Source organism: Mesorhizobium salmacidum (SeqCode) (genome assembly GCF_037179605.1).
Lineage (GTDB): Bacteria > Pseudomonadota > Alphaproteobacteria > Rhizobiales > Rhizobiaceae > Mesorhizobium > Mesorhizobium salmacidum.
The window spans coordinates 108,280-155,049 of the sequence record NZ_JAPYKS010000017.1 but is presented as its reverse complement, the minus strand read 5'-3'; the positions used below and the strand labels follow the sequence as shown (position 1 = coordinate 155,049).

Here is a 46,770-nt window from a genome sequence, read left to right as displayed (position 1 = left end):
CTTCATGGGCTTTGTCAAACTTGCCGCTATCGCTATCTGGCTCAGGTAGTTAAATCGTCACTACGCCCTAGCATGGCATGCCCGATTTAGTGTGACTGTTTCGTGACGGCGTGCCGCCTACAGGACGCTGGTGATCGCGCCATCCACCAGCAGCGTCTGTCCGCTCACGAAGCTGGCGGCGTCGGATGCCAGGAATACGGCGGCCCCCGCGAGTTCCCTCACTTCGCCCCAGCGCCGCATCGGTGTGCGGCCGGTCAGCCAGGCGGAGAATGTCTCGTCAGCGACCAGCGCGGAGTTGAGCTCGGTCATGAAATAGCCCGGCGCGATGGCGTTGACGCGCACACCGTGCTGGCCCCATTCGCCGGCCATCGACTTGGTCAGCATGGTGATGGCGCCTTTGCTCGCCGCGTAAGGCGCGATCGAGGGGCGCGCGAGCACGCTCTGCACCGAGGAGACATTGATGATCGCCCCCCTTTGACGGGCGATCATGCCCTTTACGACGGCCCGGCTCACCTTGAACACGCCGTCCAGGTTGGTGGCCATCAGCGCGTCCCAGTCGGCGTCGCTAAAGGTCTCCAGCGGCGCCCGTCGCTGGATGCCGGCATTGTTGACCAGGATGTCGATCGGTGCGGTGCCGGTTTCCGCCGCTGCGATCGCCTGGTCGACCGACTGGGTGTCGGTCACGTCGATCACCGCTTCAGCGATCGAATGGCCCGCGGCGCGCAGCCTGTCTGCGGCCGTTTTCAGATCGTCGGCCTTGCGGCCGCCGATCGTGACGCGAGCGCCCGCGCTCGCAAGCGCTTCCGCGAAGGCCAAGCCCAGGCCGCGGCTGGCGCCGGTGATGAAGGCATGTTTGCCCTCGAGGCCGAACAGGCGGCCGAGATAGTCAGTCGAATGCAATTTTGCACCTTCATCGATTGCGATTTATCGCCGCCAGCGCGAAGGCTCGTCTGACCTCGGCAAGCGTCAGCACCAGCGTGCCGCGTGGCTTGATGACATGCAAGGCGCTTTGTCGCCCTGGCGCCTGGCTGACGGCCTCAGTTGTCGCGGCCGTCAGCCTCAGCGTTTCGGCCCAAACCCCGGATAGGGGTTGAGCGGCACGATCGCGGCAATGTCCATCATGCCGGCCTTGACCAGCGGCAAGGTGGCGAGATGGCCGCGCACATCGGCATCGCTGCCGGCTTCGAACATCATGCCGCTGCCGGGAATGTCACCGCGATTCCAGATCTGGCGCACCGCGCCTTCGGCATAGAGGGTGCGGCGCTGCTCGGCCTCGCCAGGCAGAAGGGGTGCGAAGTCGGCGTCGGCGAACTTTTCCGTGTTGCGGGTGAGAAGGGCAAGGAACTGCATTTCGGGTCTCCTGTGGTCAGCGGTTGATGACAGGAGATATCGCGCCGGCTGGTCAGACTGTCCAAGACTGATTAGGCTAAAGTTGAGACCTGAGAGGACTTGCTGTCGAGGAGTTAAAAATGTTCGACCTGCGCCAGATCAGATATTTCGTCACCGTCGCCGAAACCGGCAATATCGGTCGAGCCGCCGAACTGCTGCATATCTCGCAATCGCCGCTCAGCCGGCAGATCATGCAGCTGGAGCAACAGCTTGGTGTCCCCCTGTTCGAGCGGGCAAAGCAGCGCGTTCATCTCAATGCCGAGGGCCGCGCCTTCCTGACCGAAGCCCGTGCCTTGCTGTCGAATGCGCGCCGACTGGAGGAACTTGGCCGCAATCTGGCCAGCGGTTCCATTGGGCGTCTTGCCATTGGCTATGTCGAGGGCGCGGTCCATGCCGGGCTTGTCGCCGGCATGCTGCGCCAGTTCCGCCGCGACCGGCCGGATTTTCATCTGCAGTTGAGAAGCATGCGCTCGGCCGCACAGATGGAGGGGCTTCGGCAGCGGTCGCTGGATCTTGGTTTGGTGTATGCCCCCGCGGCGGCCGAGGACCCTGACATCGCCAGCACGCCATTGCGCCACGAGCCGCTGGTGCTGGCCATTCCCGAAGACGATCCGCTCGCCGATGTGGCTGATATCCAGCCGCATCATCTCGACGGCCGCGTCTGGATCACCGTGGTGCGCCAGCCCGACGACACCAATCGTGGCCAGTTCCTGGCCGCTTGCGCAGAGGCTGGCTTTACGCCCGACATCGCTTACGAGACGGCGGACCCGCTGACCTCACTCGGGCTTGTGAGCGCCGGCCTTGGTCTCGCCACCGTGCAGGCAAGCCTGCGCACCGCCGCGCCGCCCTCGATCCTGTTCCGCGACATGCCATGGTTCGGGCGCATGGTTTCCATCCACCTCGCCTGGCGGCGGCAGGACCGGCGCGTGGTGATCACTGACCTGCGGGAGGCTGCCCGGAGGGAGGGGAGTAGGGGAGTAGGGGAGTAGGGGAGTAGGGGAGTAGGGGAGTAGGGAAAAGTCTACACTCCGGAGACTGCAAGCCTACTGCCCTACTCCCGTGACTCTACATCTTGTCGATCACCGACTGGACGCCTTCCGTCGGTGCATCGACCGAGGACCCGGCCACCATGATGGCGGCGACGATAGCCTCGGGATCGTTGACGACCAGCGGCTTCACACGTTGCGCGGTATGAATGAAGCCTTCCGCCGCCATGTGGTCAAGCAACGCCGTCATCGGATCCCAGAATCCGTTCACATTGCCGAAGACGATCGGCTTGCGGTGATGGCCAAGTTGCGCCCAGGTCATGATCTCGACGATCTCCTCGACTGTGCCGATGCCACCAGGCAGCGCCACAAAGGCGTCGGATTTCTCGAACATCTTATGTTTGCGCTCGTGCATGTTGTCGGTGATCAACAACTCGTCGAGCCGGTCAAGCGCGGTTTCGGTTGCTTCCTTGTTGATGAGGAAGCGCGGAATGATGCCCGTCACCTTGCCGCCGGCCTTGAGTGCGCCTTCGGCGACGGCGCCCATGATGCCTTTGGTGCCGCCGCCATAGACCAGCCGCAGTCCTGCCTTGGCAATTGAGCGTCCAAGCAGGTGACCGGCCTTGGCATAGATTTCATCGCGGCCCGGAGACGAGCCGCAATAGACGCAGACGGATCGAATCGTGTTCATGCCGATGATTGGTGATTGGGTCTGAAAGCGCGGTCAAGCCCCAAGGGCTGAGAAGGCCGGGCTTTTTCTTGTCGGTCATGGCAAAACACGCTAGACCGGCGTTAGGTGGCTAAGGGGTAGGGAAATATGGCAATCAATCCACTGAAGGCGTTCCTGTTCGCGGCGGGTGGGACCGTCGCGGCCGCGGGAACCGCCTATGTATCGGGCGCGCTCGACCCGTATCTTCATCCAACGCCGCCGGCGGAAGTCGCGGCCTTGACGCCGCCTGCGGCGCCGAAGCCGGCCACGGAAGGGCGCCTGCCGGCTCCGGCGGGGCCGGCCGCTCCGGCCACAGCACCCCAGGCGACAGCTCCGGCAGCACCCGCAACCGATGCGGCGGCGCCTGCGGCGCCCGCGACGGCGGGTCCGATCGCCCCGACTTTCGACGTCGTTCGCGTCGAGGGCAACGGCTCGATCGTCATTGCCGGCAACGCGGCGCCCAACTCGAAGGTCGAAATCCTCAATGGCACGATGGTGATCGGCTCGACGGTGGCTGGTCCGGATGGCGCCTTTGTCATCGTGCTCGATGATCCGCTGAAGCCCGGCGACTATACAATCGCCTTGCGCTCGACGGTCGGCACGGTCGTGACCGCCTCGACGCAGACCGCCGTGGTCTCGGTGCCCGCAAATGCGGCTGGCCAGGTGCTGGCTATGGTCGAGGAGCCAGGCAAGCCGGCCGAACTGCTGACGGTCCCGGCGCCCGAGACAAAGCCTGCGCCGGCAACCGGCGACCAGGCCGCCGCTCCGGCTGCTGAAGCGCCCGCGACGGTCGCTCCAGCGACCGCCGCGCCGGCGGCGACCGCGCCAGCCGTGGTTGAAGCAAAACCCGATCCGGCGGCGCCGGCCGCGCCCGCGGCGGCTGTGGCCGAACCCAAGATCGTCGTCGAGGCGGTCGAGATCGAAGGCAACAAGATCTTTGTCGCCGGTCTCGCCGATCCGGGCCGCAAGGTGCGCGCCTACGCCAACGACATTCTGCTCGGCGACGCACAGACCTCGTCGGACGGCCATTTCCTGGTCGAGGCGACGCGCGACATTCCGGTCGGCAATTACACCATTCATGTCGACGGCCTCGATGCCGACGGCGCGAAGGTGGTGGCTCGCGCCGCCGTGCCCTTCGACCGCGAGCCGGGCGAGGCGGTCGCAGCTGTTGCCCCCGCCGAGACCAAGCCCGCTGCACCTGCTGCCGCGGAAGCACCAGCCGCTCCGGCGCCTGCTGTTGCCGCCGCTGCTCCAGCGGAGACCGCACCGGCCACCGGGGCTCCGGCCGCCATCGCGGCAGCCACGCCGCCAAGCGAAGTGCCCGAAATCGTGTCGCCCAAGCTCGAACATGCCGACGGCGCGGTCATCATTCGTCGCAACGATACACTGTGGCGGATTTCACGGCGGGTCTATGGTCACGGCACGCGCTACTCCACCATATACCTCGCCAACCAGGACCAGATCAGGAATCCGAACCGCATCTGGCCGGGGCAGGTGTTCAAAGTCCCGGAAAAGTCGAAGGAAGGCGAAGCCGCCGACTTCAAGGCGATGGGTGAACAGGCGACCACCGCGACGAAGACGGAGTAGGGAGACCGGCAATTCCGGCGATCTACCCATCGGCCTAGCTTGCCCTGTCATCGTTCATCGTCTATCGCCGATGAACGATGACAGAGTGCTTCCCCATACCAGACCACGCCGTCTCGGCACTGTCCGGCCGCATGCCGGACAGTCGCGTTGTCGCGGCCCGGTTCGCAGCGCTTTCGCATCCGGCCCGGATCGAGATACTGAAGCATCTGTCCGCCAGCAATTCCTGCTGCTGCCGTGAGGTCGTCGATCATTTCGATCTGGCGCAGTCGACCATCTCACAGCATCTGAAAATCTTGGTCGAGGCCGGCCTCGTCCGGTTCGAGCCCGACTGTCAACGATCGCGCTATGCGGTCAATCGCGCGGCACTTACCGACGTATCGGCATCGCTGGGCGCACTCATCAATTCCTGCTGCTCCGGCCGCTGACCCTCTCACCCAAAAGGCAAGAAAAGTGGCCGAAAAAACCGTCTCCGCCGACACCTCGACACTCGCGACATTGCGCAACCTCTGGCCCTATATGTGGCCGGCCGACCGCGCCGACCTGAGGGCACGGGTGACCTGGGCGACGCTGCTGCTGGTCGTGGCCAAGGTGACGCTTGTCGCCGGTCCCTATTTCTTTAAATGGGCAACCGATGCGCTGGCAGGCGGCTTCAAAACGCCCCCGCCGCTGCCGTCGTTCATGCTCGCCCCGGTGATGCTGGTCGTTGCCTACAATGTGCTGAGGCTCGTCCAGCTCGGCTTCAACCAGCTGCGCGACGCGCTGTTTGCCCGCGTCGGCCAGCATGCGGTGCGTCAGCTTGCCTTCCGCACCTTCGTGCACATGCATCAGCTGTCGTTGCGCTTCCACCTGGAGCGCCGCACCGGCGGCCTGTCGCGCATCATCGAGCGCGGCACCAAGGGCATCGAGACGATCGTGCGCTTCATCATGCTCAACACGGCGCCGACGATCCTCGAATTCGCGCTGACCGCCGGCATATTCGGCTTCACTTATGGCTGGAAATATGTGGCCGTCGTGGCGATCACCGTCTGCGTCTACGTCTGGTTCACGGTCAAGGCGAGCGACTGGCGCATCTCGATCCGCCGCGACATGAACGACAGCGACACCGACGCCAACACCAAGGCGATCGACTCGCTGCTCAATTTCGAGACGGTCAAGTATTTCACCAATGAGCGCATGGAGGCCGAGCGCTTCGACCGCTCGATGGCTCGTTACGAGATCGCCGCCACCAAGACCTGGACCTCGCTCGGCTGGCTGAACTTTGGCCAGGGCTTCATCTTCGGCGTCGGTACGGTCATCGTCATGTGCATGTCGGCGCTGGAGGTGCAGGCCGGCACCCAGAGCGTCGGCGATTTCGTTTTCATCAATGCCATGCTGGTGCAGCTTTCGGTGCCGCTCAACTTCATCGGCTTCATCTACCGCGAAATCCGGCAAGGGTTGACCGACATCGAGCACATGTTCGACCTGCTCGACGTGCCGCAGGAGATCGTCGACAAGCCCAACGCCAAGCCGCTGGCCGTCAGCGCCGGCAAGGTCGAGTTCCGCGACGTCCACTTTTCCTATGATCCGAACCGCAAGATCCTGAAAGGCGTCTCCTTCGAAGTCCCGGCCGGCAAGACGGTTGCCATTGTCGGGCCGTCGGGCGCGGGCAAGTCGACCATCTCGCGGTTGCTGTTCCGCTTCTATGACGTACAGGGTGGCCAGGTGTTGATCGACGGCCAGGATATCAAGGATGTGACGCAGGACAGCCTGCGCGCGGTGCTCGGCATGGTGCCGCAGGACACGGTGCTGTTCAACGACACTATCGCCTATAACATCCGTTATGGCCGTGTCAGCGCCAGTGAGGAGGAGGTGCGCAAGGCCGCCGAACTCGCCCAGATCGGACCGTTCATCGAGAAGCTGCCCGACGGCTACAAGTCGATGGTCGGCGAGCGCGGGCTGAAGCTTTCCGGTGGCGAGAAGCAACGCGTGGCGATCGCCCGCACCATCCTGAAGGCCCCGCCGATCCTGATGCTCGACGAAGCCACTTCGGCGCTCGACAGCCACACCGAGCAGGAGATCCAGACCGCGCTCGACCTGGTCAGCAAGGGCCGCACCACCATCGTCATCGCCCACCGCCTGTCGACCGTGATTTCGGCCGACGAGATCATCGTGCTCAAGGACGGCCAGATCGCCGAGCGCGGCACGCATGTCGAGCTGATGCGAAAGCACGGCCTCTACGCCTCGATGTGGGACCGCCAGCGCGAGGCGACCGAAGCCGAGGAGCGGCTGCGCATTGCCCGCGAAAGCGACGAACTGGGTGTCGTCGTGCGCAGGCGCACGTCGGAGATGTCGTAGCTCACAAAAAGCCACTTGACCTCAACCTAAGTTGAGATTGTAGACCGTCGCCCGAGAGCCGAAAAACAGCATCCTCGAGGACGCAATCAAATGAACATCAGCTTTACGAATCAGAACGTTAATGGCGGCAGCGTGTTCAGGGTCGACAAGTTCGTCGTACCCGCCGATGCCCGCGACGAGATCCTCACAAAGGTGAAGATGACGCATGAGTTGCTGCGTCTGCAGCAAGGCTTCGTCCAGGACTTCCTGCTTGAGCAATTCTCCGGACCGGGCGAGTTCAACCTCGTCACCATCGTCGAATGGGAAAGCCAGGCTGCCGTCGACAAGGTCGTGCCGATCGTCAAGGCGGCGCACGAGCGCATAGCCTTCAACCCGCAGGAGACGATCGCCCGGCTCGGAGTTCGGGCTGATATCGCCAACTATCAGCGCGTGCCTGGACTCTAGCCTGGCCAGCCCACGCCCGGTGCCGGCGCTTCAATGCCGAGCACCTGGCCGGTGCGGGCGTCGCTTGTCATATGCTCGAAGCCGCGCCACTCGGCAGCGGTGATGAACAGCGTTTTCCTGCCCGCACCGCCCAGCATGCAGGCAAAACAGCCGCGATCGGCGGTAACGGTCTGCAAGACGTCACCGCCTTCGCGCACCCGCACGCAGTGCTTGTTGGGAACGTCGGCATACCAGACCGCCCCCTCGGCATCGAGGCAGATGCCGTCGGGGTATCCATCGAGATCGGCCCAGATGCGTCGGTTGGACAAGGAGCCGTCGGAGGCAATGTCGAAAGCGGTCAGCCTGTTGGCATGGGATTCGGCGATGATCAGCGTCTTGTTGTCAGGGGTCACAGCCATGCCGTTGGCGAAGGCGATAGCGTCCGCCACTTGCCTGACCTTTCCATCCCGTGTGACCAAGACGATGGTGCCGGGGCCGAAATGCTGGCCCGCCGCCGGAGCCGGCCCGCCGCCATTGACATAGATGTTGCCCCGCCCATCGACGACGATCTCGTTCCACGGCCTTTTCGACAGGCCGCGCAGAGCCGCATGAGTGACGAGCGAGCCATCGGCTTCCTGCCGCAACAGCAGGCCCTCGCGGCCTGAGACAACCAGCAGACGACCATCCGGCAGCCAGTCGATGGAGTAGGGCAGGACAGCCGGAACCCTGAGCATGACCTCGCTGTTGCCGTGCGCATCGACGGCAATGATCTCGCCGGTGCCCCAGTTGCAGACCCAAAGGCGTCCGTCATGCCAACGCGGCGATTCGCCGAAGGCGAGACCGTCAACCACGACACGCGCTGCGGGAGGAGATTGGTTCTGCATGGCGAGACTCCTTGTTGCGCGACAGTCGTACCGGACGTCGCCTCCCAAGGACGAGTAAGGGACGAATGTCCCGACATGATCACGGCAATTTTTATGCACCGGAATGCTGCCCACTCACTTTCTATGGCGAAGTGCGATGGATCAGGCTTTAGGTCCATTATCCCTTGTGCTGCTGATATTGTTTCATCACAATAAACTTACTCTTGGCACCTAGGAAAATTTTTGGATGTTTGGCTTCTTCTCGCGAAAATCCAAGAGAAGTCCCAAAATTCCCTCAGGAGTTCAATCTCCCGCTGCGGCGCATGCATCGCGAGCCGAGTCCTTGTTGCCGGTGATCGTGCCTCGGTCGACTGTGGATCAGGCGAACGAAAAGCCTTTTGAAATCGTTTTTGCTGTCCAGAAATTCATCCACAGCATTGTTTCGGAGGGGCTCTACCGCAAATCGGAGCTCAACCCGAAGGCGATGCAGGTCTCCCATGCTGATTTGTATTCGGCGGAGATAGCGAACGGCGGCCATAGTCAATTCATTCATAATGCCGGCGGGGCGTTCGACACTATGGTTGCAAACGCTCGTGCCGGTCTCACGGCCATTGGAGCAAAAGGGCAGTTGGCGACTCTTGAAAAGATGTCCACCTGGGTCTCCGAACACCCTGACGAGGCCGAGGAACAGACTGGCTTCGAGGGTGGCCGCGCCGATTTTCTCGATACACTTGACGATGCCTTCTACGTCGCCGACGAAGCTTCGCCGATGCAAGACCTGCTGGCGCGCTGGATCGTGTCATGGCCCGACCTCCGAGTTGTGGAAGACGAGGTCTGCGATGAAGCCATACTTCAGTTGGCAATGGCCAATCCCCGTCGCGAATCTCGGCTTCTCCACCGGTCGGTCGCCGAACTCGTTGGCCAGATGATCAGCAAGCGCCATGTTGGCGTAGGTCTCGCTTGCGCCAATGCAGCGCCACCCGAAGTCAAGTTATCGATTGGCATGGCGAGGATGTTGGATGTCGATGGCGAGAAGCAACTGGTTTTTCAACTGCTGACCAATGCGAATGAGCCTCGCCTGTGCGTGGCTACGGAAAGCCATGCGGCTGTTTATGAATGCGGAGCTCCCGAAACACCGTCGATTGCTCGCCCAGGTGAAAATATATTAGCGGCCGGCGCGCCTCGTGTTGGCCGCAGGCTCGGGCAGGTGGACGGGCAATTGGTGGCAAGATTGATTGAGCTGGCGGAGAAGTACCACGCGCCGGTTGCCGTCGATCTCCTGTTGCGAAAGATTGGGCTCGATCCGATGAAGGCTGTCGTATCGGCGAATTCCGTTGCCCAGCGCGAGGAAGGGCCGGTTGTGAATTGGGTGGTAATGGCTGGTGGTCACGCTTTTCTCTTCCAGTCGTATCCGGAGCGTGGTGTGCTGCTCCGCGGCGATAACGAGGAAAGTCTGGCAGAGGCTGATCGAAATGAGCTTGAGGAGTATTTTGACCTCACGGTAGCAGCCGGCGAATAGATTGTTTGTGGCGGCTCTGCGCGATCGTTCTTGCCGATGCCGCTCTGCTCGACGGCCAGCGCGCCTCGCCATCGCGGCGGAAGCTGAAGACAAACCCGCGCCGCCCATTGTCGCGTTGCGGGCAGGGGGTGTTTCCGCTATTGAGGCCGGACCTGAAACAGGGACCGCCCCATGAGCCTTGTCGACACGGTCAAGAACGCGTTCGTACCGATCCATCGCGAAGGTTATCCCTTCATCGCGGCCTTTGGCGCGGCGACGCTCTTCCTCGGCTATTTCTCCTCGATCCTGTTCTGGATCGGCCTGATCCTGACCGCCTGGTGCGTCTATTTCTTCCGCGACCCCGAGCGCGTCACGCCTGTCGACGACCGCCTGGTGGTGAGCCCCGCCGATGGCATAATCTCGGCGGTCGGGCCGGCCGTGCCACCGCGCGAGCTTGGCCTCGGCAATGTCGAGATGACCCGCATCTCCGTGTTCATGAATGTCTTTTCCTGCCACGTGAACCGCTCTCCGGTTCGCGGCCGCATCACCAAGATTGAACATCGGCCCGGAAAGTTCCTCAATGCCGAACTGGACAAGGCGAGCACCGAAAACGAGCGCAACGGCCTTGTCATCGAGAGCCCCAACGGCACGGTGGCGGCAGTCCAGATCGCCGGCCTGGTGGCGCGCCGCATTGTCTGCTGGACCGAGGCCGGCGCTTCGATCGGCACCGGCGAGCGTTTCGGCCTGATCCGTTTCGGCTCGCGCGTCGACGTATTCCTGCCTTTGACCGCCACGCCGCGCGTTGCCGTTGGCCAGACGGCGGTCGGCGGCGAAACCGTGCTGGCCGAGTTCGGCGGCGTCGCCGGCACGCCCCTCGTGCGGATTTCCTGACGGTGGGCACGCAGTATAAAAAATTCGAAGCCCATGCCAGCGGCGGTCCGCGCATCCGCGAGATCCCGATGCGCATGGTGTTGCCCAACCTGGTCACCGTGCTCGCCATCTGCGCCGGCCTGTCCGGCATCCGCTTCGGCTTCGAGGGGCGTTTCGAGCCGGCGGTGGTGATGGTGCTGCTGGCTGCTTTCCTCGACGGAATAGATGGCCGCTTGGCGCGGATGCTGAAGGCGACCTCCAAATTCGGCGCGCAGATGGATTCGCTGGCCGACATCGTCAATTTCGGTGTCGCGCCAGCACTGGTGCTCTATGCCTTCCTGCTCGACCGTGCCGGCTCGCCGGGCTGGATCGCGGCACTGCTGTTTGCGATCGCCTGTGGGTTGCGGCTGGCGCGTTTCAACGTGCTCGACGACGAGAAAGCCGAGCGCCCGATATGGCAGACCGAATATTTCGTCGGTGTGCCGGCGCCGGCGGGTGCCGTGCTGGTGATGCTGCCGCTCTACCTCTATTTCCTTCGCCTTGGGGTTGAGCCCAGCCGGCCGGCCGCCTTCGTCGCCACCGGCTTCACCATCCTGGTCGCCTTCCTGCTGGTCAGCCGGTTGCCGGTTTATTCCGGCAAGAACGTCAAGATCCCTGGCGACAGGGTGCTGCCGGTCATCCTCGCCGTCGTCCTATACGTCCTCCTGCTGATGACCTATCCCTGGTACACGCTGACGGCATCGGTCGGGGGCTACCTGATCTTCCTGCCGTTTTCCGTGCGCGCCTACTCCAAGCGCGCCAAGCTGGAAGGCGAGAAGGTGCCGCCTTCGGATATAGGTTAGGGCCGCAGGCCCCGGATCAGCAAATCGGTCCAGGCGGACGCGAAGCGTTCGTCGCTGACCTCGATCGAGCGCTCGGTCCAGATCGCTTCGAAGACGCGGAACATGGCGACGCTGCCGACGATGGCGGCGGCGACCGCGTCGCTGTCATGGGGGCGCAGTTCGCCTTGGCGCTGGCGCTCCCGCAGCCATTCGGCGACTGTGTGGTAGGTGCTCTGCATGATCTCGCCACGCGCCGAGGCTTTCAATTCCGGGAAGTGCTCGAGATCGCGCCACAGGATTCTGAGCATGTCGCGATTCGCGCCGAGTTTTTCCAGCATACCCTCCACGATCCGCCGTGCCCCCTGATCGGCAGGAAGCACCTGTTCGCCCAGTTCGGCCCGTCCCTCCCGTGCCGTTCCAACAAACCGGTCGATAGCCGCGGCAAGCAGCGCTTCCTTCGAGGGAAAGTGCTTGTAGAGCGCACCCGAGCCGCGCGACAGGCCGGCGGCCTCCTGAATTTCGGGAACGCTGGTCCGGTCATAGCCGCGCTCGGCGAACAGGCGGATGGCTTCGCGTAAAATGCGCTCGCGTCCTGCGGATGTCGGCTTCATGGCTATTCCTGTTCACCCGATCCTGGCGGCGGGGGTTAGCGCTCGACAATACCATCCCGGTGCGAAATCAGGGCTCGCTCACCGCGCGCTTCCACCCTGCTCGGAAAGCCATGCCTTCCATGTTCTTTCTCCCAGCCGCTCGCTGGTTTCAACCAGACCCAGGCCAAGGCTTATCTTTTGACTGACTGGCAACGGCAGAATGAGACGCCGCAGCCTGAGCGCATCGCGGTACTGTCTAGCGAATGTCGAGAACGGCATCACCTCGGGTCCGCCGATCTGCGGGCGGACGCCGCGTTCCCCATCGACAGCCTGGACCAGATAGCTGGCGACGTCGCGCGTGTCGACGGGATTTGATGGCGAGGTCGGCAGCGGCCAGACCGGCAGCCATCGCAGCCCGGCCAGCATCTGCGCCAGAAGGTAAAAGAATGGCGTCGCGCGGATGACCGACCACGAAAGTGGCGACGTTCGCACAAGCTGCTCGCCGGCCAGCTTCACGCGGCTATAGGGCAGGGTGCTGAAGTCGAGGCCGACGATCGACACGAAAATGAAATGCGAGACATCGGCGCGTTGCGATGCGGCAAGCAGCCGCCGCGTGCCTTCGACGTCGACATCCGACGGACTGGAGAAGAAATCGATCGGCCGCATACCGCGCCGGGCGATCGGCGACAGCGTCGCCGCATGAATGACCGTATCGATGCCACCAAGGGCTTCATCGATGCCTTCGCCCGTTGCGAGATCGCCGAGCGCCCATTCCACGGAGCGGTCCAGCCCGGCTTTCCTGGCCAGCAACCTGACGGCGTGCCCGGACGCGGTCAGTGCCGGCACGAGATCGCGTCCGAGATGTCCGGTGCCGCCGGTGACGAGGATTTTTGCCATTCAGGATCTCCTTGCCGTGCAAAGGAGGTGTCATGTCGCGCTGGCTGGAAACAGGCATGCTCAGCGTCTCTTTCCGTTGGGAGTGAATACTCTCTCACCTGCGATTTGTCCATCTGAATCGCTGCGGCACGACGGCGCAATCCTGGGTCGGGCCATCTCGAAAGGAGTAGTTTATTCAGCGATTGTATCAAACACTGAACGGCTCTAAGCCGCCACGCCAAGCCCCAGCCGGTCGATCGCCAGCTTCCTGGTCGATACATAATCGGTCTTGCCCGAACCGAGCACCGGAATTTCTTCGACCTTGACGATGTCGTTTGGCACCATCAGTTCGGCCGCTCCGGCCTTTTTGCCGAACTGTCGCAGCTCCTCGGCGCTTGCCTCGTCTGCGGTGGTGACCAGCACGATGCGCTCGCCGCGCCTCTTGTCCGGCACCGCTACCGCCGCATGGCGTTCTTCCGGCCAAAGCGACTGCACCAGCATCTCGACCGCGCCCAGCGACACCATCTCGCCGGCGATCTTGGCGAAGCGCTTGGCGCGGCCGCGAATGGTGATGAAGCCTTCGCGGTCGACGGCGACGATGTCGCCGGTGTCGTGCCAGCCGCTCAGCGGCTGTAGCTCGCCGGGTCGGTCCGCGGTCATGTAGCCCATCATCATGTTCGGCCCGTCGAGCCACAACTGGCCGGCATCATCGATGCCTTCGACCGGCTCCAGCTTCATGCGCATGGCCGGCAGCAGCCGCCCGACCGTGCCGTCGCGGCCGTGGATCGCAGTGTTGACGGCAACCACGGGCGCCGCCTCGGTCAGCCCGAAACCTTCGATGATCTCGGCCTGGAAGCGTTCGCGATAGACGCGGCGGGTATCCTGCTTCACCGCCTCGGCGCCGGCGACGACGAAGCGCAGGCTGGAAAAATCTCCGTCCTTGGCGGTGCGGGCATAGTTGGCGAGGAACGTATCGGTGCCGAACATGATGGTCGGTTTCACCTTGCGCGCAATCTCGGGGATGATCTTGTAGTGGAGAGGCGAGGGATAGAGGAACAGCTTCACCCCGGTTACCAGCGGCAGAATGGTGCCGCCCGTCAGGCCGAACGAATGGAACACCGGCAGCACGTTGAGCAGGATGTCCGCCGGCGAGATGGTGATCCGCGCCTCGGCCTGCATGGCATTGGCGAAAAGGTTCTTCTGCGACAGGACGACCGCCTTCGGCGTGCCTTCCGAACCCGAGGTGAACAGGATCACGCCCGGCTTGGCCGCATTCTGTCGCTGCAGCGGCAGGCGCCACAGCAAGGCGGCTGCAAGCTTGTCCAGCGCGGTGACGCTCTGGTGTACATCTTCCAGCCACAGCAGCCTGGCGCCGCCCTTTTCGACCGCGGCGACGATATCGGCGAGATCGGCCTTCTCGACGAAAGCACGCGAAGAAATAACGGTGCGGATGACGGCCGTGCGCACCGCTGCGGTGACGCTTGCCGGCCCGGCCGTGTAATTGATCATCGCCGCCACCCGGCTCGCCGAGAGAAGGCCGACGAACGACAGCACGACACCGTTGGCATTGGGCAGCATCAGTCCAACAGCCTCTCCCGGCGCCGTCACAGCCTCGAACCGCCTGCCCAGCACGCGGGCGCCGATGAACATCTTGCGGTAGCTCAGGGCCCCCGAGATGACATCTTCGATGATGGTGTGCGAGGCGCCGACACGATCAGCGGCATCGCGCATGGCCAGGAACAGGCCTCGGTCGAGGTCGGTGCCGAAAAGCCGGGCTTCGGCAACCCGGTCGAACAGCGCATTGGTGTTCGAGGCCTGGTCCGGATTGCGCGCCACCAGTTCGGTGATCGTCATCGGCTCCAGAACACTGATCGACAGCCGTGGGAACCAGTGACGGGGTGCCTTGTCCTTAGGCGTCAGCGAGACCAGCAGGTTGCGTGCGCCAGCGACGAAGATCGGCACGATGCGGGCGTCGGCCTGCATGGCGATGCGGGTGACGGCGCGAAACAGCCGAAACGTCTTGACGTCGGGCTCGACCGCGTCCGGCAGATAGACGGCCAGCCGGCCCTTGCCCTTCAGCACGCGTACCAGCCGGCGGCTGACGAAGACATGTTCGGCGTTGAAGGCAATGGTGCGGCCGAGTTCGCGCCATGGCTCGAGCCAGGGCGAGCGCGCCGACACCTCGTCAAGTATGTGCAGCGTGTCGTCGGGCAGCAGCGACAGCATCAGCGCCGGCTCGAAGCGCGACTGGTGCGAGATGACATAGATGACCGGCACCTGCGCCCTGCGGGCGAGCCTGATGCGATTGTCGCTGATCCGGTAGGCGAGCTTGAACGGCACGTAGAGCAGCGCCTGGGTGAAGCGCAGGCCGAGGCGGAATTTCTCCATCACGCCAATCAGCAGCCAGGCCACAACCAGACCCGCAAGCAGCGCCAGTGTCAGGACCATGCCGCGTCTCTCCCAACGATTTTGTCATTGCGGCTCTTGTACGGCCGCTTCGGGAGCAGAGCCTAGCGGAAGTCGGGGCAAGGTCAATGCGGAAGGGGCGCCCTCACGCCGGCTTCAGCCGTCCGCTGATGAAACGGAACTCCTGCGTCTTGCCGCCATAGCCGTAGGCGGCTGCCGGAACCTCGTGCACGAAAGCATAGCTTTCCTGGTGCACGCCGCCCAGCAGGCGGCCAAAGGCATCGAAGATCGCCTTGAGATACGCTTCCAGTTCGAGCTTGGTGTTGGTGCCGTCGACCACCTTGATGTCGAGCCAGAACGTGTTGGTGCCGTGCTCGGCGAGCGACTTGCCGCCGGCGAACCAGTGCTGCGGATCGAGATAGGACACGGCCACCGCGGTGATCGTCGGGTCCTTGCGCAGATGCGCGGCGGTGATTTTGGTTATTTCCCTGGCGATCTCGGCGGACAGGGTGGCGTCTGGCTTGCCGGTGACGCTGACATTGACGATGGGCATTTTTCTTCTCCTGGATTGACCGGCGTCGGTCGCCGTTGAAGAGACCGTGCCATCATTCTAGAATCAAAAAAATCGAATTGTTTTCAACTCATAATTCGATAATATCGAATTATGGAAAAACTCGATCTCGACCTGCTCAGAACCTTCCTTGCGTTCGTCGACAGCGGTTCGCTGGCGCAGGCGGCGGCCAATGTTGGCCGCTCACCGTCCGCGGTAACGGCCCAGATGCAACGTCTGGAAGAGATTGTCGGCGAGCCGCTTCTGGCGCCGCAGGGCAGAGGTCGCGGTCTGACCCCGGCAGGCGAGGACCTCGTCGGCCATGCCAGGCGCATTCTCGCTGTGCATCGCGAGGCGTGGCTGGCGCTGAAAGGCGCACGCGCTGCCGGGCGTGTCGCTATCGGCACGACACAGGATTTCGCCGATAGCGGCCTGCCGGACCTGCTGCGTGCCTTCGCCTCCAGCCATCCGCGCGTCAGGATCGAACTGCGTGTCGGCCGCTCCGCCGAACTGGCGCAGGCGCTGCAGGCCGGCAGCCTCGATCTGGCGATCGTCATGCGCCAGGCCGCAGCGCCAGACGAGGTCGGGGTCTTGCGTGAGCGGATGATATGGCTGTGTTCGAGCAAGGGGCTGGCCTCGCGGCAGGAAGAATTGCCGCTGGCGCTGCTTGACCCCTATTGCGGGTTTCGCGAGGCGGCACTCGCCGCGCTCGATGCCGCCGGCCGCCGCTACCGCATCGCTGCCGGCAGCGCCAGCCTGGCCGGCCTGCGTACCGCGGTGAATGCCGGCTTGGCGCTGACCTTGCGAACCCCTCGCTTTGCCCATTCCGGCATTGTCGAAGCACCGCGCGAGCTTGGCCTGCCGCGGGTGCCGATGGCTGAGTTCGCGATCCGGCTGCGCGCCGGCGCCGATGTGTCCGCGAGCGATCTGGCGGCGTTGCTGGGTGCCAACCTGGCTCGCTCCGGATCGCCTGGTTGAATTCAACGAGGCCACATTCCGTCATCAGCCTGTTGGCAAGAAAAAGCCGACCTTTCGGTCGGGCCGGTCTATTGCAAAGAAAAAGCCGACCTTGCGGTCGGCTTGGGAGTGAGACGGGCCGAGGGGTTTGGGGGGACTTGGGGGGTGGCCCGTCGCATCAATAATGTCCGAGCACGGTGATGGTTCCGTGACTTCCGAAATTTTTTAGGAAATATTTGACGACGCTTGCCGGGAGCGTGCCATCAGCCAGTCGCAGCCGGCGTGGGCAAAGACCGCGCAGAGCACGATCGCGCCGCCGACCATGCTGGCCACCGGCGGTATTTCGGCCAGGAACAGAAATGCAAACAAGATCGCGAACGGCACTTCCGCCGAGCCGAGCAGGCCGGATTCAGGCGCCGGGATAAGCCGCGAGCCTTCCGTCCACAGGATGGAAGCCAGCGCGAAGGACGCGCCGAATGTGGCAAGCAGAACCGCGTCCTTTGCTGAGACCGCCAGGGGATCGGTAACGAACCAGCCAAGTATGAACAAAAGGAAGGCCGAAACCGCGCCGGCCCACACCACGGGCGTGTCGCGGAACGCGCGCACCATGATCATGTAAAGCGCGCTGCCGGCCGTCATCAGCAGCGCCAGCCCGTCGCCGAACAGGTTGCCGGCGCCGAAACCCGACCACACCATGATGGCGACCCCGCACAGCGACACGGCCGCCGCCACCATCGTCCGCAGGCGGAAAGGCTCGCGCACCAGCATCCAGGCCAGCACGGCGGCAATGAAGGGCGACGTCGCGTAGATGACCGCGACATTAGCGACGAAAGTGAACTTGAAAGCCGATATGAAGGCGATGCTGGCCAGCGCGCCTTCCACCGCCAGCAGCCAGCCGCGCCAGCCAAGCCGCAGCGGTTCGCGGTTGCCGGCACGGAGGCGGCGCCACAGCACGTAGAGGCTGATCAGAATCGCGCCGACAAAGCCGCGCCAGCAGGTGATCGTCAGCGGATCGGCATGGATCGACTTGGTCAGCACACCGGTCAGCCCGAATACGGCCGCCGAGGACGACACCAGTATGATACCAAGCGTGCGCTCGGTGCCAGTGTCGGTGGTGGCTGTCATATCAGTCATGGCCGCAAGACTACGCCACTCCATACTGACATCGTAACGTCAGCAACAATGAACATCAAAGCCGCTTGCGGAAGTGCTCGCCGCCGACGATCAGCAGGCCGGCGGCGACGATAAGGGCAGCACCCAGAAAAACCTCGCGGCGTGGCACGTCGCCCCAGATCGCGAAGCCGAGCGCGAACGCCCACAACAGTGAGGTGTATTCGAGTGGCGCCAGGATCGATGCCGGCGAGCGCTTCATGCCTTCGAAGAGAAGATATTGCGCCAGGCCGCCGAGTGCACCGACGCTGGCAAGAAGCAGCAATTGCGTCGGGTCCGGCGTATGCCACCACAACAAAGCCGGCACCGCCGAAAACACCAGGAAATAGAAATTGTTGAGGAGGAGCTGGATCATAGAGCGCTCGGCAAGTGCCGTCTTGCGCAGGAGCACGATGGCGATGCCCCACAGGCAGGCAGCCGTCAGCACCAGCAACACGGGTACCGAAAGGCCGAGATGGGCGGGATCGCAGGCGACAAAGACACCGGCAAAGCCGATCAGAACCGCCAGCCAGCGCAGGACAGGCACCTTTTCGCCGAGCAGGACCACCGAAAGCACGGTGACGATGATCGGGGCCGCGTAATAGACGGTGGTCAGTTCGGCGAGTTGCAGGCTGCGGGCCGCATTGTAATAACAAAGCCATGCGGCAAGCGTGAAGGCACTGCGAACCAGCATCGGCCGCACGATCCGCGAGCGCACTGTATCGGCGAACAGCTGCTGCCCGCCTATGGCCGCGCAGGCGCCGAGAATGGTGATGCTGCGGAAGAATATGATCTGCCAGACGCTCATGCTGGTAACCAGCAGCTTGATCGAGGCATCCTGCGTCGAAAACAGCAAGTAGGCGGCGCCGGTCAAAAAGATGCCGGCGAGAACCCTTTCGCGTGTATCGAGAATGGCGATATCGGCCATAAGGCGTGCGCCTGCTTGAGTGAAGGCGGCTCCAGCCCCTGTCGGCTCCGCACCTGCCAGCTATACTGGCGAAATCCCGCACGGCGCTGCTCCAGCGCAGTGCTTGCGTTTGGGGCAGGGGAAGGCAGCGCTAAATACAGCCTGTCCCGGATGCCGCTTCTGGCGCGGCACGACTGATTGGTTTAGCATCGTCTCATAAAGCGGGGGCCGAAGGGCAGGCGCGCGGAACGCCGGGGAACGGACAGGGAATTGGCGCTCAGCCCATGCCGGACGTAGCATGCGCAGGTCCGGCCTGACGGGCCGCCTCTGACAGAGCGGATTTTGGGGAGAGGGCCGATGCAGAAACTGCAGTCGCAAGGCGTCCATCACATCACGCTGGTCGGTGCCGGCCGCCAGACCTCGATCGATTTCTGGGAAGGTGTACTGGGCATGCCTTTCATCTTCGAGCAGCCCAACCTCGACAAGCCGACCGAAAGCCACCTGTATTTCGATCCGGGCGACGGCCGGCTGATCACCATCTTCACCGACGAGACCCGGACGGCTGTGAAGCGCCGCACGCCGACCGATCCGGGCTGCGTTCATCACATCGCCTTTGCGGTGTCGCGCGTCACCTTCCTGCAGGCGGTCGCCCGGCTCGACGAGCGCGCCATCAAGCACAGCGGCGTCAAGGATCGCGGCTTCATGGATTCGATCTATTTCGAGGATCCGCTCGGCCTGCTGATCGAGCTGGCCTCCTACCGTTTCGAGCCGCCTGCCGGCTTCACCCATGCCGACGTGCTGATGGAGGCGCATAAGCTTCGTGTCGCGCGCGGCGACTACAACATCGCCGAAGTGCATCTGGCTGACGCCATCCAGGCGCTGGTGGAACGCGCTCGCGCGACATTGTCGGCCGACCGGGCACCCAAAAATCCATATTGAAGGCTGAACAGGCAAGGGAGGAATACGTGGCAAAGACAGTGACGAAGAGCGCAAGGAAACCGGCGGCCAAGCCAGCGTCAAAAGCCGCAGCGAAGCCGGCAGCAAAAGCAGCGGCCAAACCCGCGGCCAAGACGGCGTCAAAGGCAGCCTCCGGCAAGGCCAAGGCGAAACCGGCAAAGAAACCAACACTGACAATCAGCATGCTGAAGCCGAGCGTCAACAACATGACCGTTCGCGTCTTTGCCCGCGCTGCCGGGCTCGACCATGCGGAAGCCGATGCGTGGGGGCACACGCGCTCGCCGGAATACATGGCGCGCAATCCGGCCCATCTGACGCCGATGATCGAGGACAAGGGCCTGCCGCGCGGCGTGCTTTGGGAGAGCTGCGCCATCATGCAATATCTTTCCAACAAACATGGACTGGAGAAATTCTATCCCAAGGCGCCAGCCAAGCGGGCGATGATAGACAGCGCCATGTTCTATCTGATCGGCACGCTCTATCCCTATGTGGCGCGCGCCACCTATCCGGCGCTCGGCTTCCCGCAATATGCCGGCGAGGTCGGGCACAGCGACGCCCACCCGGACAGGAAATCGGAGGCGCAGAAGGCCGCGGTCGCCGCCATTGCCGAACCGCTCGAGGTCTTCCACTCCTTCTTCCGCGACGGCAAGCCGTTCATCGGCGGCAAGAGCCCGTCGATCGCCGACATCCGCCTTGCGGCGACCCTCGAGTTCCTCGCCGTCATCGACTACGACCTGCCCAAATGGGCGAAGGAATACATGGCGGCAATGGAGAAGAAGCTCGGTAAGGCCTATGCCGGCCCGGCCGGCGACGTGCGCGGCTACATCGCCCATGTGAGGTCGCAAGCCCAGGCGTGATTCCAACCAGTCGATGGGGCGATGATCCGCGGAGGCGGCCGCAGGACTGGTTTCACCGGTGGCGTCGTGGTTCCCCGCCAGCTTGAAGTTGGCGGGGCTTGCGTTAATCTGGGCGCGGATGCAGGCGAATTTTTCTCTCGACCGGCTTGGACGCTGGAGCGGTGGCGTGGCCGCCGCGGCCCTGGCGGCAACGCCCGAAGACTTGTCGGCCCGCTTCAGCGCGGCGGCAAGCGTGCTGCTTGGCTCGGATCGTGTCTACGTCGGCTTTTATCGTCGCGATATAACGTCCCTGACCATCGACGATGCCGGTCCCGATCGCTGGAACCGTGACTATGATGCGCGCATCTATCGCCAGGATCCCTTCTTCCAGAGGTTCGCCAGCACCAGACAGGATTTCCTGCTGCCGTTGTCGGCTCTCAGCCACGGCGATTTCCAGCGCACGCCGTATTATCGCGAATTCTACGGGCCTTCCGGCAGCTTCGATGAAATAACCGGCGTGTTCAACCTCGACGGACTGACCGCCGGCTATGTGACCTTTCTGCGCCGCGATGGCGCGCCGCGTTTTGGCGAGCATGATCTGGCGGTGGCCGGCGCGGCGAGCAGCGCCACAAAGCTTGTTCTGCAAAGGCTGCTTCATTTGTGCCGTCTTCGGGACAAGGGGCCGCAATCGAAGCCGCAGGGTCGCACCTCAGCGCCCGGGAAAGGCAGATCGCACGGCTCCTGATCGAGGGCGGCAGCGCCAAGACGATTTCCCGAAACCTGTCGATTTCACCCGGCACCGTGCGCAACCACATCAAGCAGGTCTACCGCAAGCTCGGTGTGCACTCGCAGGTCGAGTTGCTGGCCGCCGGCTGGGAGGCCCCGCGCGACTGACGGCTTCGTTTCGCCAGCTTCACTGCCCCGTCACGACGCGTGTCCACATGCGGTTCTGCAGTCGCAGCAACTTTGCGTCGTTGTTCTCGACCACGAACAGCTTGGCTTTTACGTCGTCGGGCGGGAAAACGCCGGGATCCTTGGCGACAGCCTGATCCATCAGCGGCAGGGATTCCGGGATCGCATTGGCGTAGGAAACATAACTCGAATTGGCCGCTGCGATATCGGGCCGCAAATTGAAATCGATCCAGGCCTCGGCATTCTCCGAATGCGGCGCATCCTTCGGCACCGCCATCGTGTCGAAGTTTATCAGCGTGCCTTCCCTGGGAATGGAATAGGCAATTTCCCGCTTCTTGGCGGATTCGGCCGCACGGGTCTTGGCCTGCAATATGTCGCCCGACCAGCCCAGCACGACACAGATGTCGCCATTCGCCAGATCGTTGATGTATTTCGACGAGTGGAAGTAACGGATATAGGGCCGCACTTTGCCCATCAGCTCTTCGACCTTGGCGAGGTCGTCCGGACTGGTCGACCTCGGGTCGATGTGCAGGTGGTTCATAGCCATCGGAATGATCTCCGCCGGGGCATCGATCATGGCGACGCCGCAATCGGAGAATTTCTTGACGACGTCGGCGTCGAAGACCATGGCGAAGGAATCTGTCGGCGCGTCCGGCATCCGTTGCTTGATGGCAGCAACATTGTAGCCGATGCCGTCCGTGACGGCCATGTAAGGCACGGCGTGCAGGTTCTGCGGATCCGCGCCCGCGATCAGCGACAAGGCTTGCGGATCGATCTTCGAGTGGTTTGAAAGCTTCGATCTGTCGAGCTGCAGGAAAACGCCAGCCTTCACCTGGTTTTTCAGGAATGGAAAGGCCGAGGGATAGACCACGTCATATCCCGAGCCGCCGGTGAGCAGTTTCGTTTCAAGGACCTCGTTGCCGTCATAGACATCGTAGCGGACCTTGATGCCTGTCTCCTTCTCGAATTTTTCAGCCGTGTCCGGCGCGATATAGTCGGACCAGTTGTAGACGTTGACGACCTTCTCATCGTCCGCCCGGGCAACGCCGAAGCAGATGCCGCAGGCAAGCGCGGCAGTCAGGACTGGGAGGAGCAGAGAGCGCATGGGTGTCCTTCTTTCGCTGGTGGCGGGCCGATGCGGTGTGCACCGTTCCAATTTCACTGTCGGCACCCTTGCCGCTCAACGCCGTTGCGGCGCGTAAACCGGTAAGGTGATACAGGCGACGTTGCCGCCGCCGAGCAGGATTTCGCGGGAGTTCTCGATGCCGACCACCTTGTGGTCGGGAAACAGCGTGGCCAGTTGTTGCTTTGCGGTCCGGTCGAGATCGCAGCCGAACTCAGGCACGACCACGACGCTGTTGCCTGGATAATAGTTGATGTAACTCGCCGCGATCCGGTTGCCGGCCGGCCGTGCCCAGGTCGAATCGACCCGGTCCACGCTCTCGCTCTCCTCCATCGTCATTTCGATCGGCAGGGGGTGAGGAAGCCGATGAACCTCAAGACCACGGCCACGCGCGTCACGGGCCGAACGCAGCACCTCCTCGGCTTCGCGCACGATCTCATATTGCGGGTCGTCCCGGTCTTCGGTCCAGCTTAGCGCGACCACGCCAGGGCGCACGAAGCAGCAGAGGTCGTCGACATGTCCATCCGTCTCGTCGAAGGCAAAACCGCGCGGCAGCCAGATGATTTTGTCGACGCCGAGATAGTCGCCAAGCTGCTGTTCCACCTTAGCCTTGCCGAGATGGGCATTACGATTGCGATTGAGCAGGCACTGCTCGGTCGTGATGAGCGTTCCCTTGCCATCGCATTGCAGCCCGCCGCCCTCCGCGACCAGCGGCGCGCGGTAGCGGTCCATCCTCTCAACCTCGAGGACTTTTTGCGCCGCGAGGTCGTCCAAATCCCATGGCGAGTAGAGGCCGCCGTCGAAACCGCCATAGGCGTTGAAGATCCAATCGACGCCGCGAACACTGCCTTGGTCGTTGACGACGAAATTGGGGCCGCTGTCGCGCAGCCAGGAATCGTTGGTGGACATTTCCACGACGCGCACGTCGGCAGGCAATCGCACTCTGGCGTTCTGCCACTGGCGGCTGGATGCCGCCACGGTCACCGGCTCGCTTTGTGCGATCGCCGCCGCGACATTGGCGAACAGCTTCTGCGCGGGCTTGGCACCCAGACGCCATGTGTCCGGCCGTTCTGGCCAGATCAGCCAACAGCCTGATTTGGGTTCGAATTCGCCAGGGGCGCGAAAACCATCCTGTCTCGGTGTGGTCGAGAGCGTATGTGACATTGTGGATACCGGAAAATGGTACGACGAAACTTTTCCGGATCAGACGGTTTTAGGGCCTTGTCCGTCAATGTCCCATTTGGGATACCTTGATCACTGCGCTAGCCACTGGCCTGCGTTCGGCTGGGGCGAGCACCATTGGTGCCGGGCCTTGGTTGCCCGTAAGTTCGATGTCTCTGTCGTTTACTGCGTCGCCTGGTAAAGTTCCGAAGCGGCCTCTTTCAGCGCGCGCCGGCCGTCCGGCTTGAGATACATCATGTGCCCACCTTCAACGACGTCGAGGCGGATCGGCCTGGCGCCGGCGAGCGACGGGATCTGGCCGACCAGATAACGCGACGCCAGATAAGGAGTGACGAGATCGGTGTAGCCATTGACGATGACGACGCCCAGCGCGGGATTCAGGGAGCGCGCCCGCTGCAAATCGTCCATCACACCGGCATAGCCCTGGCGCGAGGCGCTCGTGCCATAGTCCCAGTTGTGGCTGACATCGCCATTCAACAAGCGGTAGCTGACATCGGTGCGAAAGTTCAGTTCGTCGCGCGCGTAACCGACAAAGGCCGAGGTCAGCGCCGGCACACTGCGGTCCAGCACCGGATCGGGACCGGCGATGCGGGCGCTCTGGGGAGCGATGTCCGCCGTCGCGATCATGCCGTCATAGGGGCTGAGCACCTTGCCCGTGGCACGGGCAAACTCCCTTGCGAAGAGCGAGGTCGGGACGCGGGCGAAGTTGCGGTGAACGAGATCGGGTGGCAGGCCGGTGATCTCGGCCACGCGATCGCTCGCCAGCCGCCCGCCTTGCTCCAGCCCGCTGGTGAGCGCGGTGAGGTACTCGCCAAGTGCATAATGCTCGACCTCGGCGAGCGTTTTCCGCAGTGTATCGCCGTTGACACCTTCACTGCGCAAGCGGACCGCCGCGAGGGAGGGTAGTTCGAGAGCCCAATGCAGCGGCTCGAATTCGTCGGGCTGCACCAGGGTGAATTCCAGCGCCGGTGAGATCAGCACGATGCCGCTCGGGCTGATGCCGATATCTTCCTGCAGCGTCCTGGCAAGCAGTGCCGCCCGGAACCCGCCATAGCTCTCACCGGCGAGGAACAGCGGGGATCCCGTGCGGCCGTTTTGGGCGAGATAGAGCCGGATAAAGGCGCCGATCGAACTGGCGTCCTGGCTGACGCCCCAGAAGTCGTGCGTGTCCTGGCCAGGAGCCTCGCGACTGTAGCCGGTTCCCACCGGGTCGACGAAGACGAGGTCGGTCATGTCGAGCCAGCTGTCGGAATTATCGACGAGCTTTTGCGGCGAAGGGAGGAATTCCCCGTCGGCTCCGGTCGCCACGATGCGCGGTCCGAGCGCGCCGAGATGCAGATAGGCTGATGCGGCGCCCGGGCCGCCGTTGAACACGAAGGTGATCGGCCGCGGTGCTTCCGTCGCGACGCTCTCCCGCGGTTTCAGCGTATAGGCAACATAGAAGATTTCCGCTGTGACCTCGCCCTTGCCGGAGAGCAGCGGGAGCGTCCCGGCCTTTGCCTGGTACTGCAGACTGCGCCCGCCAATGCTGATCGAATGGTCGGTGATCGCGGGCGGCGGCAGCAGCGACAGCACGCCGCCCGCGGGCGCCGGCCGCTCTGGCGTTTCAGCCGGGAGAGGCTGCGCGAAGCCGGCAAGCATGAAGAGGACAAGGGGGACGAGTTTCAGCTTGGAACGCATGAGGCCTCCGCGGGAACGACACCCGCATAGGTATGGCCGAGGCGAATGAAGTCAAAGGGAATAGAGGACGGCGGGCCTCCTGCTGTCCCGCCGACACCAGTTCCTGATAGCTTGGGGCGTCCTGCTCGGATTGGCTCACACGTATTGCACGGCCGTGCTATCAAGACAGAAAGCCGTTCGGAAGGAACGAAAATGGACGCAACCGAACTCAAGGCCATGCAAGCGCCGCTGAAGCAGGCCTATCGCGACGACGCCGCGCAAGCACTGATCACGCTGAGGGCAAAGGGCTCGATCGACGAACAGTCGGTGGCCTGCAAGGTGGAGACGGGCAGGGCGTTGGCAATCGCCGGCCTTCATCCCGCAACAGGCGGCTCGGGGCTCGAACTGTGCTCCGGCGACATGCTGCTCGAGGCGCTGGTGGCGTGCGCCGGGGTGACGCTGAAGGCGGTGGCCACCGCGCTCGAGTTCAAGCTCGGCGCCGCGACCGTTGAAGCCGAAGGCGACCTTGATTTTCGCGGCACACTTGGCGTCGCCAAGGACGCGCCGGTAGGCTTTCGCGCCATCCGGCTCAATTTCAGTCTCGACACGCAGGAACCGCAGGAGCGCATTGATTCGCTGCTGAAGCTGACCGAGCGCTATTGCGTGGTGTTCCAGACCATCAACCAGAAGCCGGAACTGACGGTGAGCGCGCGGTGATGAATCACAAGGCCCGCGGCAGCGGCCGCGGGCCTTGTGATACCTGATACTTACTGAGCCGACGGCTCTTCGGCGTCGCCTTCGTCGGTGAAGGGCGAGGCGCTCGGCACGCACTGCACGGACCAGCCTGCGGGTGTCGGCTGCTTCTGATACTCGGTGATGGCGGCGGTACACTGTTCGCGCTTGTCGAAGGTGCTGGGCAGCACGACCATGCCGCCCTGCGGACCGGCGATTACCAGATACCAGACCAATGCTGCGGTCGTAGCCATGGAGTTTTCCTTGTCTGCCCAGCAGGGCGCTTGGTGTGGGAGTCGCCAATGCTAACAACTCCTCGGAAATGACGAAAGCATGACCGCCGCCTTAGATCACAGCCGCGTCATGATTCTGCAGGTTTTCGGGCTGGGCGTGTTGCAGCCGCCACTCAATCGGTCGCAAAGAACAGCCGCCGAGGCATCGAGAACGGTGCGGTCGTGATGATCCATCATGGCTGCCTCTTCGGCACCGTCAAAGGCTCGAGTTTATTCCGGTTGCCGGTAGGCGACGAAGCGGTTGTGCTTGGCCTGGAAGATCAGCCCTGTCTCTGTGAGGCCCGGGCTGGCCAGCGGCACGATGCGTTTGGCGATCTCGGAGGGGTGCGGCAATGTCTCGGGATCCTCACCGGGCACGGCTTGCGCGCGCATCGCGGTGCGCGTGGCGCCGGGGTCGGCGGCGTTGACACGCAGCGGCAGGCTTTGCGTCTCATGCGCCCAGGAGCGCATCATGGTCTCGACCGCCGCCTTCGATGCCGCGTAAGGCGCCCAGAAGGCGCGCGCGGAATGCGCGGCATTGGAAGACAGGATAATCGCCCGACCGGCATCCGAAAGCCGCAGCAGCGGGTCGACGGAGCGGATTAGCCGCCAGGTCGAGGTGACATTGATGGTCATCACCTTTTCGAAGGTCTTGGCCTCGACATGGCCGATCGGCGAGATGACGCCGAGCACGCCGGCATTGGCGACGAGAATGTCGAGCTTGCCCCAGCGCTCGTTGATGGCGCCCCCTAGCCGGTCGATGCCGGCCATGTCGGCGAGATCGAGCGGCACCAGCGTCGCCTGGCCGCCGGCCGCCTTGATCTGGTCGTCGAGTTCTTCCAGCCCACCGACGGTGCGGGCAACCGCGATGACATGCGCACCGGCGGCCGCCAATTCCCTGGCGATGAAATAGCCGATGCCGCGCGAGGCACCGGTGACGACCGCAATGCGGCCGGTAAGGTCGAAGGTCATGCGATGGCTTCCGCAGATATGGCTGGAGCTAAGGACGGTCCGGCAATCCTATGCCCCATTGTTCGCCAGCAGCGACAGCGTGCGCACATTGTCGTGGCCTTCGAAGTCGAGCAGGCGGGTCGGATATTGGCCGGTAAAGCAGGCGTCGCAGAATTGCGGCTGGTCGTCGTCGCGGCCGGCCTCGCCCACGGCACGGTAGAGCCCGTTGATCGAGAGGAAGCCGAGCGAATCGACGCGGATGAACTCGGCCATCTCTTCCACCGACATGCGCGAAGCCAGCAGCTTCGACTTCTCCGGCGTGTCGACGCCGTAGAAGCACGACGCGCTGGTCGGCGGCGATGCGATGCGCATGTGCACTTCCTTGGCGCCGGCGTCGCGCACCATCTGCACGATCTTCTGGCTGGTGGTGCCGCGAACGATCGAATCGTCGACCAGCACCACGCGTTTGCCCTCGATCATGCGGCGGTTGGCGTTGTGCTTCAGCTTAACGCCCATGTGGCGGATCGAATCGCCTGGCTGGATGAAGGTGCGGCCGACATAGTGGTTGCGGATGATGCCGAGCTCGAAGGGAATGCCCGCCGCCTGGGAAAAGCCGATCGCCGCCGGCGTGCCGGAGTCCGGCACCGGCACGACGATGTCGGCCTCGACCGGATTTTCCTGCGCCAGTTCGGCGCCGATGCGCTTGCGCACCTCATAGACGTTGCGGCCTTCGACCGAAGAGTCGGGCCGGGCGAAGTAGACATATTCGAAGATGCAGAAGCGGGTCTTCTGTGGTTCGAACGGGAACAGGCTCTCGATGCCCTTGGAAGTGACGACGACCATCTCGCCGGGTTTCAGGTCGCGCACGAAACGGGCGCCGATGATGTCGAGCGCGCAGGTCTCGGAGGCCAGAATCCAGGCGCCGTCGAGATCGCCCAGAACCAGCGGGCGGATGCCGAGCGGATCGCGGCAGCCGATCATCTTCTTGGCCGTCATCGCCACCAGCGAGAAGGCGCCCTCGACCTGACGCACCGCGTCGATGAAGCGCGAGTTGAGATCGCGTTCCTTGCTGGTCGCAACCAGGTGCAAAAGCGTCTCGGTGTCGGAAGTGGAGGAGAAGATTGCGCCTTGCTGCTGCAGCGCGCGCTGCACGGTCATGGCGTTGGTGAGGTTGCCGTTATGGGCGACGGCGAAGCCGCCATCGGCCAACTCCGCGAAGAAGGGCTGGATGTTGCGCATGCCGGCGCCGCCAGTGGTGGCGTAGCGCGTGTGGCCGATGGCGCGGTTGCCTTGCAGGCTGTCGATGACGCGTTGCTTGGTGAAGGTATCGCCGATCAGGCCGACATGGCGTTCGACATGGAACTGCGTGCCGTCATAGGAGACGATGCCGGCCGCTTCCTGGCCACGATGCTGCAGCGCATGCAGACCAAGTGTGACGATGGCTGCCGCATCCTGCCGGCCAAAGATGCCGAACACGCCGCACTCGTCATGGAAATGATCGTCAGCCTCGGCGGAAAGCACGTCGTCTGCGTCTGCCATCTTAAGCTCCGCTAAAATCGCCATATAAGGCCGTCGCGCGTCGAAAGCAACGCACTGCGTGCGGTCGTTCACATGGATCGACCGTCCGACGTCCAGTTTGCTGCCTCAGTTCGCCGGCGCTGGCGCCGGCTTGGCCGTGTTGTCGGCGGGACCGGCGTCGTTGTCGTCTGGCGCTGGCGCATTGGCGTCGTCGCCACCGGCCGGAGCATCCGCCGCCGGCGCGTCCGGCGCGGCGGGCGTCTCGGCGGCCGGCTGATTCGGATTGAGCTTCTTGAGAATGGCGTTTTCCGGGTCCTCTGGCAGCAGACTCTCGAGCTTGGCGCCGATCTGTTCCAGCAGCGGCCGCGACTTGGCTTCCGTGACCCAGGCCGGGGCCTTGGCGCCGGCCAGCCAGTTGAAGAACAGCAGCGCCACCGCGACGACCAGGATGCCGCGCGCGGCGCCGTAGAGAAAGCCGAGCGTGCGGTCGAGCGCGCCGATGCGCGAATCGATAATCCAGTCGGCGAGCTTCATGGTGATGACCGACACGACGATCAGCGCGATGATGAAGACGACGCCGGCGGCCGCCGCCATGGCGATCTTCTCATTGTCGATATAGGGCTTCAGGTAGGGCAGGATCGGTTTGTAGAAGAAGAAGGCGGCTGCCGCCGCCGCCGCCCACGAAACAACCGAAAGCACCTCGCGCGAAAAGCCGCGAACCATGGCGAGCATCGCCGAGACCAGGGTGAAGCCGACGAGAATTCCGTCAAGCAGCGTAATCGGCATGTCTTTGGCCCCACTCCGATCTCATTTTCACGGCTCGGCGAGCCGCGTCACTCTTCATCGTCGACACGGCTGCGCCGTGAGCCGGCTATGCGCGCCACGAGGTCGGCAAGCTCGGTGGGCTGGAAAGCGCCGGCCCCGATCCCTCCGGCAAGTTCCTCGCTGCCCAAGGGCAGAACCGCGCTACCAAAACCCAGCTTTTCGGCTTCCTTGAGGCGCTGCTGCGCATGCGCAACCGGCCTCACCGCGCCCGAAAGGCTGATTTCGCCGAAATAGACGCAATCGGCGGGAAGGGCAAGACCGGTGAGCGAGGAAACCAGTGCGGCGGCGACCGCGAGATCGGCCGCCGGCTCGCTGATGCGATAGCCGCCGGCGACGTTGAGATAGACATCATGCTGCCCGAAACGGACACCGCAATGCGCCTCCAGCACCGCCAGCACCATCGACAACCGCGCGCCGTCCCAGCCGACCACCGCCCGGCGCGGCGTGCCGAGTGACGAGGGTGCGACCAGCGCCTGGATCTCGACCAGAACGGGCCTGGTGCCTTCCATGCCGGCGAAAACCGCCGCTCCCGGCGATTTCGCGTGCCGTTCGCCAAGAAAAAGTTCGGACGGGTTGGAGACCTCGCGCAGACCCTTGTCCGACATTTCGAAGACGCCGATCTCGTCGGTCGGTCCGAAGCGGTTCTTCACCGTGCGCAGGATGCGGAAGTGGTGGCCGCCTTCGCCCTCGAAATAGAGTACGCCGTCGACCATGTGCTCGACCACGCGCGGACCCGCGATCTGGCCTTCCTTGGTGACGTGGCCGACCAGCACGATCGCGGCGCCCGTGGATTTCGCATAGCGGATCATTGCCTGGGCGGCGGCGCGTACCTGGGTAACCGTGCCCGGCGCCGAATCGGCAAGGTCGGTCCACAGTGTCTGGATCGAATCGAGGATAACCAGATCCGGCCGCTTGCCGTCGGCGATCGTGGCGAGGATGTCCTCGACATTGGTCTCGGCCGCCAGTTCCACGGGCGCCGACGCGACGCCGAGACGCTGCGCACGCAGCCTGATCTGGGCAACGGCCTCTTCGCCCGAGACATAGACGATGCGATGGCCCTTGGAGGCAAGAGCGGCCGCGGCCTGGGTGAGCAGCGTCGACTTGCCGATGCCGGGATCGCCGCCGACCAGCAGTGCCGAGCCGCGCACGAAGCCGCCGCCAGTGGCACGGTCGAGTTCGCCGATGCCCGAGACGATGCGCGGTGCGTCCTCGATGTCGCCCGAAAGCGTGGTCAGCACCACGGCCCGGCCCTTGCGGGCATTGCGCGTGTTGGCAGGCCCCGAGCCGATGCCGCCTGACGTGCCTTCCTCGACCAGCGTGTTCCACTCGCCGCAGGCATCGCATTTGCCGGCCCAGCGCTGGTGCACCGAACCGCAATTCTGGCAGATGAACTGGACGCGGGATTTGGCCACGCTTTTACCTTCCCGCGCGCTTGCGGGCGCCGCGATCCTCCGCGCCCCCTTCTGTCCTGCCGGACAGAGGGGAGCGTCGTAGGACGCCTTGCTTGCGTATTTCTGTTGCGACCGCGGGCAAGAGGCTACTCAAACCTCTCCGCGATGTGGTGCTCTTCCGCCAAATCCGAGAAGCGGGTGAATTCGCCATGGAAGGCGAGTGTGACCGAGCCCGTCGGCCCGTGGCGCTGCTTGGCCACGATCACCTCGGCCTTGCCGCGCATCTCGTTCATGTCGTTTTCCCACTTGACGTATTCCTCGGTGCCGAGCTTCGGCTCGCGGTTCTTGAGGTAATATTCCTCGCGATAGACGAAGATGACGACGTCAGCGTCCTGCTCGATCGAACCGGATTCGCGCAGGTCGGAGAGCTGCGGGCGCTTGTCGTCGCGGCTTTCGACCTGACGCGAGAGCTGCGACAGCGCGATGATCGGCACGGCCAGTTCCTTGGCCAGCGCCTTCAGGCCCGTGGTGATCTCGGTGATTTCCTGCACGCGGTTCTGCGAAGACTTGGCGGATGAGCCCTGCATCAGCTGGATATAGTCGATGACGATCAGGTCGAGGCCACGCTGGCGCTTCAGGCGACGCGCGCGGGCAGACAACTGGGCAATGGAAATACCGCCGGTCTGGTCGATAAACAGCGGGATCTTCTGCATGGTCTGCGAACAGGCGACCAGCTTTTCGAAATCCATTTCGCTGATTTCGCCGCGGCGGATCTTCGAGGAAGAGATTTCCGTCTGTTCGGAAATGATACGGGTTGCGAGCTGTTCGGACGACATTTCGAGCGAGAAAAACCCGACGACGCCGCCATTGGCCGCCTTGAACGAGCCGTCGGCCTGCTGCGCCGGCTCGTACATCTCGGCAATGTTGAAGGCGATGTTGGTGGCTAGCGATGTCTTGCCCATGCCTGGACGGCCGGCGATGATGATCAGATCGGACGACTGCAGGCCGCCCATGCGGCGGTCGAGATCGCGCAAGCCGGTGGCGAGGCCCGACAGACCGCCGTCGCGCATATAGGCGGCGTTGGCCATGTCGACCGCGGTCTTGACCGCGTCGGTGAAGCTCTCGAAGCCGCCGTCATAGCGCCCGGTTTCAGCCAGCTCGAACAGGCGGCGCTCGGCGTCCTCGATCTGTTCGGAAGGCGACATGTCGACAGGTGCGTCATAGGCGATGTTGACCATGTCCTCGCCGACCGTGATCAGCGCCCGGCGCGTCGCCAGGTCGTAGATGGCGCGGCCGTAATCGGTGGCGTTGACGACGGTGACGGCTTCCACCGCCAGCCGCACGACATATTGCGCCACCGTCATGTCCCCGACCTTTTCGTCGGCCGGCAGGAAGGTCTTCAGCGTGATCGGCGTCGCCGCCTTGCCCATGCGGATCAACTCGGCCGCGACGTCGAAGATCTTGCGGTGCAGGGGTTCATGGAAATGGCCGGACTTCAGGAAGTCGGACACTCGGTAGAAGGCATCGTTGTTGACGAGGATGGCGCCAAGCAGCGCCTGCTCGGCCTCGATGTTGTTGGGCGATTCGCGATAGAGCGGTTGCTCCGCCACGCCGAATTTTCGCGCTGCCTCTGCCATGATGTCCCCGATTTAGATCCCGGCCTTTCGATATCAGAACTGGACAAGTCGATGCTGACTTATGTGCAACAGCTCGTGTCGAAGCGGCTTTGATACTCGCGATTCACAGCCAAAATTTTTCCGTGGAAAGAATCGCAATTGACTCGAATCGAGAGTTGCGAGTTTAGCGTTTCTCGAAGAAGAACAAAACAGGAAAGTGGGCGATGGTTGACACCGGATTGCGGAGCGATGGTCTTCGCTTCATCTCACGCCAGCGCATCGCCCCAGTCCAGCCGCCGCGCCACCTTGAAGGCGTCGCCGTCGCGTTTGGTGAAGAGCTTTTCGTCGGCGCTGCCGTCTGCCTCGCATAATTTCAGCGACACCTTGCCGGATCCTGATTTCGGCGGCGCGATCACTCGTGCGGCGAGGGAGGCAGCCGGCTGGCGCGAAGCAGCGACATAGATGAATTTCTCGTCTTCCCACGGCACCTCCGCGTCCTTGGCCAGCCGGTGCAGGCGCGAGCGGGCGACGCGGCGGGAAAAGTGGCACCAGTCGGGCGGGTTGAGCGGGCAGGGTGCTTCGTGCGGGCAAGGCGCCAGCAGATGCGCGCCGGCGGCGATCAGTTGCTGCCGCACGGCCAGAATTCGCAGCCAGCCCGCCGGCGTGCCCGGCTCGACGATCAGCAACGTGTCCGTCGTGAGTTGCCATAGCCGGTCGACCATTTTGGGCAAGGATGCCGGCACGATCTCGTCCAGCACATAGGCGCATGTGACGAGGTCGGCCGGTTGAAGGTCGGCAAGGTCTGTCGTGACATCGCCGGCCCGCCAGATGGTCCGGGCCGCGATTGCGCCGGCCGCGAGTGTCTCGCCGATCTTGCGCACCGCGGCACTCGCCTCGAACAACGTTGCCAGTTCCAGTTCAGGCCAGAGATCGCTGGTAGCCCAAAGCACCGTGCCAGGGCCGGCGCCAACGTCGAGCAAGGTCGCGGGTGTGAAATCCGGCCGGGCTTCGGCGAGCGCATCGAGGCTGGCGCGGACCGCCGCGTAGGTCGCCGGCATCCGCGTCGTCAGATAGGCCTTGACCGCCATGTCCTGCGCCATGTGCAGGCGCCCGTCGCGCAGTTCGGCGCGGTAGCGGTCGGACAGGATTTTTGCTGCCTGCTTCAGGTCCGGCAGCGGCACCTTTTCCAAAATGCGATCGACAGCCTGTCGAAGAGTGGCTGGCAGTTCCACGGCCTATGCCCCTCTCGGTGCGAGCAGGATGATCGAGGCGCCGGCCATGCAGAGCGCCGCACCGGCAAGGTCCCAGCGATCGGGCCGCACGCCTTCGACCAGCCACAACCAGGCGAGCGAGGCAGCGATGTAGATACCGCCGTAAGCGGCATAGGCGCGGCCGGCGGCGCCTATGCCGATCAATGCCAGAAGCCAGGCGAACACAAGCAGCGAGGCAAAGCCCGGCAGCAGCCAGAGGGGCGACTTCTCCAATCGCCACCACGCCCACACCGAAAAGCAGCCGGCGATCTCGGCCAGCGCCGCGGCTGTGTAGAGGAGATAGGTCATGAAAAAGGCCTCGCTTCGATCACGAGGCCTTTTTCGGGGCAGGAGCCGGCAATGGCAAGCGCCAATAATGCGTCCTGACAGCGCCGTTCCTATTCCGCCACCTTGCGTCGGCGGGCGGGCTTGGCGGGCTTCTCGGCGGGAGCCGCCTCGCGGCGGCCCATATCTTCACGGTGCCCCATGTCCTCACGGTGCCCCATGTCCTCACGGTGCCCCATATCGCGCATTTCCAGAGCTTTTTCGCATTTGGCCATATAATCGCGCGTCATCGGCAGCGTGTCGTTCGTCTTGGTGATCTGGAACTGGAAAATCACCAGATCCTGCCAACGGAAGGCGGCTTCCGAGGCGGCCAGATAGAACTCCCACATGCGGCAGAAGCGTTCGTCATAGATAGCCTTGGCCTTGTCGCGGTTGGCGGCGAAGCGCTGGCCCCAGTGCTTCAGCGTGTCGGCATAGTGGAGCCGCAGGATCTCGACGTCGGTGACCACGAGGCCGGACTTCTCGATCGCCGGCAGTACTTCGGACATTGCCGGAATGTAGCCGCCGGGGAAAATATACTTGCGGATGAAGGCGCTGGTCGCCCATGGCACGCCGGAGCGGCCGATCGTGTGCAGAAGCATGACACCATCAGGCTTCAGCAATGTTGCCGCCTTGTCGAAGAAGGTCCGGTAATGGTTGACGCCGACATGCTCGAACATGCCGACCGAGACGATGCGGTCGAAGCGTTCGTTGAGCTCGCGATAATCCTTCAGCTCGAAATGGACGTGGTTCTCCAGCCCTTGCGCATGCGCCCGGTCGGTGGCGACGCCATGCTGTTCGGTCGACAGCGTCACGCCTTGTACGTCGACGTCGAAGGCTTTGGCGAGGTAGAGGCCAAGCCCGCCCCAGCCGGAGCCGATGTCGAGCACCGTCTGGCCGGCCTTCAGCCGGAGCTTGGCGGCGATATGGCGCTTCTTGGCGGCCTGCGCCTCGTCCAGCGTCATGTCCGGTTGCTCGAAATAGGCGCAGGAATACTGCATGTCCTCATCGAGGAAGAGCCGGTAGAGCTCGCCCGACAGATCGTAGTGGCGCTGCACGTTGCGGCGCGAGCGCGAGGCGGTGTTGATCTGCTGCAGGCGGCGGAAGGCGTGGCGCAGGCCCTCGATGGCTTTCGACCAGGTTGCGTCGATGCCGCCGCTGCCCATGTTCTGGAAGGCAATGCGCATCAGTCCGAGCACGCCGCCTTCAAGAATGTCCAGCTCGCCGTCCATGTAGGATTCAGGCACCGCCAGCATCGGGTCGAAGGTGATGGCGCGCTCGGCATGCCGGGTCTTGATGTGCATATGCACCGGCTCGCCGCTGCCGTCGCCGAAGATGAATGTCGAACCCTGCGGCCCGGTTACTTTGAGATTGCCCGTGCGCACCAGGCGGTCGAGAACGCGCTTCAACAGAATATTCATTGTCCGATGTCCCCTCGCGGTCAGACAGGCTGTCCTACTCTGCATCAATATATAGGGTTTCGAAAAGTTCCTTTTGGCACAAAAATGCCCGGGCGAGAGGCCCGGGCATTGGTCCAGAAATGGCTGGAAAGCGGTGGTCCGAGTGGCTCGGACCTGTGCCATCAGGCGTTTTCTTCGCCGCCTTCGAACTCGGCATTCGGATCGAAGAAGTTTTCCGGCCGCGCATTGTCGTTGATGTCGTCGCCGTAAATAGCTTCGGCAGTGGTCAGCGTCTCGCCCTTGGCCTGGCGTTCGGCCTCGTCGGCCGTGCGGGCGATGTTGAGCGTGATGGTGACTTCGACTTCCGGATGCAGGGCGATCGCCACATTGGTGACACCGATGGTCTTGATCGGCTGGTTGAGCTGGATCTGGTTGCGGTTGACCGTGAAGCCCTCCGTGACCAGCAGATCGGCGATGTCGCGCGTCGACACCGAACCGTAGAGCTGACCGGTCTCGCCGGCCGAGCGAACGGCGATGAAGCTCTTGCCGTCGAGCTTTTCGGCAACCTGCGCGGCTTCAGACTTGCGCTCGAGGTTGCGGGCTTCGAGCTGGGCGCGCTGGCCTTCGAATTTCTTCTTGTTGGCTTCGTTGGCGCGCAGCGCCTTGCCCTGCGGCAGCAGGAAGTTGCGGGCAAAACCGTCCTTGACCTTGACGGTATCGCCCATCTGGCCGAGGCGGGAGACGCGTTCGAGAAGAATGACGTCCATGATTATGTTCCTTTTGGTTGGGCGTCCGTCCACAAGGCCGGCGCCGAATTCTCTGGAACAGGTCAGGAAGCAAAAGGGCGTTGCCGCCGGTGTCGCTGTCCTGCCTGTCGCGGCAGTTAGAGGTTTTGACCTCAACTCGGGATTTGATGCCTAACCGGTCAAGCCCGTCATGGCCGGCGATAAGGAACGGACGGCGAACCGCCCGTTCGGAAGAATTAGCGAACCACGTAGGGCAGCAGGCCGAGGAAGCGGGCGCGCTTGATCGCCTTGGCGAGCTCGCGCTGCTTCTTCTGGCTGACGGCGGTGATGCGCGACGGCACGATCTTGCCGCGCTCGGAAATGTAGCGCTGCAGCAGACGCACATCCTTGTAGTCGATCTTCGGTGCATTGGCGCCGGAGAACGGGCAGGTCTTGCGGCGGCGATGGAAAGGGCGCCGGGTCGGGATCTGGTTGATGTCGACCATTATTCTGCACCCCCTTCAAAACCTTCGCGCGGACGGCGCGGACCACGGTCGCCGCCTTCGCGATCGCCGAACGAACGCGGGCCACGATCGCCGCGGTCGCCGAAGCTGCGCGCCGGACGATCGCCACGGTCGCGATCGCCGAAGCCGCCGCGCTCGGAGCGCTCTTCGCGCTTCTGCATCATGGCCGAAGGGCCTTCCTCATGCGCCTCGACCTTGATGGTCAGGAAACGCAGCACGTCCTCGGACAGACCCATCTGGCGCTCCATCTCGTTGAGCGCCGCCGGCGGGCAGGTGAGATCCATCAGCGTGTAGTATGCCTTCCGGTTCTTGTTGACCCGGTAGGTGAGGGACTTCAGTCCCCAGTTCTCGACCCGGCCGACGGACCCGCCATTTGCTGCGATGACGCCCTTGTACTGTTCGACAAGCGCATCGACCTGCTGCTGCGAGAGGTCCTGCCGGGCAAGAAACACATGTTCGTAAAGAGCCATTATGTATCAGTGCCTTTCTTCGTTTCTCTCCCGGTTCCCGGCGGCAAAAGCCTCTGCAACTTCTCTGACCCGCGTGTGCCTCGAAAGGCGCGGGGAAGAAAGGAGCATGACGAGACGGTCGAGAGCGGAGACACGGGAGGCGGAAGCGCTTCTGGCATCACACGAAGGTTCTAGAAAAAACCTCCGGCCCTCCGTTCAGCCCCCAGCTGGGACCGGCAGATTGGCGGCGTCTATACAGCAATCCGCTGATAAGGCAAGGGCAAGCGGCATCCCCGATGTCGCAGCCACCAGAAAATCAAGCCGCGGCGCGCGCAAGGCCTGGCGATTTTCCCGGCAACCGGCGCTTAACCACAATATTAGTTTGCGCCGGGTTGAGCCCGCCGTCAACGGTCGATTCATCATGCAACATGCAAAGACCGGGCAACCGCGCATATCAAGCGGCAGGCATTTCCGGGGGTAAGGATGCTTCTCAACAGATTCTGGCGCTCGAAGAGCGGCAATTTCGCGCTTCTGATGGGGTTGGGGCTGCCAGCCATTCTGTCAGCCGTGGCCTTCGCGACCGATGTCTCGACCATGATGCGGGCGAAGAGCAACCTGCAGAACGCGCTCGATTCCGCAAACCTTGCCTCGTCGCATCTTGGCGATCTGGACATTACCCGCACCGACGCCTTCAACCGCTATTTCCAGGCCAACATCGCCGGGCATGGCGAACTCGTCAACGCGCAGGCGACGCTGACCGTCGACAAGGGCGTCAATTTCATCAAGACCAAGGCGGTCGCTTCGGCCGACGTCAATCTGAACTTCGCCTTCCTGTTTGGCCAGAGCAAGCACATCGTGGTCGATGCCTCGGCGGTCGAATCGAACAATCAGCTCGAAGTCGTGCTGGTGCTGGACAATACCGGCTCGATGCGCGGCGCCCGTATGACGGCGCTCAGGGCCGCGACCAAATCATTGCTTGACACTCTCGAATCGACAAAATCGCCGACGCGCCAGGTCCGTGCCTCACTGGTGCCATTCGTCACGGCCGTGAACGTCAACGGCGACGGGTTCGACCCGTCCTGGATCGATATGGACGGCAAATCCTCGACCAACGGCATAAATTTCCCCGTCATCGACGGCAAACGCCCGAACCACATGGCGCTGTTCAAGCAGCTCAAGGACACCGGATGGGCCGAGCCCGGATGGAACGACACGGGATGGAAGGGCTGCGTGGAGGCGCGGCCCGGCGCCTACAACATTTCCGACACGCCGCCCGATCCGACCAAGCCCGACACGCTGTTCGTTCCCTATTTTGCGCCGGATGATCCCGGAGATGCGCAGATGCCGTCCAGCACCTATGGCAATGAGGCAAAATACTACAACAATTCTTATCTCGCCGACACCGGCGACACGGTCAAGCTGGACAAACAAAAAGGCAACAACCGGCTCGGCATCGACTTCAGCGGCCTCGGCAGCGATCCCGACAAAGCCACCAAGGAAAAAGTCGCCAAATATGTGGCGCCAGAAAAGGAACTTATCACCGAGACAGGAACTTCCATCACCGTTGGCCCGAACCGTTCCTGCCCGACCCCTGTCGTTCCCTTGACCGAAGATTTCGACAAGCTGCGCAAGGCGGCAAGCCAGATGACCGAGTGGAACGGCTCGGGCACCAATGTGTCGGAGGGCCTGTCGTGGGGCATGCGTGTGCTGTCGCCCGCTCCGCCTTATACCGACGGGGCGCCGTGGAAGACGCCTGGCATCAGCAAGATCGTGCTGTTGCTCACCGACGGTGAGAATGTCGTCTATGGTGCGAGCGAACAGCCGACGAAATCCGACTACACATCCTATGGCTATCTGGCGGGTGGCCGCTTCGGGTCGGATAACCAGGCGACGGCGGCCCGCAATGTCGACGGCTGGACCAAGAGCGTCTGCACGCAGTTGAAGAACGAGGGGGTGCAAATCTACACCCTGGTGCTGCAATCCGACACGCCCGCCAACCGCACGCTTTACAGCGCCTGCGCTTCCGACCCGAGCAACTATTATGCCGTCAATGACCCGACCAAACTGCCGGACGTGTTCCTGCAGATCGCCAACAAGTTCTCGAAGCTGCAATTGACGAATTGAACCCATGGCCCGAAAGCATCGGGCCTGAGCCGACCGGTCGGCTCAACTGGTATGGGAGACAACCTTGTCGACCGTTTCAGGGAAGAAGTCGGGTGCCGCGAGGCGTTTGCCGAACATCATGTCGTATTGCAACAGACGGAAATCGCGGATCGCCGGGTCGATCTCCTTCTGCCGAGCCCAGTCGGACGTCGCCTCGCCCGTCGGCGTCAGCAACAAGTTGCGGTCGACGACGCGATAGCGCTCCCGCATCTCGCCCAGGAAACCCGTGTAGTAGGGGTGGGTGATGCCCGCGGCGGTCAGGATATGATAGGGCAGGAAGGCAGGGCTCACCGTCCCCAGATTCTCGACCGGGCCCGAGCGGTTCGACCAGATGATCAGCGGTGTCGCGTGGTGTTCGAGAGCCGCCTCCGGCGTCGGTTCCTTGCGTGGCGCGACGTTGTCCTTCAGGAAGCCCGTCTCGACATAGACCGGTCCGAGCGGCGGCAGGTGGTCACCGAAAAAGGCGACAATCGTTGGCCGCTCGCGCGTCTTGGCCCATTCGATCAGCCGCTCGAGGCCGCGGTCCGCGTCGGCTGAACCCTCGGCGTAGGAGATCAGCGAGTCACGCGCCCACTGGCTGATCGGGGCTTGCACCGAGTGGGTCGGGTTCGAATAGCGGTTCGGTTCATACGGGCCATGGTTCTGCAGGCTGACGGCGAAGAAGAAGACCGGGTCGTCGCTGGCGTCGGCTTCGCGGATGATCTCGTCGGTCATCGCGGCGTCGGATGCCAGCGGTCCGCGCTTTTCCATGGGCGGCAGCGTCTCTTCCGATTTGAAGTCGTTGAAGCCGAAATCGGCATAGACCGCGCCGCGATTCCAGAACCAGTTTGTGCCCGGATGGATGGCGCGCGCCCTATAGCCTTCGCTCTTCAGGAAGGTCGCCATCGACGGCGTCGGGGTGCGTACATATTGCTGGTAGGGGATGCTGCCGGCCGGCAGGAAGGCGTTCGAGAACCCGGTCAGCGCTTCGAATTCGATGTTGGCGGTCATGCCGCCGAATTCAGGCGAGAACATCGAGCCCGAGCGGAGCGCCCGCACATTGGGGATCGGATCCGGGGTGATGGTGACGCCGGGCAGCTTGGTCGAATCCCAGAAGGATTCGCTCATGACGACGATGATGTCGGGCTTCTCGGTAGGTACCGAGGCCGTCACATTGGTTCGGTCAATGGCCGCAATTGCCTTGTCGGAATAGCCTGGGGGTGCCGAGACATGCGCCATCGGCACGTTGAGCGCGAAGGCGAGCGCAAAGCCGTTGGAGGCGTAGTTTTCCTTCTGGTCCCACATGATGGGGATGATCTGCAGCCGGTCCCGCGTCCACGAGAAAGTGGCGTAGTCCATGATCGAGACGAAGAAGGCGAGCAGCGGCACCGCCAGCGTCAGCCGGGCAAGGCGGCCCTTGTGGCTGAGGGCTGGAACCTTGCGGCGCCAAAGCCGCCAGCCGTAGACGAGCAGGGACAGGCCGGCGACGATGCCCGCGACCATGGCGAGCGCGGTCATAGGCCGCTCGCGCACCAGCAGCGGCAGCAGGGCGAAGATCTGGCGGGCATAGAGAAAATCCGTTGGATAGAGCGGATCGCCGAGATAATGCGATTTCTGGTGGCCGACAAAGGCCAGCGACAGGGTCAGCGGCGCTACGATCATCAGGCTCTGATGACTGCGCCCGAGCACCGCGTCGAGACCGATCAGGACCAGCGCGAACACGACGATGGTTGTCCAGCCCGGCTTGAACGGCTGCAGGAAGAAGGAAATAGTGCCGGCAACATCGCCGCGCACGATCAGTTCGATGGCGAACACCAGTACTGCCGAGATCGCCAGGCTGATCAGCCCGTAACGGACGACCGGCCATCGCCGGCCCGGCAGATAGCCGGTGGACGGATCGTCTTCCAGGAACTGCGGCGCGGCGTTGCCGGCACGTTTGAAGCTCTTTGCCACTTTAACTTCCCACCCCAAGACAATCCACGATTGTCATATAATTGTCACGCAAAGCTAGCGCCTGTGACGAAAATAAGAAGAGCCAGCAAACGATTCGTGAGCGGTTTTCATCAGGTGTGATCGTCGCAAAGCCTTTGGGAACAGGCGCTCGGCGCATGGTTCGGATTAGGCTCCGGGTTGAACCGGGCTTGACTTGGCGGCCTGCCTTGCGTCACAGGCAGGGAAAATTCGTAGTATCAGTCAAGCAAAACAAGTCTGGGGAGCCCCGCATGGCCGTCGCATTCACCTTTCCAGGACAAGGAAGCCAGGCTGTCGGCATGGGCAAGGATCTTGCCGATGCCTTTCCAGAGGCGCGCGGGATCTACCAGGAAGTCGATGACGCGCTTGGCGAAAACCTGTCGAAGCTGATCTGGGAAGGTCCCGAAGAGACCCTGACCCTGACGGCCAATGCGCAGCCGGCCCTCATGGCGGTATCGCTGGCGGCGATCAGGGCGCTGGAAGCGCGCGGTTTCTCGCTGAAGGATAAGGTCGCCTATGTCGCCGGCCATTCGCTGGGCGAATATTCGGCACTCGCCGCCGCCGGCTTCGTTTCCGTTGCCGATGCCGCCCGTCTGCTGCGCATTCGCGGCAATGCCATGCAGGCGGCGGTGCCGGCCGGCGAGGGCGCCATGGCGGCGATCATCGGGTTGGAGCAGGCCGATGTCGAAGCTGCCTGTGCCGAGGCCGCCCTGGGCGCTGGCAAGGCCGCTGCCTGCCAGGTGGCGAACGACAATGGCGGCGGCCAGCTGGTCATATCAGGCACGAGAGCCGCGGTGGAACTGGCGGCGAGACTGTGCACCGAAAAGGGTGCCAAACGGGCCCTGATGCTGCAGGTTTCGGCGCCTTTCCATTCCGCGCTGATGACACCGGCGGCCGAGATCATGCGCGAGGCGCTGGCGAGCGTCGCGAGGGCCGCGCCGGTGGTGCCCATCGTCTCCAACGTCACCGTCACTTCGACCAGTGACCCCGATGAGATCGCACGGCGTCTGGTCGAACAGGTGGTTGCCCGCGTGCGCTGGCGCGAAACGGTGGAATGGTTCGGCGCCAACGGCGTCTCCACGCTTTACGAGATCGGCGCCGGCAAGGTGCTTTCGGGCCTGGCGCGGCGTATCAACCGCGACATCGCCACCGCCTCTGTAGGTTCCGCGGCCGAGGTCGAGGCGGCATTGGCGGCGCTTGCATAAAACGCCATTTGATACCATCCCTATGCGGGGTGCCCTCTTCTCAACCTGGAGACAAAAATGTTCGAATTGACCGGCCGCAAGGCGCTTGTCACCGGCGCATCGGGGGGCATCGGCGAGGCGATCGCCAGGGTGCTGCATGCGCAGGGCGCGATCGTCGGCCTGCACGGCACGCGCCTCGAGAAACTGGAAACGCTGGCCTCCGAACTGGGCGACCGGGTCAAGCTGTTCCCGGCCAACCTGTCGAACCGCGACGAGGTCAAGGCACTCGGCCAAAAGGCGGAGGCCGATCTCGAGGGCGTCGACATTCTGGTCAACAATGCCGGCATCACCAAGGACGGCCTGTTCGTGCGCATGTCGGACGCCGACTGGGATACTGTGCTGGAGGTTAACCTCACCGCCGTTTTCAGGCTGACCCGTGAACTGACCCACCCGATGATGCGCCGCCGCCATGGCCGCATCATCAACATCACTTCGGTGGTCGGCGTGACCGGCAATCCCGGCCAGGCGAATTACTGTGCCTCCAAGGCCGGTATGATCGGCTTGTCGAAGTCGCTGGCGCAGGAGATTGCCACCCGCAACATCACCGTCAACTGCGTCGCTCCGGGCTTCATCGAATCGGCGATGACCGACAAGCTCAACGACAAGCAGAAAGAGGCGATCATGGCGGCGATCCCCACGAAGCGCATGGGCACCAGTGCCGAAGTGGCGTCCGCCGTTGCCTATCTGGCTTCGAACGAGGCCGCCTACGTAACCGGGCAGACCATTCATGTGAATGGCGGTATGGCGATGATCTGAGCGAGGATCTGAGCGAGGTCCGCGGTAACATCGCCGCGCTGTGAAAACCCACCATTTCGGCTTGGACCTTGGCTATTTTTCGTGTAATGCGGCCCGCAACCCGGCGGTTCGGGCAAAAACCGGTCCGTGGCCGTTGCGTTTCCGGCAGGACCATCTTTCAGCTTGATTAGCGGCATTCCGCCCGCTAACGAAGACAGACAAACAAAAGACGAGGATGCCCAAATGAGTGACACCGCAGAGCGCGTCAAGAAGATCGTCATCGAACACCTTGGCGTCGATGCCGACAAAGTGACGGAGCAGGCGAGCTTCATCGATGATCTGGGCGCTGACAGCCTCGACACGGTCGAACTGGTCATGGCGTTCGAAGAAGAATTCGGCGTCGAGATCCCCGACGACGCAGCCGAGACCATTCTGACCGTCGGCGATGCGGTGAAGTACATCGACAAGGCTTCGGCCTGACGCTTTCGGCAGTCATCACCGGGGAGGACCTGCGATGAGGCGTGTCGTCGTCACGGGCCTTGGCCTGGTTTCACCGTTCGGTATGGGCTTCAAGCACGGCTGGAAGGAACTGCTGACCGGCCGCAGCGCTGCCAAGCGCGTCACCGAGTTCGAGGTGGACGATCTTGCCTGCAAGATCGCCCACGTCATTCCGCGTGGCGACGGCTCCAACGGCACGCTCAATCCCGAAGCCATTCTTGAGCCGAAGGAACTTCGCAAGATCGGCGACTTCATCCTGTACGGGATCGCGGCCGCCGATGAAGCGCTGAAGGATTCCGGCTGGCAGCCTTCAACCGAGGAGGAGCGTTGCGCCACCGGTGTGCTGATCGGCTCCGGCATCGGCGGTCTTGAGGGCATCGCCGAGAACGCGATCATCCTCAAGGAACGCGGCCCGCGCCGCATCAGCCCGTTCTTCATTCCCGGAAATATCATCAATCTCGTGTCGGGCCAGGTTTCGATCCGGCACGGATTGAAAGGCCCCAACCACGCTGTGGTCACTGCTTGCTCGACCGGCGCGCACGCCATCGGCGACGCCGCCCGGCTGATCATCTTCGGCGATGCCGACATTATGCTGGCCGGTGGCGCCGAATCGCCGGTGACCCGGCTTTCGCTCGCCGGCTTCGCCGCCTGCCGGGCACTCTCGACCGAGCGCAACGATAGCCCGCAAACGGCCTCGCGGCCTTACGACCGCGACCGCGACGGCTTCGTCATGGGCGAAGGCGCCGGTGTCGTCGTGCTGGAAGAGCTCGAGCATGCCAAGGCGCGCGGAGCGAAGATTTATGCCGAGGTGACCGGCTACGGCCTGACCGGCGACGCCTATCACATCACCGCACCGGCAGAAGATGGCGACGGGGCCTTCCGTTGCATGACGGCCGCGCTGAACCGGGCAAAGCTTACGCCAGCCGATGTCGACTACATCAATGCGCACGGCACCTCGACCATGGCCGATACGATCGAACTCGGCGCTGTCGAGCGGCTGGTCGGCAATGCGGCGTCCAAGATTTCAATGTCGTCGACCAAGTCGTCGATCGGCCATTTGCTGGGAGCAGCCGGCGCGGCCGAAGCGATCTTTTCGATCCTCGCCATCCGCGACAATATCGCACCGGCGACCATCAACCTCGACAATCCCGAACGCGAAACCGCGATCGACCTGGTGCCGAACAAGCCACGCCCGCGCCAGATCGACGTAGCCCTGTCCAATTCCTTCGGCTTCGGCGGCACCAACGCCTCGCTCGTTTTCCAGCGGTATAATGGCTGACGGTCCGGTTGCCGGGCAATGCTTTGGCGTGCCGTCAATTTTGCCATATTCGCCCCTACTCTGCCGCAGGGGATTCGTTGAGAGATCGAACGGTAGGGCGAAATGAACACAAATCCGTCAGACAACGGAGAATTCGGGCAAAGGCCGGCGAATACCGGGCCGATCGTGCCGAAGACGGCCAGCGAGGCGCTGCGGCCGGAAGCCGGAACGCCGCCGCCGAAACGCTCGCGCGCTTCGCGCAGCCAGGTCGTCGTGTTCATGAACTTCGTCATCTCCTCGGTGATGCTGATGGTTCTGGCGGCGGGCGTGGCCCTCTATTTCGGCAAGCAGGAGTTTACCGAGCCCGGCCCTTCCGCCAATGGCGACACTTTCCTCGTCAAGCCCAACAGTGGCGTCCAGGATATCGCCGACCAGCTTGAGCGCCGCGGACTGATCAGCGACGCCCGCGTATTCCGCCTCGGCGTGCGTGCCTTCGGCAACGATTCCGCACTCAAGGCCGGAGAATACGAGATCAAGCCCAGGGCATCCATGCGCGACATCATGGAACTCCTGAAGAGCGGCAAGTCGGTGATGTATTCGCTGACTATTCCCGAAGGGCTGACGGTCGAGCAGGCCTTGCAGCGCATCGCCGACGAACCCGCCCTGAGCGGCGATATGCCGGCGAAGACGCCCCCCGAGGGCAGCCTTGCCACCGACACGCTGCGCTTCACCCGTGGCGCAACGCGTCAGCAGATGGTCGAAAAGCTGCTCGCCGATCAGAAGAAACTGGTCGATGAGGTGTGGCAGCGGCGCGCGCCGGATCTGCCGCTGGCCAACGTCGAGGACTTTGTCACCCTGGCCTCGATCGTCGAGAAGGAAACCGGCAAGGGCGATGAACGCTCACGGGTGGCTGCTGTCTTCCTGAACCGGTTGGCCAAGGGCATGCGCCTGCAGTCCGATCCGACCATCATCTATGGTCTGTTTGGCGGCAAGGGCAAGCCGGTGGACCGCCCGATCTACCAGTCCGACATCCAGAAGCAGACGCCTTACAACACCTATGTGATCAGCGGCCTGCCGCCGACGCCTATCGCCAATCCAGGCCGCGCGGCCCTCGAGGCCGTGGCCAATCCGTCGAAGACCGACGACCTCTATTTCGTCGCCGACGGCACGGGCGGTCACGTCTTTGCGTCGACCCTGAACGAGCACAATGAAAACGTCGCCCGCTATCGCGCGCTGCAGAAGAAGCAGGCCGATGAAGCAGCCAAGGCCGCCGCTGCCGCCGGTACCAGCGGCAGTGCCGACAAGCCTGCTGCCGACAACGCTGCTTCCGACAAGCCTGCTGACGACAGCGACGGCACCGG

46 protein-coding genes (1 of these 46 only partly in view) are annotated in these 46,770 nt (G+C 63.3%); 19 read left to right on the top strand and 27 right to left on the bottom strand.

The genetic code is table 11. The features are described 5' to 3' along the window. Positions 1 to 117: 117 nt before the first annotated feature. A complete protein-coding gene (locus O7A60_RS22545) occupies positions 118 to 900 on the bottom strand; it encodes a glucose 1-dehydrogenase (RefSeq protein ID WP_337108064.1) in 783 nt (260 codons plus the stop codon). Positions 901 to 1,059: 159 nt separating this feature from the next. Then, the gene (locus O7A60_RS22540; RefSeq protein WP_027144154.1) at positions 1,060 to 1,350 is read right to left on the bottom strand and encodes a muconolactone Delta-isomerase family protein; all 291 of its coding nucleotides are present in this window, start codon (positions 1,348 to 1,350) and stop codon (positions 1,060 to 1,062) included. A gap of 119 nt (positions 1,351 to 1,469) precedes the next feature. Between O7A60_RS22540 and O7A60_RS22535 the strand changes: the two genes are divergently transcribed. After that, positions 1,470 to 2,378: a LysR substrate-binding domain-containing protein gene (locus tag O7A60_RS22535; RefSeq protein ID WP_337108063.1), complete on the top strand. Its 909-nt coding sequence runs from the start codon at positions 1,470 to 1,472 to the stop codon at positions 2,376 to 2,378. A gap of 76 nt (positions 2,379 to 2,454) precedes the next feature. On the opposite strand, the gene O7A60_RS22530 is transcribed toward O7A60_RS22535, so the two are convergent. Next, positions 2,455 to 3,066 (bottom strand): LOG family protein, encoded by a 612-nt coding sequence (locus tag O7A60_RS22530; RefSeq protein ID WP_337108062.1) that lies wholly within the window; start codon positions 3,064 to 3,066, stop codon positions 2,455 to 2,457. 126 nt (positions 3,067 to 3,192) lie between these two features. Between O7A60_RS22530 and O7A60_RS22525 the strand changes: the two genes are divergently transcribed. From O7A60_RS22525 to O7A60_RS22510, 4 genes are all read left to right on the top strand, one after another. Continuing rightward, a complete protein-coding gene (locus tag O7A60_RS22525) occupies positions 3,193 to 4,671 on the top strand; it encodes a LysM peptidoglycan-binding domain-containing protein (protein ID WP_337108061.1) in 1,479 nt (492 codons plus the stop codon). 77 nt (positions 4,672 to 4,748) lie between these two features. Continuing rightward, entirely contained in the window at positions 4,749 to 5,096 is a 348-nt protein-coding gene (locus O7A60_RS22520) for an ArsR/SmtB family transcription factor (protein WP_415926844.1), read from the top strand. 25 nt (positions 5,097 to 5,121) lie between these two features. After that, entirely contained in the window at positions 5,122 to 7,005 is a 1,884-nt protein-coding gene (locus O7A60_RS22515; RefSeq protein ID WP_337108060.1) for an ABCB family ABC transporter ATP-binding protein/permease, read from the top strand. A gap of 90 nt (positions 7,006 to 7,095) precedes the next feature. Beyond that, entirely contained in the window at positions 7,096 to 7,449 is a 354-nt protein-coding gene (locus O7A60_RS22510; protein WP_337108059.1) for an antibiotic biosynthesis monooxygenase family protein, read from the top strand. On the opposite strand, the gene O7A60_RS22505 is transcribed toward O7A60_RS22510, so the two are convergent. Next, positions 7,446 to 8,312, bottom strand: coding sequence for an SMP-30/gluconolactonase/LRE family protein (locus tag O7A60_RS22505; protein ID WP_337108058.1), 867 nt, complete (start codon positions 8,310 to 8,312; stop codon positions 7,446 to 7,448). The genes O7A60_RS22510 and O7A60_RS22505 overlap by 4 nt on opposite strands. 226 nt (positions 8,313 to 8,538) lie before the next feature. Between O7A60_RS22505 and O7A60_RS22500 the strand changes: the two genes are divergently transcribed. The 3 genes from O7A60_RS22500 (at position 8,539) to O7A60_RS22490 (ending at position 11,501) form a co-directional block, all read left to right on the top strand. Then, positions 8,539 to 9,810: a DMP19 family protein gene (locus tag O7A60_RS22500; protein WP_337108057.1), complete on the top strand. Its 1,272-nt coding sequence runs from the start codon at positions 8,539 to 8,541 to the stop codon at positions 9,808 to 9,810. Between the two features lie 171 nt (positions 9,811 to 9,981). Then, on the top strand, positions 9,982 to 10,680 hold the full coding sequence (locus tag O7A60_RS22495) for a phosphatidylserine decarboxylase (protein ID WP_337108056.1): 699 nt from the start codon (positions 9,982 to 9,984) through the stop codon (positions 10,678 to 10,680). A gap of 2 nt (positions 10,681 to 10,682) precedes the next feature. Then, complete coding sequence (locus O7A60_RS22490) at positions 10,683 to 11,501, top strand: CDP-alcohol phosphatidyltransferase family protein (protein WP_337108055.1); 819 nt, start codon at positions 10,683 to 10,685, stop codon at positions 11,499 to 11,501. Here the strand turns inward: O7A60_RS22490 and O7A60_RS22485 are convergent. The 4 genes from O7A60_RS22485 to O7A60_RS22470 form a co-directional block, all read right to left on the bottom strand. Further along, entirely contained in the window at positions 11,498 to 12,091 is a 594-nt protein-coding gene (locus O7A60_RS22485; RefSeq protein WP_337108054.1) for a TetR/AcrR family transcriptional regulator, read from the bottom strand. The genes O7A60_RS22490 and O7A60_RS22485 overlap by 4 nt on opposite strands. A gap of 78 nt (positions 12,092 to 12,169) precedes the next feature. Beyond that, positions 12,170 to 12,967, bottom strand: coding sequence for an SDR family oxidoreductase (locus tag O7A60_RS22480; RefSeq protein ID WP_337108053.1), 798 nt, complete (start codon positions 12,965 to 12,967; stop codon positions 12,170 to 12,172). 204 nt (positions 12,968 to 13,171) lie between these two features. Further along, positions 13,172 to 15,394 carry an AMP-binding protein gene (locus O7A60_RS22475; RefSeq protein WP_337108052.1) on the bottom strand — a complete coding sequence of 741 codons (2,223 nt, stop codon included), beginning with the start codon at positions 15,392 to 15,394 and terminating at the stop codon, positions 13,172 to 13,174. 103 nt (positions 15,395 to 15,497) lie between these two features. Further along, positions 15,498 to 15,905 carry a tautomerase family protein gene (locus tag O7A60_RS22470; protein ID WP_337108051.1) on the bottom strand — a complete coding sequence of 136 codons (408 nt, stop codon included), beginning with the start codon at positions 15,903 to 15,905 and terminating at the stop codon, positions 15,498 to 15,500. A 111-nt stretch (positions 15,906 to 16,016) separates the two neighbouring features. Here O7A60_RS22470 and O7A60_RS22465 point away from each other — a divergent pair, with 111 nt between their 5' ends. After that, positions 16,017 to 16,880 (top strand): LysR substrate-binding domain-containing protein, encoded by an 864-nt coding sequence (locus O7A60_RS22465; RefSeq protein ID WP_337108050.1) that lies wholly within the window; start codon positions 16,017 to 16,019, stop codon positions 16,878 to 16,880. A 204-nt stretch (positions 16,881 to 17,084) separates the two neighbouring features. On the opposite strand, the gene O7A60_RS22460 is transcribed toward O7A60_RS22465, so the two are convergent. Both O7A60_RS22460 and O7A60_RS22455 read right to left on the bottom strand, forming a co-directional pair. After that, a complete protein-coding gene (locus O7A60_RS22460; RefSeq protein WP_337108049.1) occupies positions 17,085 to 17,993 on the bottom strand; it encodes a DMT family transporter in 909 nt (302 codons plus the stop codon). 55 nt (positions 17,994 to 18,048) lie between these two features. After that, the gene (locus tag O7A60_RS22455; RefSeq protein ID WP_337108048.1) at positions 18,049 to 18,936 is read right to left on the bottom strand and encodes a DMT family transporter; all 888 of its coding nucleotides are present in this window, start codon (positions 18,934 to 18,936) and stop codon (positions 18,049 to 18,051) included. A 336-nt stretch (positions 18,937 to 19,272) separates the two neighbouring features. On the opposite strand from O7A60_RS22455, the gene O7A60_RS22450 reads away from it, so the two are divergent. Both O7A60_RS22450 and O7A60_RS22445 read left to right on the top strand, forming a co-directional pair. Next, the gene (locus O7A60_RS22450) at positions 19,273 to 19,854 is read left to right on the top strand and encodes a VOC family protein (RefSeq protein WP_337108047.1); all 582 of its coding nucleotides are present in this window, start codon (positions 19,273 to 19,275) and stop codon (positions 19,852 to 19,854) included. Between the two features lie 26 nt (positions 19,855 to 19,880). Further along, a complete protein-coding gene (locus O7A60_RS22445) occupies positions 19,881 to 20,729 on the top strand; it encodes a glutathione S-transferase family protein (protein ID WP_337108046.1) in 849 nt (282 codons plus the stop codon). A gap of 103 nt (positions 20,730 to 20,832) precedes the next feature. Here O7A60_RS22445 and O7A60_RS22440 read toward each other — a convergent pair whose 3' ends face one another. Continuing rightward, a complete protein-coding gene (locus O7A60_RS22440) occupies positions 20,833 to 21,366 on the bottom strand; it encodes a hypothetical protein (RefSeq protein ID WP_337108045.1) in 534 nt (177 codons plus the stop codon). A gap of 2 nt (positions 21,367 to 21,368) precedes the next feature. Between O7A60_RS22440 and O7A60_RS22435 the strand changes: the two genes are divergently transcribed. Then, on the top strand, positions 21,369 to 21,602 hold the full coding sequence (locus tag O7A60_RS22435) for a response regulator transcription factor (RefSeq protein ID WP_337108044.1): 234 nt from the start codon (positions 21,369 to 21,371) through the stop codon (positions 21,600 to 21,602). Between the two features lie 19 nt (positions 21,603 to 21,621). Here the strand turns inward: O7A60_RS22435 and O7A60_RS22430 are convergent, their stop codons facing one another. From O7A60_RS22430 to O7A60_RS22420, 3 genes are all read right to left on the bottom strand, one after another. Continuing rightward, positions 21,622 to 22,725: a polyamine ABC transporter substrate-binding protein gene (locus O7A60_RS22430; protein WP_337108043.1), complete on the bottom strand. Its 1,104-nt coding sequence runs from the start codon at positions 22,723 to 22,725 to the stop codon at positions 21,622 to 21,624. A gap of 75 nt (positions 22,726 to 22,800) precedes the next feature. Further along, entirely contained in the window at positions 22,801 to 23,907 is a 1,107-nt protein-coding gene (aguA, locus tag O7A60_RS22425; protein ID WP_337108042.1) for an agmatine deiminase, read from the bottom strand. A 180-nt stretch (positions 23,908 to 24,087) separates the two neighbouring features. Further along, a complete protein-coding gene (locus tag O7A60_RS22420) occupies positions 24,088 to 25,605 on the bottom strand; it encodes a S10 family peptidase (protein ID WP_337108041.1) in 1,518 nt (505 codons plus the stop codon). A 192-nt stretch (positions 25,606 to 25,797) separates the two neighbouring features. Between O7A60_RS22420 and O7A60_RS22415 the strand changes: the two genes are divergently transcribed. Beyond that, a complete protein-coding gene (locus tag O7A60_RS22415; protein WP_027144133.1) occupies positions 25,798 to 26,301 on the top strand; it encodes an OsmC family protein in 504 nt (167 codons plus the stop codon). Positions 26,302 to 26,351: 50 nt separating this feature from the next. Here O7A60_RS22415 and O7A60_RS22410 read toward each other — a convergent pair whose 3' ends face one another. From O7A60_RS22410 to rpsF, 12 genes are all read right to left on the bottom strand, one after another. After that, the gene (locus tag O7A60_RS22410) at positions 26,352 to 26,570 is read right to left on the bottom strand and encodes a hypothetical protein (protein WP_337108040.1); all 219 of its coding nucleotides are present in this window, start codon (positions 26,568 to 26,570) and stop codon (positions 26,352 to 26,354) included. A gap of 249 nt (positions 26,571 to 26,819) precedes the next feature. After that, positions 26,820 to 27,560, bottom strand: coding sequence for an SDR family NAD(P)-dependent oxidoreductase (locus tag O7A60_RS22405; RefSeq protein WP_337108039.1), 741 nt, complete (start codon positions 27,558 to 27,560; stop codon positions 26,820 to 26,822). Positions 27,561 to 27,608: 48 nt separating this feature from the next. After that, complete coding sequence (gene purF, locus O7A60_RS22400; RefSeq protein ID WP_027144131.1) at positions 27,609 to 29,078, bottom strand: amidophosphoribosyltransferase; 1,470 nt, start codon at positions 29,076 to 29,078, stop codon at positions 27,609 to 27,611. Positions 29,079 to 29,183: 105 nt separating this feature from the next. Further along, positions 29,184 to 29,843, bottom strand: a complete 660-nt coding sequence (locus O7A60_RS22395; RefSeq protein ID WP_337108038.1) for a CvpA family protein — start codon at positions 29,841 to 29,843, stop codon at positions 29,184 to 29,186. Positions 29,844 to 29,890: 47 nt separating this feature from the next. Then, on the bottom strand, positions 29,891 to 31,294 hold the full coding sequence (gene radA / locus O7A60_RS22390) for a DNA repair protein RadA (RefSeq protein ID WP_027144129.1): 1,404 nt from the start codon (positions 31,292 to 31,294) through the stop codon (positions 29,891 to 29,893). 125 nt (positions 31,295 to 31,419) lie between these two features. After that, positions 31,420 to 32,910: a replicative DNA helicase gene (locus tag O7A60_RS22385; protein WP_027144128.1), complete on the bottom strand. Its 1,491-nt coding sequence runs from the start codon at positions 32,908 to 32,910 to the stop codon at positions 31,420 to 31,422. A gap of 245 nt (positions 32,911 to 33,155) precedes the next feature. Next, complete coding sequence (locus tag O7A60_RS22380) at positions 33,156 to 34,121, bottom strand: small ribosomal subunit Rsm22 family protein (RefSeq protein WP_337108037.1); 966 nt, start codon at positions 34,119 to 34,121, stop codon at positions 33,156 to 33,158. 3 nt (positions 34,122 to 34,124) lie between these two features. Further along, positions 34,125 to 34,448, bottom strand: a complete 324-nt coding sequence (locus tag O7A60_RS22375; RefSeq protein ID WP_337108036.1) for a YnfA family protein — start codon at positions 34,446 to 34,448, stop codon at positions 34,125 to 34,127. 89 nt (positions 34,449 to 34,537) lie between these two features. Next, entirely contained in the window at positions 34,538 to 35,884 is a 1,347-nt protein-coding gene (locus O7A60_RS22370; protein WP_337108035.1) for a cyclopropane-fatty-acyl-phospholipid synthase family protein, read from the bottom strand. A gap of 161 nt (positions 35,885 to 36,045) precedes the next feature. Beyond that, entirely contained in the window at positions 36,046 to 36,630 is a 585-nt protein-coding gene (rplI, locus tag O7A60_RS22365) for a 50S ribosomal protein L9 (protein ID WP_337108034.1), read from the bottom strand. Positions 36,631 to 36,845: 215 nt separating this feature from the next. Next, positions 36,846 to 37,094: a 30S ribosomal protein S18 gene (gene rpsR, locus O7A60_RS22360; protein ID WP_006203718.1), complete on the bottom strand. Its 249-nt coding sequence runs from the start codon at positions 37,092 to 37,094 to the stop codon at positions 36,846 to 36,848. After that, complete coding sequence (gene rpsF / locus O7A60_RS22355) at positions 37,094 to 37,582, bottom strand: 30S ribosomal protein S6 (RefSeq protein WP_027144123.1); 489 nt, start codon at positions 37,580 to 37,582, stop codon at positions 37,094 to 37,096. Before rpsF ends, rpsR begins: the two co-directional genes overlap by 1 nt. Positions 37,583 to 38,044: 462 nt before the next feature. On the opposite strand from rpsF, the gene O7A60_RS22350 reads away from it, so the two are divergent. Beyond that, entirely contained in the window at positions 38,045 to 39,685 is a 1,641-nt protein-coding gene (locus O7A60_RS22350) for a pilus assembly protein (RefSeq protein ID WP_337108033.1), read from the top strand. A gap of 42 nt (positions 39,686 to 39,727) precedes the next feature. On the opposite strand, the gene O7A60_RS22345 is transcribed toward O7A60_RS22350, so the two are convergent. After that, entirely contained in the window at positions 39,728 to 41,656 is a 1,929-nt protein-coding gene (locus O7A60_RS22345) for an LTA synthase family protein (RefSeq protein WP_337108032.1), read from the bottom strand. Between the two features lie 269 nt (positions 41,657 to 41,925). Between O7A60_RS22345 and fabD the strand changes: the two genes are divergently transcribed. From fabD to mltG, 5 genes are all read left to right on the top strand, one after another. Next, the gene (gene fabD, locus O7A60_RS22340) at positions 41,926 to 42,879 is read left to right on the top strand and encodes an ACP S-malonyltransferase (protein WP_337108031.1); all 954 of its coding nucleotides are present in this window, start codon (positions 41,926 to 41,928) and stop codon (positions 42,877 to 42,879) included. A gap of 57 nt (positions 42,880 to 42,936) precedes the next feature. Beyond that, positions 42,937 to 43,674 (top strand): 3-oxoacyl-[acyl-carrier-protein] reductase, encoded by a 738-nt coding sequence (gene fabG, locus O7A60_RS22335; protein ID WP_337108030.1) that lies wholly within the window; start codon positions 42,937 to 42,939, stop codon positions 43,672 to 43,674. Positions 43,675 to 43,896: 222 nt separating this feature from the next. Then, positions 43,897 to 44,133, top strand: coding sequence for an acyl carrier protein (locus O7A60_RS22330; protein WP_006203723.1), 237 nt, complete (start codon positions 43,897 to 43,899; stop codon positions 44,131 to 44,133). Positions 44,134 to 44,167: 34 nt separating this feature from the next. After that, on the top strand, positions 44,168 to 45,430 hold the full coding sequence (gene fabF / locus O7A60_RS22325; protein WP_337108029.1) for a beta-ketoacyl-ACP synthase II: 1,263 nt from the start codon (positions 44,168 to 44,170) through the stop codon (positions 45,428 to 45,430). A gap of 102 nt (positions 45,431 to 45,532) precedes the next feature. Then, on the top strand, positions 45,533 to 46,770 hold the 5' portion of the coding sequence (mltG, locus tag O7A60_RS22320) for an endolytic transglycosylase MltG (protein WP_337108028.1). Its footprint extends 46 nt past the window's final position; the window shows 1,238 of its 1,284 coding nt (coding positions 1-1,238); it begins with the start codon at positions 45,533 to 45,535; its stop codon lies off the right edge, out of view.

Excerpts from the sequence above, each read along its gene's own strand:
- O7A60_RS22475 (WP_337108052.1), bottom strand. The coding sequence starts at position 15,394 with ATGGTCCTGACACTGGCGCTGCTTGCGGGTCTGGTTGTGGCCTGGCTG.
- O7A60_RS22410 (WP_337108040.1), bottom strand. The coding sequence starts at position 26,570 with ATGGCTACGACCGCAGCATTGGTCTGGTATCTGGTAATCGCCGGTCCG.
- fabF (WP_337108029.1), top strand. The coding sequence starts at position 44,168 with ATGAGGCGTGTCGTCGTCACGGGCCTTGGCCTGGTTTCACCGTTCGGT.
- O7A60_RS22450 (WP_337108047.1), top strand. The coding sequence starts at position 19,273 with ATGCAGAAACTGCAGTCGCAAGGCGTCCATCACATCACGCTGGTCGGT.
- O7A60_RS22505 (WP_337108058.1), bottom strand. The coding sequence starts at position 8,312 with ATGCAGAACCAATCTCCTCCCGCAGCGCGTGTCGTGGTTGACGGTCTC.
- O7A60_RS22535 (WP_337108063.1), top strand. The coding sequence starts at position 1,470 with ATGTTCGACCTGCGCCAGATCAGATATTTCGTCACCGTCGCCGAAACC.
- O7A60_RS22420 (WP_337108041.1), bottom strand. The coding sequence starts at position 25,605 with ATGCGTTCCAAGCTGAAACTCGTCCCCCTTGTCCTCTTCATGCTTGCC.
- O7A60_RS22525 (WP_337108061.1), top strand. The coding sequence starts at position 3,193 with ATGGCAATCAATCCACTGAAGGCGTTCCTGTTCGCGGCGGGTGGGACC.
- O7A60_RS22375 (WP_337108036.1), bottom strand. The coding sequence starts at position 34,448 with ATGACCTATCTCCTCTACACAGCCGCGGCGCTGGCCGAGATCGCCGGC.
- O7A60_RS22385 (WP_027144128.1), bottom strand. The coding sequence starts at position 32,910 with ATGGCAGAGGCAGCGCGAAAATTCGGCGTGGCGGAGCAACCGCTCTAT.
- aguA (WP_337108042.1), bottom strand. The coding sequence starts at position 23,907 with ATGTCACATACGCTCTCGACCACACCGAGACAGGATGGTTTTCGCGCC.
- O7A60_RS22430 (WP_337108043.1), bottom strand. The coding sequence starts at position 22,725 with ATGCGCTCTCTGCTCCTCCCAGTCCTGACTGCCGCGCTTGCCTGCGGC.
- O7A60_RS22465 (WP_337108050.1), top strand. The coding sequence starts at position 16,017 with ATGGAAAAACTCGATCTCGACCTGCTCAGAACCTTCCTTGCGTTCGTC.
- O7A60_RS22500 (WP_337108057.1), top strand. The coding sequence starts at position 8,539 with ATGTTTGGCTTCTTCTCGCGAAAATCCAAGAGAAGTCCCAAAATTCCC.
- fabD (WP_337108031.1), top strand. The coding sequence starts at position 41,926 with ATGGCCGTCGCATTCACCTTTCCAGGACAAGGAAGCCAGGCTGTCGGC.
- O7A60_RS22540 (WP_027144154.1), bottom strand. The coding sequence starts at position 1,350 with ATGCAGTTCCTTGCCCTTCTCACCCGCAACACGGAAAAGTTCGCCGAC.
- O7A60_RS22510 (WP_337108059.1), top strand. The coding sequence starts at position 7,096 with ATGAACATCAGCTTTACGAATCAGAACGTTAATGGCGGCAGCGTGTTC.
- O7A60_RS22470 (WP_337108051.1), bottom strand. The coding sequence starts at position 15,905 with ATGCCCATCGTCAATGTCAGCGTCACCGGCAAGCCAGACGCCACCCTG.
- rpsF (WP_027144123.1), bottom strand. The coding sequence starts at position 37,582 with ATGGCTCTTTACGAACATGTGTTTCTTGCCCGGCAGGACCTCTCGCAG.
- O7A60_RS22330 (WP_006203723.1), top strand. The coding sequence starts at position 43,897 with ATGAGTGACACCGCAGAGCGCGTCAAGAAGATCGTCATCGAACACCTT.
- O7A60_RS22480 (WP_337108053.1), bottom strand. The coding sequence starts at position 12,967 with ATGGCAAAAATCCTCGTCACCGGCGGCACCGGACATCTCGGACGCGAT.
- O7A60_RS22440 (WP_337108045.1), bottom strand. The coding sequence starts at position 21,366 with ATGAAGCAGCCTTTGCAGAACAAGCTTTGTGGCGCTGCTCGCCGCGCC.
- O7A60_RS22350 (WP_337108033.1), top strand. The coding sequence starts at position 38,045 with ATGCTTCTCAACAGATTCTGGCGCTCGAAGAGCGGCAATTTCGCGCTT.
- O7A60_RS22520 (WP_415926844.1), top strand. The coding sequence starts at position 4,749 with ATGACAGAGTGCTTCCCCATACCAGACCACGCCGTCTCGGCACTGTCC.
- rplI (WP_337108034.1), bottom strand. The coding sequence starts at position 36,630 with ATGGACGTCATTCTTCTCGAACGCGTCTCCCGCCTCGGCCAGATGGGC.
- O7A60_RS22395 (WP_337108038.1), bottom strand. The coding sequence starts at position 29,843 with ATGCCGATTACGCTGCTTGACGGAATTCTCGTCGGCTTCACCCTGGTC.
- O7A60_RS22455 (WP_337108048.1), bottom strand. The coding sequence starts at position 18,936 with ATGGCCGATATCGCCATTCTCGATACACGCGAAAGGGTTCTCGCCGGC.
- O7A60_RS22415 (WP_027144133.1), top strand. The coding sequence starts at position 25,798 with ATGGACGCAACCGAACTCAAGGCCATGCAAGCGCCGCTGAAGCAGGCC.
- O7A60_RS22530 (WP_337108062.1), bottom strand. The coding sequence starts at position 3,066 with ATGAACACGATTCGATCCGTCTGCGTCTATTGCGGCTCGTCTCCGGGC.
- purF (WP_027144131.1), bottom strand. The coding sequence starts at position 29,078 with ATGGCAGACGCAGACGACGTGCTTTCCGCCGAGGCTGACGATCATTTC.
- rpsR (WP_006203718.1), bottom strand. The coding sequence starts at position 37,094 with ATGGTCGACATCAACCAGATCCCGACCCGGCGCCCTTTCCATCGCCGC.
- O7A60_RS22495 (WP_337108056.1), top strand. The coding sequence starts at position 9,982 with ATGAGCCTTGTCGACACGGTCAAGAACGCGTTCGTACCGATCCATCGC.
- O7A60_RS22370 (WP_337108035.1), bottom strand. The coding sequence starts at position 35,884 with ATGAATATTCTGTTGAAGCGCGTTCTCGACCGCCTGGTGCGCACGGGC.
- O7A60_RS22405 (WP_337108039.1), bottom strand. The coding sequence starts at position 27,560 with ATGACCTTCGACCTTACCGGCCGCATTGCGGTCGTCACCGGTGCCTCG.
- O7A60_RS22485 (WP_337108054.1), bottom strand. The coding sequence starts at position 12,091 with ATGAAGCCGACATCCGCAGGACGCGAGCGCATTTTACGCGAAGCCATC.
- fabG (WP_337108030.1), top strand. The coding sequence starts at position 42,937 with ATGTTCGAATTGACCGGCCGCAAGGCGCTTGTCACCGGCGCATCGGGG.
- O7A60_RS22460 (WP_337108049.1), bottom strand. The coding sequence starts at position 17,993 with ATGACTGATATGACAGCCACCACCGACACTGGCACCGAGCGCACGCTT.